Consider the following 57,298-nt stretch of genomic DNA (forward strand, 5'->3'; position numbering starts at 1 on the left):
GACGACGACGGTGGGCGCCGTGTCGTCGAGCACACGCGCGTGCGGCGGGATCGTGCCGTGGCGGTCCAGGACGACCCGGAGCGGGGGCGCGCCCGCGACGCCGTGTCGCAGGCCCAGGTGCGGGTCGTCGGTGCGCAGGGTGCCGGAGCCGACCAGCACCGCGTCGTGCGCGGCGCGCAGGGCGTGCGCGTCCTGCCGGGACGCGGACCCGGTGATCCACCGGGAGGTGCCGTCCGGCGCCGCCGCCCGGCCGTCCAGCGTGCCGCCGAACTTCCAGGTGACGCACGGCCGGCCGCGGCGGACGGCGGTCAGCCACAGCTCGTTGCCGCGCTCCGCCTCGGCGCGCAGCACCCCGCCGGCCACCTCGACCCCCGCGTCCCGCAGCCGTCGCGCGCCGCCCGCCGCGGTCGCGTCGGGATCGGGCACCGCATACACCACCCGGGCGATCCCGGCGCGCAGCAGTGCCTCGGCGCACGGCCCGGTGCGGCCCTGGTGCGCGCAGGGCTCCAGGGTGACCACGGCGGTTCCGCCGCGCGCCCGCTCCCCGGCCGCGGCCAGCGCCTCCACCTCCGCGTGCGGCTGCCCGGCGCCCCGGTGGAAGCCCTCCCCGGCCGGTGTGCCGTCGGCGCCCAGGACGACACAGCCGACCACGGGGTTGGGGCTGGTCCGGCCGAGCGCGGTCGCGGCGAGCTCGACGGCCCGGCGCATGGCGGACCGCTCGGCCGGGGAGGCCGGTGCGGGACTCTCATCGCTGTCACCGAAGGGAGTCTGAGGAGGTGTCACGGCGTCTCCGCGAGCCGGAAGCCCATGGCGTAGATGTCGCGGTCGTACCAGCCGTGACGGCGGCGGGTGCGGGCCAGGTCGCCGAAGCGGGTGAAGCTGCCGCCCCGGGCGATGCGGTACGTGCCCCGGGTGACGGCCAGGTCGTCGGCGACGGCGCTGCCGCCGGGGTAGGGCCGGTAGTCGTCCGCGGTGTACTCCTCGACGTTGCCCGCCATGTCGTGCACGCCGAAGGGCGAGCGTCCGGCCGGGTGGACGCCGATCGGGGTGGTGGACAGCGGCCCCTGCTCCACGGTGTTGACGCGGTCCGGTTCGAACGTGTCTCCCCAGGGGAACTCCCGCCCCTCGGGCCCGGCGGCGGCGTACTCCCACTCCGCCTCGGTCGGCAGCCGGAAGGCGCGGCCGGTGCGGCCGGCCAGCCAGGCGGCGTAGGCGTCGGCGGCCTCGGGCGGCACCGTCCACACCGGATGGTTGCCGAGCCCGTCGGGATAGCCGCCGAACCGCCAGGAGGTGGGCAGCGCGGTGCTGCGGGTGTCCTCCAGGAACCGGCGGTACTCGGCGTTGGTGACCGGGTGCAGGGCGATGCGGAACGCCGGGAGGTCGGCCTCGTACACGGGGCACTCCTTGGCGATCCAGTCCTCGATCACCCCGGCGTGCCGCCAGCGGGCGGTGACCCGGCCGACCTGGTCCGCCGCCAGGCCGAGACGGACGCGGGCGGCCGGGACGTCGGCCATGGGCGGGTCGTCGGGGCGGATACGGGGGTCGCCGATCAGGCCGAGGACGGTGCCGGCGGCGTACCGGCGGGCGAAGGACTGCTCGGGGTCCTCCGCGACCGCGACGAGGACCTCGGCGGGCGCGCCGAGCAGGTCGCGGTGGTCGCGCAGCGGCGCCGGTGGGGTGCGGGCGACGAAGGAGCCGGGCAGCCCCATCGCGGCCCGGTCGGAGAGGGTGTTGGGGTTGGCCATCACCGGGGTTCCGGTCACGGGTGCCTCCCGTCGTTGCTCGCGGCGGACACCGCCGGGTCACCGGCGGTGAGCAGGTCGGTGGGGACGGCGTCGGCCACCGCGCGGTAGCCGGCGTCGTTGAGGTGGATGTGGTCCCCGCCGTCGTAGGCGGCGCGCACCCGCTGTGGGTCGGCGGGGTCGCGGACGGCCGCGTCGAAGTCGGCGACGGCGTCGAAGTCCGGGCAGGTGCGCAGCGCGGCGTTGAGGGCGACCCGCTGCCGCTCGGCCTCGGCCGTCCACAGCGGCGAGTCCTTGAACGGGGTCAGGGTCCCGACGACCACGGGGATGCCGCGCGCGTGCAGCCGCCGGGCGAGGGTGCGCAGCCCGGTCAGGACCTCGTCGGCGCTCGCGAAGGGCGCGAGCTGGAGGTCGTTGATGCCTTCGTAGAGGACGGTGGCACGCACCCCGGACTGGTCCAGCACGTCCCGGTCGAGCCGCCCGAGCGCGCTGGTGCCGCGCTGCGGACGCTCGGTCTCGGTGCCGTCGCGCAGCACCCGGTTGCCACCGATGCCCTTGTTGAGCACGCCGAGGCCCCGGGTGGCCGGGTCGGCGGCGAGGCGGCGGGCGAAGGCGTCGGTCCAGCGGCCGTTGCCGTCGGGGGTGGAGCCGGAGCCGTCGGTCTGGGAGTCGCCGAGCGCGACGACGGTGCCGCGCGTGCCCGGTCCGCGCACGTCGACGCCGGTCAGGAAGAACCAGGAGGTCTCGGTGCCGGTGAAGGCCTCGGCGCCCTGGTCGCCGGTGTGGTCCCCGGGCTCGGAGACGTAGTTGGTCTGCTGGGCCAGCCAGTGCCAGGTGGTGGGGCCGGTCGGCCGGGGCAGGTGGACACTCACCAGCAGGTCGGCGCCCGCGGGGACGTCGTAGGGCAGCGGGTCGCTGACCGTCTGCGCACCGGCGGGGACGGTGGTGCCGGCGGCGCCGCCGAAGGTGACGGGGCGCAGGCTGCCGGGGACGGCCGTCGCGGAGGCGGACGACTCGGCACGGCCCACCGTGGCGCGCCCGAGCACCAGGTCGCCGGTGCCGTGCGCGTTGGACAGCCGCAGCCTGAGCTCACCGCCGCCGACCGAGGTGTGCACGATCATGCGTACGGTGCGGTCGTCGATGCCGGTCCGGGAGATGCCGTCCGGTGCGGCGGGCGCCGGGGCGGTTCCCCAGGTGCCGGACCAGATGCCCCCGGCGGGCGCCGGGGCGGCGTGGGCGGCGGCCGTCGGCGCGGTGCCCAGCAGGGCGCCGCCCAGCAGCGCGGCCGTGGTCGTCGCCGCGAGCAGGCGGGCCCGGGCAGCGGCTGGGCGGGTCGCGCTCATCGGTCACCGTCCGCGCTCGCGCCCGTGGCCGGGGCGGTGCCGGTGCCGGTGCCGACGGCGCGGTAGGTGCCCACGAGGTAGTGCAGCCCGGCGGTGCCGCGCGGCACCAGCCGTACCTCGACGGGTGCGAAGCCGTGCCCGGTGACCAGCTCGGTCAGCTCCGTCTCGGTGAACTCCCGGTACAGCCGCCGCGCCCCGTTGGTGAAGAGCCGGCCCGGGCCGTCCGCCGACCGGAACACGGAGACCGTGAACAGGCCCCCGGGGCACAGCAGTTCGCGGACCCGGTCGAGGTAGCGGCCGTATCCGTCGGGGTGTTGGTGGTGCAGGCAGCCGTTGTCGAGCACGGCGTCGTGTACGGCGGTGCCGTCCAGGTCGGCCAGCGAGCACACCGCGAACCGCGCCCGCCCCTGGCTGCGGGCGGTGAGCGCGGCCCACTCGGGCGACTCGACCAGGTCGATGCCGGTGACCCGGCAGCCCGCGTCGCACAGGATGGCGGCGTCGCGGCCGTGTCCGGTGCCGATGTCGAGGACGTGCGCGTCGGCGCGGTCCCTGAGGGCGCGCAGCAGCAGGCGGGGGGCCTCGCGCATGGCGTCCTCGGCGGTCCACACGTCCCGCCCGTTGGCGTAGTGGTCGTGGAAGTCGGAGCGCAGCACGTCCGCGTACGCCGACTCGTCGGGGGGCGGGGTGGTCGCGGGGGTGACGGAGTACCGGTCGGCTATCCGATGGCTGGACATGGGTGATGAGTCCTGTCGTGTGAGGGCGCGGGGCGACGGGCGGGGAGCAGGGGGCGGGGCCGGACGCGCCGACGGTGCCGGAGCGGACACGCTGCTCCGGCACCGCTCGTCACGCGGGGCGCTCACAGGCGCCCCGGATGCCCTTCGGCGGGCCGCGTCAGGTGCGGCCCCGCCACGCTGCCGCTCAGCCGGCGACCGGGTGGACCTGCCCGTCGTACGAGGCGGCGAGGAAGAGCTTGCGGGCCGCGTCGTGGGCGAGGGAGGAGATGCCGGCGGTGGTGGGCCGTTCGGTCACGGTCCAGCGGCCGTCGACCCGGTCGTAGATGGCGACCCGGCCGTCGTAACTGCCGGTGGCGATCAGCCGGCCGTCCGTGTCGGCGGCGACGCACTTGATGGAGTGCGTGTGCGGCGTCGACAGGACCCGCACCCCGCGTTCGGGGTCCCACAGGCGCAGCTTCAGGTCGCGGCTGACGCTGGCGAACCAGCCGTCACCGAGGCCCGCACAGCCGTTGGCGATCTTGTCGTGGGCGTTCTCGACCGTGGCGACCTTCTCCAGCGTGGAGATGCGGTACCAGGTGGCGGAGGCGTCGGCGGCGACCGAGAACAGCAGGTCGCCCGAGACCGCGACGCCCTTGACGGCGTTGACGTTCAGCGGCAGGTCCGCGATGTGCTCGACGGTGTCGCCGGCCAGCTTCAGCAGCAGTCCCTCGCCGGTGTAGGCGCCGACCACGGCGTACGGCTCGCCGTCGCGTTCGAAGGCGACGCCGCAGTTCAGCGGCGAGCGGTGCTGGTACAGCTCGCGGCCGGTGAGCGCGTCGAAGACCTTGCCGAGCTGGCCGCCGGACAGGACCAGACCGCCGAGCGGGGTGAGGAAGTTGCACAGGCTGCCGGTCTCGGCCACCGGCTCGCCGTCGCGCCGCACCACGCCCGCGTCACCGACGGTGAGCGTCGTGCCGCCGCGCTCCGGCAGCACCGCGTTGACACCGCCGGTGGGCGGTACGACGGCGGTGTCCCAGGTGCGCGTGTGGTAGTCGTAGCCGCGGTAGGTGGCGCCGAAGGTGGCGAACACCAGACGGGTGCCGCCCGCGAAGGCGCAGGAGCGGGGCCACACGTCGTCGGGCAGGTCCGTGGTGTCCCGGGCCACCGGGACGGCGGAGGAGACGTCCCACAGCCGCATCCTGCGGTCGTAGGAGAGGCTGACCAGCAGGTCGCGGGAGTCGTCGAGGACGAGGCGCTTGATGCCTGCGTCGTGCGCGGGCACGGTGCTGCGTTCCTCGGGGCCGACGACGATGATCTGCCCCTCGTCGTTGCCGGCGAAGATGGTGCCGGAGGAGGAGATGGCGACGGTGTCGGTCTCCACGCCGTCCATGTCCAGGTCGGCGATCATGCCGCCGGTCTCCAGCGACCATCGCTTGATGGTGCCGTCGTCGCTGGAGGAGATCAACTCGTCGGCGTCACGGGCCCATTCGACGGAGATGACGTCGGCGGTGTGCCCCTCGAAGCGGTGCAGCAGCCGGCCGGTGAAGTCGTAGACCCGTACCCGGTGGTCCCGGGAGGCGGTGGCGACGAGTTCCTTGCGGGGGTGGAAGACGGACATCTCCACGTCGTCCTCCTGGTCGCCGAGGACGGCCACCAGCCGCAGGTCGGGCACGGTCCACAAGCGTGCGGTGTAGTCGCTGGAGGAGGTCAGCAGATGCCTGCCGTCCGGTGCGAACTGGCACTGGTTGGCCAGGTGGTCGTGGAACGAACGGGCCACCGCACGCCCGGTGCGCTGGTCCCAGCAGATGACCTGGTTGTCGTAGCCGGCCGTGGCCACGTACTCGTCCCGCCAGGCGGCGATGCCGCTGATGGGTCCATGATGCTGGATCATATGGACTCTCCCAGAAGCTCGATGGTGTGTCCGCCCTGCTCGGCCTTGACCCGCAGATAGTCGTGGTTGCGTTCGGTCCGGTGGATGCCCGTGGGAATCACCTCGTCCACACCGATGCCGTAGCCCTCCAGCTGCCGGACCTTGTCCGGGTTGTTGGTGCGCAGCCGGATGCTGGCCACGTCCAGGGCGCGCAGCATCTGTGCGGCGACGAGGTAGTCGCGCATGTCGTCCGAGAAGTTCAGCTCCCGGTTCGCGGCGAAGGTGTCGAGGCCCTGGTCGTCCTGGAGCCGGTAGGCGTCCAGCTTGTTGTAGAGCCCGATGCCGCGGCCTTCCTGCCGCAGGTACAGCAGGATCCCCCCGGTCTCGGCGAACTGGTCGACCACTTCGGAGAGTTGTGGTCCGCAGTCGCAACGAGCGGAGCCGAACACGTCTCCGGTGAGGCATTCCGAATGCACGCGCACCAGGGGCACGGGCCATGCGGACGGGAACACGACGGCGATGTGTTCCCGTCCGTCGGCGAGTCCCGTGAAACTGATCATTTCGGCGGTGCGCCAGGTACCGTCGCTCACCCGCACCGGTACTTCGACCCGGGTACGGATCGTGGCTTCGGCGGCGAGCGGACCGGTCCTCGGGTGCGGCATCTTGCCGCTGGACGTGTTCAACATGGATCGTCCCTCCGCTGGTAACGGCCCGATCAAGTAATCACACCGTCACCACCGCGCACACTACGGACGGACCGAGACACCCTCCGAAACGTTTTGTATTCAATACCGAGACATTCAACACCGAGACAGAAACGGGCGCGCCACGCACCCGGCCCACAACGGCGGGCCCCGGGCGAACAGTTGGGGGGCCGGGCCGGCGGTGGTGGGGGGTTCACCGCGTTGCGGTCGCGATGCCGCACACCGGCGCCTGCGGGCCCGGTCATCGTCGACGCCGACACCCGCCTGGCGGATCATCCGCCCGGCCGGCACCCGGCGACACGGCAGACGCACACTCTGGAGCCACCGAACACCGGTCGCACCGCGTTCCGATGGCGGAAGCGGGAGATACCCTTCCCGGGCAGTGGTTGACCAAGGGGGGCATGTGCCGCACTCGCAGGAATCCGCCGGTTGCCACGCCGAGGATGAGGACGGCTGGGACGACGAGGAATGGGAGGAGGACGAACCGGTCAGCGAGCAGCGGCAACGTGTGGAGTCCGCCATGGAACTCGCTGAGAAGGACGTCTCCCGCGGCGTGCCAGTTCTTGTCGGCATGCTCACGGACTGGGACCTCGACGAGGACGGCACGCATGAGCTCCGTGCCGAGGTGCTCGGTCACCTGATGCACATGGGCCGCAGCGCCGCCGGGGCGGCCACCTGGGTGGTCGGTGAAGCGGGCACGGCGTATGAGATGCACATCGTTCTCCAGTACGCGAGTTGTCCGCCGTACGAAGAGCCACCGGTGATGACTCCTCAAGAGCGTCGCCGCTGGAACAGCGAGGTGATGGAGCACATCGTCGCGGCGAAGGGCCTTGCCGAGCAGGTGCGCTGGGCGGCGATCAGCGAGTACCTGGATCTCGCCGGCCACTCCGGGTACCGGGCTCTCGCCACCCTGGCGCCCGACATCGACGTCCAGGCCGCGGTGTCCGGCGGTGCCGATGTGCCGGAGCACCTCCTGCAGACGCTCTCCACGTACGTGGCCCAGGACAGCGGCCGTCCCCTGGGGCTCCGGATCGACATCGTGGAACGGCTCTGGGACGACAGCCCTCTGGGCGCGGGGGACGCCCTCGCCGGTGTCCTGCGGGACTGTTCCGTCAGCGGCACCGCACTGGGCACGCTGCTGCGCACGCTGGCGCGGTGTGAGGAGAAGACGCTCGAAGAGCTGGTGGAACATCTGAGCCAGGACGAGTACGAGCGCACGTCGCGACGTTTCCTGGCCGCGATCCTCGACTCCCTGGACGCCGCACACCGCCTCCATCGCATGGGCCGGATCGGTGAGCACCTGCACACGTGGGTGCGCGAGACGGTGCAGGCGGAGTGGGGCGGGACCGGTTGTCACGATGTGTGCCTGGACAACGAGGACGTGGTTGTTCTGACCGACCTCGCTGCCAGGTACCACGAGCTCAGAGACGACATGGCCGATCCCTCCTCCTCAGACCTCGTGGTGGAGGACCAACTGGCGTTGGACTTCGGCACCGACTTGTTCCCGGCGCGATGGCACACCTTGACTATGGGACGGGCACCCGGCATCGCCCTCTGGGCGGAAGGTGACGTTCGGGCGGTCGTCTGCGTACGGCCAACATCTGTACCAGGCACACGATCATGGCGGTTCGGTGTGGAGGACACGGGCCGTGACGAGGTGATCACCTTCAGGGGGCGATTGGTCGACACCGACGACAGCCGTTGTGCCGTAGATTTTCCGGCTGACCTGATGGAACGCCCGGAGTGGGCTCACCTGTTGCTTCAGGGAGTGAAGGCGCTGCGAGAGCACGGGGCAGAATGACGAACAGACACGTCGATCTGGTGGCTCGTTGGGAAAGTCGGCAACCGGTCAGTGTGAGTCCTGGAACACCTGGGGACAGCTGACCGGACACGCGAATCGTTGTACGCTCCGGATACCGCCCTTGACCTGCAAAAAGCGGGCAGGGAGCAGACAAACCGGGAGTTCCTCCGTGCTTCGTACCATGTTCAAGTCCAAGATCCACCGAGCCACCGTCACCCAGGCCGACCTGCACTACGTGGGATCGGTGACCATCGACGCCGATCTTCTCGACGCCGCCGACCTGCTGCCCGGGGAACTGGTGCACATCGTGGACGTCACCAACGGCGCCCGGCTGGAGACGTACGTCATCGAGGGTGAGCGCGGGTCCGGGGTCATCGGGATCAACGGGGCCGCCGCCCACCTGGTCCACCCCGGCGACCTTGTGATCATCATCAGTTACGCTCAGGTCACCGACGCCGAGGCACGCGCGCTGCGGCCCCGGGTCGTGCACGTCGACGCCGGCAACCGGATCGTGTCCCTCGGCGCCGACCCGTCCGAACCGGTCCCCGGCTCGGACCAGCAGCGCAGCCCGCAGGCCGTAGGGGCCTGACAGGACGAGGACCAGGAGCGTGCGTGCCCATGAGCGAGACCGAGATCCGCGACGACCGGGCGGCGGGCCGCCTGGAGGCCCTCGGCGACGGTGAAGTCGTCGGTCGCATCGAGTACTTCGTCCTGGAGGCGCCGGAACGCGCCCTGGTCCCCGTCCACACCATTGTCGAGCCCGCCCACGAGGGCAAGGGCATCGCCGGATCGCTCGCCCGTGAGTTGTACGCCCTCGCCGAGCGCGAGGGCGTCCCGGTGGCCCCCCTCTGCTCGTACGTCGTGAAGTGGGCCGAACGTCATCCGGAGGCGGCCCCGCCGGCCGACCCCCGACTGCTGTCGGCCGCCAAGGACTGGCTGCGCGCCCATCCCGACCGCTTCTGATCGAGCGGCGGTCCGCCTGGTCCGGTTCGAGTGGGCGGTCGACCGATCGGGGCCGTCTCTCCGCGGGCACCCGCGACCCGGGCCGCCGTCCGTCGGTGAGCGCCGGCTCAACGTACCGTCGGCCACCCGCCCGGACTCGTTCGGTGCTGCTGTCGGGTGAGTGGCCGGGCGGCGGTCGGGTAGGCGGGGGAGTAGTCCAGAGGCGACGTCCCGTGACTGCCCGGAGGACACCATGACGAACCCGCACCCCGACCCGGTACCGCCGGGCCCGACACCGGGTCCGGGCCCGACCCCGCCGGATCCGTACCCGAGCCCGGTCCCGACCCCGGAACCGGTCCCGCAGCCCACGCCACCCCCGCCGGGCCCCAACCCGAGCCCGCCCCCGCCCCACCCGGGCCCTCCGGAGCCGTCACCGTCTCCCATCCCGCCTGGCCCGGAGCCCGTACCGAATCCCGAGCCGGGGCCTCCGCTCACCTGAGACACGGCAGGGCCGGGCACCTGGAACATGCGAGGCGCCCGGCTCCCCCGAGGGGCGCGGGGCGGTACCGAGATGCGACTCGGCCGCGCCGAGCGGGCGCGACCAGCCACGCCCCGCCCGCACCCGCGCCCCGCTCGACAAGATGAGGCCCGCCAGGGCTCGCATAGCCCGCCGAACCCGCCGAACCCGCCGAACCCGCCGAACCCGCCGAACCCGCCGAACCCGCCGAACCCGCCGAACCCGCCAAGCCCCGCATAGCCCGCTGGGCCCGCCAGGCCCGCTCGGCTCCCGGGGCTCACGCGCGGGCCGCTGCGTCGCGGGCGGGGTGGGAGGTGGGTACCGCCGAGACGGCCGAGACGACGAGCCCGCCGAGATCAGGAACCCGTAGAGACCACGAGCCCGCCGACACCGCTGAGCCCACCAAGCCCGGCGAGCCCTCCCAGCCCGCCGAGCCCACCAAGCCTGGCGAGCCCTCCAGCCCGGCGAGCCCTCCCAGCCCGCCGAGCCCACCAAGCCTGGCGAGCCCTCCAGCCCGCCGAGCCCTCCCAGCCCGCCGAGCCCACCAAGCCTGGCGAGCCCTCCAGCCCGCCGAGCCCTCCCAGCCCGCCGAGCCCTCCCAGCCCGCCGAGCCCTCCAGCCCGCCGAGCCCGCCAATCCCACCGAGCCCACCGATACCAGCGAGCCCCCGAAACAACCGAACCCCTTCGAGCCCGGCCGCGCTACGCGTTCACCTCGCTCCGGTCCCCGCCCCACAGCGTGTGGAACGAGCCCTCCCGGTCCACTCGCCGGTACGTGTGCGCGCCGAAGAAGTCCCGCTGTCCCTGCGTCAGCGCCGCCGGCAGCCGTTCCGCTCGCAGTGCGTCGTAGTACGCCAGGGCGGCCGCGAAGCCGGGCGTCGGCACGCCCTGGCGGGTCGCCGCGACCAGCACCTCCCGCCAGTCGTCCTGCGCCTCGGCGATCTCGCGGGCGAACGTCTCGTCCGACAGCAGGCTCGGCAGGTCGGCCCGGGCGTCGTACGCGGCGCGGATGCGGTCCAGGAACGCGGCCCGGATGATGCAGCCGCCGCGCCAGATCGAGGCCACCGCGCCGAGGTCGATGTCCCAGCCGTACTCCTCGCTGCCCGCGGCGATCTCGTGGAAGCCCTGCGTGTACGACACGATCTTGGACGCGTACAGCGCCTGCTCCACCCGGTCGGCGAAGGCGGCCGCCTCCGACTCGCTCAGCGGGGACGGCTTCGGTCCGACCAGGTCCCGCGAAGCGGCCCGCAGCGGCGCGTGACCGGACAGCGAGCGGGCGAAGACGGCCTCGGCGATGCCGGACACCGGAACGCCCAGGTCCAGCGCGATCTGCACCGTCCAGCGGCCGGTGCCCTTCTGCTCGGCCTGGTCCACCACGACGTCTACGAACGGCTTGCCGGTGGCCGCGTCCACGTGGGACAGCACCTCGGCGGTGATCTCGATCAGGTACGAGTCCAGCCGACCGGTGTTCCAGGTGCGGAAGATGTCCGCGATCTGCGCGGGCGCGTACCCGGCGACGTCGCGCAGCAGCTGGTACGCCTCCCCGATCAGCTGCATGTCGGCGTACTCGATGCCGTTGTGGACCATCTTCACGAAGTGCCCGGCACCGTCGGGACCCACGTGCGTCACGCACGGCGCCCCGTCCTCCGCCTTCGCGGAGATCTTCTCCAGCATCGGGCCCAGCGACCCGTACGACTCCTTCGAACCGCCCGGCATGATGCTCGGACCGTGCAGCGCACCCTCCTCGCCGCCGGAGATGCCTGTGCCGACGAAGTGGATGCCCCGCTCGCGCAGCTCACGCTCCCGGCGCCGGGTGTCCGCGAAGTGCGCGTTGCCGCCGTCGATGATCATGTCGCCGGGCTCCAGCAGCGGGGCGAACTCCTCGATCACCGCGTCCGTCGGCTGGCCCGCCTTGACCATGATGACCAGCCGGCGCGGACGTTCCAGGGCCGCCACGAACTCCTCGGCGGTCTCGGCCGCGACGAAGTCGCCCTCGTCCCCGAACTCCTCCACCAGCGCCTTCGTCCGCGACACCGTACGGTTGTGCACGGCGACCGTGTAGCCGTTGCGCGCGAAGTTCCGCGCGAGATTGCGGCCCATGACCGCGAGGCCCGTGACACCGATCTGCGCTGAAGTGCTCATACCGCCTGCTCCCTGGTTGCCTCGTGTACTACGGCTCCGTCAGTACGGGTCCTTGCCCATCCTGACGTGCCGCTACGGCGAGCGCACATCCGACCCGCCACGCATGTGTACGCAGCGGGGCCACCGTCCGCCTCACTGACCGGCCCGTCGGATCAATCAGGGGCCGTTCCCGGCCACTTGGACCGCACAGGCGGCCGATTTCCTGTCTTGTCATGGCCTGTTCGGGGCGCTTACTTTTGCCGCTCCTGACGCATGCCGAGGGGATTTCGGACATGGCCGTACGCGGCCGGCACCGCCGGTACCAGCCGAACAGGATCAACCGCGCCTCACTCACCGTCACGGCGAGCGGCGCCGGCCTCGCGATCCCGCTGGTCGCCGCCGGCACCGCGGACGCCGCCGACGTGGCCACCTGGAACAAGGTCGCCGCCTGCGAGTCCAGCGGCAACTGGAACATCAACACGGGCAACGGCTACTACGGCGGGCTGCAGTTCACCCAGTCCACCTGGGAGGCCTACGGCGGCACCCGGTTCGCGCCGCGCGCCGACCTGGCCGGCAGAGCGGAGCAGATCGCCGTCGCCGAGAAGGTCCTCGACGGGCAGGGGCCGGGCGCCTGGCCGGTGTGCTCGGTGCGGGCCGGGCTGACCCGGGGCGGACCCGCCCCCGACGTGCACACCGAGACCAGCTCCGCGCGCCCCGCGACAACCGGTTCCGCGCACTCCGGCTCAGCGAAGTCCGGCTCCGCCCACCACGCCGGCTCCGCCCACTCCAGCTCCGTCAAGGACGTGCAGCCGCAGACCACCCCGCAGTCCCGGGCCGGCCGGGCAGAGATGTACACCGTGGTGCACGGCGACACACTCTCCGGCATCGCCGGTGACCACCACGTGACGGGCGGCTGGCGCACGCTGTACGCGGGCAACCGCGCCACCATAGGCACCGATCCCGACCTGATCATTCCAGGGCAGCGGCTCAGCCTGAACGGCACCCCGACCCGCCCCGCGCCCCCCAAGGCACCGAAGAAGAAGGCCCCTTCCGAGCACCCCACCACCCACCGGACGCCCCCGGCCCGGCACGCGCTCGTCGCCCCGGTGACCGCGTCCGTCGGCACCGGCTACCACGTGGCGGGCTCGCACTGGTCGAAGGGCTACCACACCGGCGTCGACTTCCTCGTGCCGACCGGCACGTCCGTGAAGGCGGCGGCGGCCGGGCGCGTGGTGGCCGCGGGCTGGGGCGGCTCGTACGGCTATCAGGTCGTGATCCGGCACGCCGACGGCCGCTACACCCAGTACGCCCACCTGTCGGCCATCGCCGTGCGGAACGGCCAGAGCGTCACCGCGGGCCAGCGCATCGGCCGCTCCGGCGCCACCGGGAACGTCACGGGCCCGCATCTGCACTTCGAGGTGCGGACGGGGCCCGGGTTCGGCTCGGACGTCGACCCGCTCGCCTATCTCCGGGCCGGCGGCGTCAGGATCTGACGCGGGTACGGCGCAGGGCCGACACCGGCAGCGGTACGGTGACGCCCGCGGGCAGCGGGGTGTACGACGCCGGGAGCACACCGTCGGCGGGCGGTCCGGCGCTGTCGGTGTCCGCCCCACCGCTCCCGGCCGGGCCGGACACCGACAGCGCGGGCACGCCGGGCTCGGCGGTCCCCGCGAGAACACCCGCCTCGCTCGCCCCGGCGCGCTCCACGGCCTCGGCCGGACCGGTGCGGCCGGCCGGCTCGCCCGACTCGGCCCGGACCGGCGCCGGAGTGGCAGCCCCGGGGACGCGCACCGGCTCGCTCGGCCCGGCGGGGAACGCCGGTTCGCCCGCCCCAGCACGGGTCACCGGGGGCGACGTGCCGACGCCGGTCTCCGCGCGCCCGCCCCGCTCCGCACCGGTGGTCATGCCCTCGCGCGGCTGCGGCACGACGAGACGCGTGTGCTCGGTGGACCGCGTCGGTTCCGCGGCCACCGTCGCTCCCTGCCCGGAGGGCACCGAGGTTAGTGACACGACGTCCGGTGCCGGAACAGCGGACGCCGCCTCGCCCGAGGACGCTGTCAAGACCGGCGCCTGTACGTCCGACGGCGCCGTCGGGACCGGCGCCCGCCCGCCCGAGGCCGCTGTCAAGACCGGCGCCCGCCCGCCCGACGGCGCTGCCGAGACCAGCGTCGACTCGCCCGAGGCCGTTGTCGGGACCGGCGCCGGCTCGTGCGACGGCGCTGTCGAGACCCGCGCCCACCCGCCCAACGGCGCTGCCGGGACCGGCGCCCGCCCGTCCGGCGGCGTTGCCGGGGCCGGGGTCGTCTCGCGTGTCAGCCGTTCCGTCGTCAGCATGATCAGTCCGCCCGCCGCCACCACCCCGCAGCCCAGGGCGAGCACGGTGCCCGTGGTGCCGTGGCGGAACGACTCGCCGAACATCAGGATGCCGACCGCGGCGGCCAGCACCGGATTGACCACCGTCAGCGTGGCCAGCGGGGCGGCGAGGCCGCCGCCCCGGTAGGACGCCTGGGACAGCAGGACGCCGGCGACCGCGAAAAGGCCGATCACGGCGAGCGAGGGCAGGTCACCCAGTGCGATGCCGTGGCTCCAGTCGACGGCCACGGTCTTGGTGAACACCGACGACATGCCGAACGCGATGCCGGAGGCGGTGGCGAGCAGCACGCTGCGCACGGCGGGGTGCCGGTGCGCGGCCAGGCCCGCGAACATCAGCGCCACCACCGCCCCGCCGGTGACCAGCGCGACCGCGAGCCGCTGGGCCGGGGCCAGGGAGTGCGCGGAGGAGGAGCCGACCAGGGAGAGCAGACCGGCGAGGCCGACCGTGGCCATGAGGGCGCCGCGCCAGGCGGTCGCGCCGGCCCGGCGGCCGACGCACAGCGCCGCCATGGGCAGCGCGAAGACGATGGTCAGCGCGCCGAGCGGCTGGACCAGGCTGAGCGGCCCGTAGGCCAGCGCCACGACGTGCAGCACGCCGCCGAGACCGTTGAGCGCCAGCGCACCCCACCAACCCGGCCGGCGCAGCGGCAGGTACCCGCGGTCGGGGGAGGACACCGCGACCTGCTCCTGCACGATCGCTCCGCCCGCGTAGGCGAGGGCGGAGACGACCGACAGAAGCACGGACAACGCCAGGGCGCTCATCGGTGTCTCCTCTGCGTGCGACGGGCGTCCTGTGCCCGGCGCGGCGTACGGTCGGCTTCCATGCCCAACACTCTGCCCGCCCCGGTGCTTCCCGTCGTCGTACCTGAGCACGCAATGCGTCCTACTGCCGATGGAGTACACCAGCGGCCTGATCATCCCCTGGACGGGTGATCGTGCGGCGGACACCCGCCTGAGCAGCCCCGCGCCGCGCCTGGTACGAGTGTCTGTCGTGGACCTCGACCCCGAACTCTCAGCCCTGCGCGCGCTCGGCGGCTTCTTCCCCCTGCGCACCCTCCCGGGAGCCGCCGACGGCACCGGGGCACGACGGCTGCCGAGCCTCGCGGAGGGCTACGCGGGGGCCGCCACGGAGACCGGCCGCGACCCTCTGGCGCTGCGCGTCGCCACCGTCGCGGACCGGCTCGGCACCGGCGAGCCCCGGGTCGCCGCCTCCCTCGCCCAGCAGGGACTGGCCGCCCGGCTGTGGTCGGCGGCCCTCGGCTGTGCCGTCCTGTACGGCCGGCTGCCCGACCTGGACCCGCGCCTGCTGCGCTGGGACGCCCGCGCCGCCGTCCCCGACGATCTGTGGCTCACCGAGCTGCGCCCGCTGCCGGGAGACGCCGCCACGCTCGTCGGCACCGTGCTGCACGGTCATCTGGAGCCCCTGGCGAAGGTCCTGCGGGACCGCTACGGCGTCGCGCCGGGCCTGCTGTGGGGCAACGCGGGCTCCGCGCTCGCCGCGACCGCACGGGAGCTGAGCCGCTGGGCGCGCGCCCAGGGCCGTACCGGTGTCGCGGCCCGCGCCCGGGCGCTCACCGGTGACCTCTTCGCCCACCCCCTGCTGAGCGCCACCGGCATCCGCACCGGCCCGGCGTTCCGGCGCCGCAGCTGCTGTCTGTACTACCGGGTGCCCGGCGGCGGGCTCTGCGGCGACTGCTGCCTCACCAGAGTGCCGCGCTCCTCCCCGCGCTCTTCCCCGGGCGCCGCATCTGGGTGACCATGAGGGGAACCTGCCACCGAGACCAGGGGGTTGCCGGGTGCGAGTGGGACTGCTGAGCCGGGAGTACCCCCCGGATGTGTACGGCGGCGCCGGTGTCCATGTGGAGTTCCTCGCCCGCGAGCTGGCGTCCCTGGTGGACCTGGAGGTGCACTGCTGGGGCGAGGGCCGCGGGGTCGGCGTCGTACGGCACCGGCCCTGGTCCGTCCTGGACGGCTCCAACGACGCGCTGCGCACCTTCTCCGTGGACCTCGCCATGGCCGCGGCCCTCGAAGGCCGCGAACTCGTCCACTCCCACACCTGGTACGCCAATCTCGCCGGCCATGTCGCCAAGCTGCTGTACGGCATCCCGCACGTGGTCACCGCGCACTCGCTGGAGCCGCTGCGCCCCTGGAAGGCCGAGCAGCTCGGCGGCGGCTACGCGCTGTCGGGGTGGGCCGAGCGCACCGCGGTCGAGGCCGCCGACGCGGTGATCGCCGTCTCCGGCGCCATGCGCGACGACATCCTCGCCTGCTATCCGGCCCTCGACCCCGCCCGCGTCCACGTCGTCCACAACGGCATCGACACGCGTCTGTACCGGCCCGACCACGGCACCGACGCGCTCACCCGGCACGGCATCGACCCGGCCCGCCCGTACGTCCTGTTCGTCGGCCGGATCACCCGGCAGAAGGGCGTGCCCCATCTGCTGCGTGCGGTACGGGACATCGACCCCGGTGCCCAGGTCGTGCTGTGCGCGGGCGCCCCCGACACCCCGGAGATCGACCGGGAGTTCCAGGAGCTGTTCGAGGAGCTGCGCCGGGTGCGGGCGGGCGTGCACTGGATCCCGCAGATGCTGCCGCGCACGGAGGTGATCCAACTCCTCACGCACGCGACGGTGTTCGCGTGCCCGTCGGTCTACGAGCCGCTCGGCATCGTCAACCTGGAGGCGATGGCCTGCGGCACACCGGTCGTCGCGTCCCGGGTGGGCGGCATCCCCGAGGTCGTGGACGACGGCCGTACCGGTCTCCTGGTCGACGTGGACGACGATTTCGCGTCCGGGCTCGCCCGGGCGCTGGACACCGTCCTCGGTGATCCGGACACGGCCCGGCGGATGGGCGAGGCCGGACGGGCCCGCGCGGTGGGGGAGTTCGGCTGGGACGCGGTGGCCCGCCGCACGGCGGGACTGTACGAGGAGATCCTCAAGCAGGCTTAGTCCGGCCCGCTCGGGGCAACCATGGTTCAACCACGGTGAGGGGAGCGGCCATGCGTCGTGGAGGGCCTTCCGTACTCGGGATCGTGCTGGCCGGCGGCGAGGGCAAACGCCTGATGCCGCTGACCGCGGACCGCGCCAAACCAGCCGTCACCTTCGGCGGCACCTACCGGCTCGTCGACTTCGTCCTGTCCAACCTCGTCAACGCCGACGTGCTGCGCATCTGCGTGCTGACCCAGTACAAGTCGCACTCGCTGGACCGGCACATCACCACCACCTGGCGCATGTCCAGCCTGCTCGGCAACTACGTCACCCCGGTCCCCGCCCAGCAGCGCCTCGGCCCGCGCTGGTACCTGGGCAGCGCCGACGCCATCCTGCAGTCGCTGAACCTGGTCCACGACGAACAGCCCGAGTACGTGGCCGTGTTCGGCGCCGACCACGTGTACCGCATGGACCCGCGGCAGATGCTCGCGCAGCACATCGAGGGCGGCGCGGGGGTGACGGTGGCCGGCATCCGGGTGCCGCGCGCGCAGTCCTCCTCCTTCGGGGTGATCACCCCGGGCTCGGACGGCCGCACCGTCGAGCGCTTCCTGGAGAAGCCCGCCGACCCTCCGGGCCTGCCGGACGACCCGGAGACGGTCTTCGCCTCGATGGGCAACTACGTCTTCACCACCAAGGTGCTGATCGAGGCACTGCACCGGGACGCCGAGGACAGCCAGTCCGTGCACGACATGGGCGGCTCGATCCTGCCCCAGCTGACCGCGCGCGGCGAGGCGCAGCTGTACGACTTCAGCGACAACCACGTGCCCGGCGAGACCAGCCGCGACCAGGGCTACTGGCGGGACGTGGGCACCCTGGACGCCTACTACGAGGCGCACATGGACCTGATCGCCGAGCGCCCGGCGTTCAACCTCTACAACCGGCAGTGGCCCATCTACACGCACTCCTACCAGCTCTCCCCGGCCCGCTTCAACGCGGGCGGCATCGCGAGCGAGTCCATCATCAGCGCGGGCTGCCTGATCCGCGGCCAGGTCACCCGGTCGGTGCTCTCCCCGGGCGTGCGCGTCGACCCCGGGGCGGTCGTCCAGGGCTCGGTGCTGCACGACAACGTCCACATCGGCCGGGGCGCGGTGGTCCGCGGTGCCGTGCTGGACAAGAACGTCGAGGTGCCGCCCGGCGCGACGATCGGCGTCAACCCGGAGCGGGACGCCGAGCTGTACACCGTGTCCAAGGGCGGGGTCATCGCGTTGGGGAAGGGGCAGCGGGTGCCCTGACGGACAGGGCGTCAGCGGCCCCCCACGGCGCGACGCGTTCGACATCACCCTCTCGGAATGCCCAGGTTTGCGCCGTCGGCCGTCCAGGATGCAGGCAACGACGTCCAACCTGCGGAGGTCTTCCGACATGAGAGGGACCCGGCGCACACGGCTGTGCCTGGCCGGGGTGATGGCAGCGTCCGCGCTGATCGCCACCCCCGCCGCACGCGCCGCCGAGCGGACCGACGGCCACCTCACCGACCTGGTCAACCCCTTCATCGGGAGCCAGAACGAGGGCAACACCTTCCCCGGCGCGGCCGTGCCCTTCGGCATGGTGCAGCTCTCCCCGGACACCGGGCACAGCACCGGGTACGACTACGCGCAGAACCGTATCCGCGGGTTCTCGCTGGTCCACCTCTCGGGCGTCGGCTGCCGGATCGGCGGCGACCTGCCCGTGCTGCCCACCACCGGCGACGTCACCGAGACGGACTACGCCCAGTACGCGGCGGCCTTCTCGCACGACGACGAGGAGGCGAGCCCCGGCTACTACCGGGTCGGCCTCGCCTCCGGCATCCGCGCCGAACTCACCGCGACCGCCCGCACCGGCGTCCAGCGCTACACCTTCCCGGCCACCGACAAGGCCAACGTCCTGCTGAACGCGGCCCAGTCGCTGCACAAGGCGGTGAGCAGCGCGGTGCAGATCCTGGACGACCGCACCGTGCGCACCGAGATCACCGGCCACGGCTTCTGCCGGGACACCGGCCCCTACACGGTCTACACGATCACCCGCTTCAGCCGGCCCTTCACCGCCTACGGCACCTGGGCGGGCGGGACCGTCACCCCGGGCGCCCGGAGCGGATCCGGCGGCGCCTACGTCCGCTTCGACACCACCCGGGACCGCACGGTCGAGGCGACCACCGCCCTGTCGTACGTCGACTCGCGCGGCGCCGCCGGCAACCTGCGCGCCGAGGGCGGCCAGGCCTTCGACGCCGTACGCCACCGGGCCCGCGAGGAGTGGGAGCGCCGGCTCGCCGCGGTCCGGGTGCGCGGGGGCACGCCCACGCTCCGCCGGACCTTCTACTCCTCGCTGTACCGCTCCCACCTCGCGCCCAACATCGGCAGCGACGCCGACGGCCGCTACTTCGGCTGGGACCGCCGTACCCACCGCGCCCGCGGCTTCACCTACTACCAGAACTGGTCGCTGTGGGACACCTACCGCACCCAGGCCCAGCTCCTCGCGCTGCTCGCCCCACGCGAGGCCCGGGACATGGCCCGGTCGGTGGTCGCGGTCGACGAGGACGGCGGGTGGCTGCCCAAGTGGGGCTACGGTCCGGTCGAGACGAACATCATGAGCGGTGACCCGGTCACCCCGTTCCTGACCACCGCCTACCGGATGGGGCTCCTGAGGGGATTCGAGGAGCGGGCCTACCGCGCGCTGAAGAAGAACGCCGACGGGGTGCCGCCCGCCGAGTACCCGGGCATCGGCCGGGAGGCCAACGCCGAGTACATCGCCGACGGTTTCGCGCCCTACGTCAAGGGCCGGCCGTACGCCAAGATGGGCGACTCCGACTACCACCACGGGGCCTCCGTCACCCTGGAGTACGCGCTCGCCGACGCGATGCTCGCCCAGATGGCCCGCGGTCTCGGCCACGAGGACGACGCCGCCCGCTACGCCGCCCGCTCGCGCAACTACCGGAACGTCTTCGACCCGGGCACCGGCTTCTTCCGCGCCCGTGACGCCTCCGGCGCCTTCACCGGCTCGCCCGACCCGGCCCGCGGCACCGGCTTCCACGAGGGCACGGCCTGGCAGTACCAGTGGCTCGTCCCGCAGGACGTCCCGGGCATGGTCGATCTGATCGGCGGCACACGCGCGGCCAACGCCCGCCTGGACGCCTTCTTCGCCTACGACCGGCTGCTGGCGGACCCGGAGGGGACCGCCCGCGAGGTGTGGGTGCACGGCGACCCGTACGCCTACTACAACGCCGCCGTCTACAACCCGATGAACGAGCCGGACCTCATCGCGCCCTACACCTACCTCTCCACCGGCCAGCCCTGGAAGACCACCGACGTGGTGCACGCGGCGCTGACCCTGTTCACCGACAGTCCCACCGGCATGACCGGCAACGACGACCTCGGCACGATGTCCGCCTGGAACGTCCTGTCGTCCATCGGCCTCTTCCCGGTCCAGCCCGGCTACGACACCTGGGGCCTGACCACCCCGGTCTTCGACCGCGTCGACCTCGCCCTGGACCGCCGCTACTGGCCCGCCGGCCGGCTGACGGTGACCGCCCCCGGCACCTCGGACACCGACCGCTACGTCCAGGCCGTGCACATGGACGGCAGGCCGCACGGCCGGACCTATCTGACGACCGGCGCGCTGCGCTCGCTGCGCTCCCTGGCCTTCACGGTCGGCCCGCGGCCGTCGGAGTGGGGTACGTCACCCGAAGCGGCGCCGCCCGTCCTGAAATGACCTCAGTCGTCGCCTGCGTCCCGCCGATCTCACCGGTGGCGGGACTTAACCTGGCATTAACTGTGCGTAGCGTGATCGTACTTGACCGTAATCGCTCAGCAGGGATTGACTGCTGATCCACCCCCTCGTCGACGCGTGAGGCAAGCCCTTGACTTCCGACCTGCTGGCTCCACTCGACCTGGCCTTCTGGAACATGGAGTCCGACCGGCACCCGATGCACCTCGGGGCGCTCGGCGTCTTCTCCGCGCACTCGCCCACCGCCGGGGCCCACGCCGCCGACCTGCTCGCCGCCCGTGCCGCCGCCGTACCCGGTCTGCGCATGCGCATCCGCGATCTGTGGCAGCCGCACGCCTTCGGCGGCGCCGCCCGCGAGACCGACCCGGACTTCGACCCTCTGAACCACGTGACGCTGCACGCCCCGACCGACGACTTCCACGCGGACGCCGGGCGGCTGATGGAGCGCCCGCTGGAACGCGGCCGGCCCCCGTGGGAGGCGCACGTGCTGCCCGGCGAGGACGGGATGTCCTTCGCCGTGCTCTTCAAGTTCCACCACGCCCTCGCCGACGGGCTGCGCGCGCTGAAGCTCGCCGCCGGCGTCCTCGACCCCGTCGACCTGCCCGAGCGCGCGCCCCGCGCGATCGAGCCGCCGCGCGGCCTGCTGTCCGACGCGCGCCGGCTGCCCGCGCGGATGCCCGGGCTGTTCCGGGACGCGCTGTCCGACGTGGGCCGGGCCCTGGACATCGGCGCCTCGCTCGCCCTGTCCACCCTCGGCATGCGGCCGTGTGCCGCTCTGACCTCCGCGCCCAGCGGCACCCGCCGCACCGCCGGGGTCGTCCTCGACATCGACGACGTGCACCGGGTGCGCAAGAGCGCCGGCGGCACCGTGAACGACGTCCTCATCGCCGTCGTCGCCGGCGCGCTGCGCCGCTGGCTGGACGAGCGGGGCGACGGCAGCGGGGGCGTGGCGCCCCGCGCCCTGATCCCCGTCTCCCGGCGCCGTCCGCGCACCGCCCAGCCGCAGGGCAACCGGCTCTCCGGGTACCTGATACGGCTTCCGGTGGGCGAGCCCGACCCGCTCGGCCGTCTGGAGACGGTGCGGACTGCGATGATCCGCAACAAGGACGCGGGTCCCAACCGGGGTGCCGGCGCGGTCGCGCTGCTCGCCGACCACGTGCCGGCGCTCGGGCACCGGCTGGGCGGACCGCTGGTCGGCCAGGCGGCCCGGCTGTGGTTCGACATCCTGGTCACCAGCGTGCCGCTGCCCGGGCTCGGGCTCCGGCTCGGCGGCCACGAGCTGACCGAGGTGTATCCGCTGGCCCCGCTCGCACCCGGCCAGGCGCTGGCGGTCGCGATCTCGACGTACCGCGGGCGCGTGCACTACGGGCTGGTCGCCGACGCGGAGGCCGTGCCGGACCTGGACCGGTTCGCTCATGCGGTGACGGCGGAGGTGGAGACGCTCCTGGCCGTCTGCGACGGCTGAGCATCGGCCACGTGGCTCCCACCCGCACCACCCGGGCGGCTTCCGTCGTCGGGTGCGGGTGGCCCCCGCGGGGCGTGCGCCCCGCCGGCGCCCCCCGGCGCGGGGCGGGCGGTCGGGCGGGTGCGGCACCCACCCGACCGGGCAGCGGTTTGGTGCGCCGGGCCGGGCTCCGTAAAATTCGCTGTTCGAAAGCGGGCGCGAGTCGGAGCGCTGCGCGGGTGATCAGGGAAGCGGCAGCGCGATGACGGTGACAGACGACGGCTCGGCGGCGATGGACGTGCCCACGGACGCCGCCATGGACGAGGCGGTCCACGGGCCCGGTATCGACCCGGAGCGGCTGGCCGTCTGCCTGAGCGTGCTGGAGGAACTGGACCGGATCGACGTCGACCACCCCGACGCCATCGCGGTCCGCCGTGCCACCTCGCACATCTACCGGACGGTGAAGCAGCGCCGCCGCCAGGAGCGCCGGGCCGCCAAGACCGCGCACGACCGCTCCGTCACCGAGGCCACCGCCACCGGCTCCGCCGAGCGCATCGACGACGAGACCGAGGGCATCCTGCCCTCCTCCAAGGTCGAGGCCGGCCGGATCGCGGGCATACTCCAGCGCCCGCGCTCCTGCTACATCTGCAAGCAGCGCTACGTCGAGGTCGACTACTTCTACCACCAGCTGTGCCAGAAGTGCGCCGCCGAGAACCGCGCCAAGCGGGACGCCCGAACCGACCTCACCGGCAAGCGCGCCCTGCTCACCGGCGGCCGGGCCAAGATCGGCATGTACATCGCGCTGCGCCTGCTCCGTGACGGCGCGCACACCACCATCACCACGCGGTTCCCCAAGGACGCCATCCGCCGATTCAAGGCCATGGAGGACTCGGCGGACTGGATCCACCGCCTGGAGGTCGTCGGCATCGACCTGCGCGACCCCGGCCAGGTCGTCGCGCTGGCCGATCAGGTCGCCGAGGCCGGCCCGCTGGACATCCTGATCAACAACGCCACGCAGACCGTGCGCCGCCTGCCCTCGGCCTACGCCGCCCTGGTCGAGGGCGAGAGCGCCCCGCTGCCCGCCGGGGAACTCCCCGCCCACCACGTCATCGGCGCCTTCAACTCCGGCGCGGTCGACGGCCTGGCCGCGCTGCCCCTCGGCACCAGCGGCCTCGACGCGCAGAAGGTCGCCGACCTCGCCCTGGTCGCGGGCAACGCCAGCGTCGCCCGGCACCTCGACGGCACCGCCATCGACGCGGGCGGCCTGCTGCCCGACGTCGTGGAGTCCAACACCTGGGTGCAGACGATCGAGCAGATCTCCCCGGTGGAGCTGCTGGAGACCCAGCTGTGCAACTACACGGCGCCGTTCATCCTGATCAGCAAGCTCCGCCCGGCCATGGCCGATGCCGCCAGGAAGGCGGCGAGCGGACGGGCGTACGTCGTGAACGTCTCGGCCATGGAGGGCGTCTTCAGCCGGGGCTACAAGGGCGCGGGCCACCCGAACACCAACGCCGCCAAGGCCGCCATGAACATGGTGACGCGGACCAGCGGCCACGAGATGTTCGAGACCGACCGCATCCTCATGACCTCGGTGGACACGGGCTGGATCACCGACGAGCGCCCCCACTACGACAAGCTGCGCCTCGCCGAGGCCGGCTTCCACGCACCGCTCGACCTGGTCGACGGCGCCGCACGCGTCTACGACCCGGTCGTGCGCGGAGAGGCGGGCGAGGACCTGTACGGCGTCTTCCTCAAGGACTACGCCCCCGGCAAGTGGTAGAGGGCGGGCGGGGCCGCCGCGGGTGACACCCGGGCGCACGCCACGGCTGCGGCGCGCCCCGGGGGGGGCCACGGCGCGGCGCCCCGCTGGGCAGGCCATGCGCGGCGCCCCGCCGGGCAGGCCATGCGCGGCGCCCCGCCGGGCAGGCCATGCGCGGCGCCCCGCCGGGCAGGCCATGCACGGCGCCCCGCTGGGCACGCCATGCGCGGCGCCCGCTGGGCACGCCATGCGCGGCGCCCCTGGGCCAGCCATGGCGGCGGCGCCTCCCGCGCGCGCCATGGCGGCGGCGCCTCTCGCGCACGTCGGGGTGGGGGGCGCCTCCCGCGCATGTCGCGGTGGGGACGCCTCCCGCGCACGTCGCGGTGGCCGCCGTGCCCTCAGTCCACCGCGCCGAGCCGCGCGTGGCGGGCCGCCACCAGTTCCAGCACCGTGCGCCAGTCCTCCAGCACGCCGGCGTCGAGGCCGGCGGTGCGGCTCTCCTCGCCGGCCTGGCGCAGCCGCAGCGCATCGTCGTCCGCCGGGTCCGCGTCCCCGCGGACCAGCCGGAACACCCGCTCCCCGAGCAGGGCGCGCACCGCCTCGGCCGCGCTGCGCGCCCGGGCCGCCTCGTCTCCCGGGCAGAGCACCGGCCCGATGCCCAGCACCAGCCCCGCCACCTGGAGCTCCTTGTCGGCGGGACGGCTGCGGCGCAGCAGCGCCGCGGTCCGCAGCGCGTGCAGGGGCCGGCCGGCGTGCAGCAGATCCATCAGCTCCTCGACACTGCGCAGCTCCATGCGTCAGCCCTTCCGCGAGACAGCCGTTGCCGCGTCAGCAGAACACGGCGACCTTGCGGCCGGGCCAACAGCACTTGAAGAGGTGTTCGCTCCTGTAGGCCACGCGGGTGATTCGCCGCGTCGTCCGAGTGAGCGGCTTGTTGCAAAAAGCCTCATATTGGGGGGTATTGAGAAGCGGTAGGAAGCACATCGGTTACAGCTTGTTTGCACTCCCTATCGAGCGGTTGCCCGCTCATTTGGTTAATCTGGGAGCCGACGGACACCAGCACCGGGGTTCCACCCACACCCACCGTCCGTCCTGGGGCGAGCCGGCGGACAACGGCCTGCTCTGACAGAGGAACCGGCGCCACCGCGTCCGAACTGGCCTTCCATCCAGACCCGAGCGGGCGTCGAGCACCGGAGCGCAGACTGTCCGGTACGCCCCGAGGGTGACCCGACACATAAGGAGTGCGCGGTGACACCGGAGAAGACGAATCGCGATCAGCGCCCCAAGGAACACACGGAGCGCGCGGGCCGCCGGCCCGGAGAACTCGGCAGCCTCGACGTGTGGGCCCGGTCCGCCCCGATCCGCCTCGCGGGTTACGAGGACGACCTCGCCGAGCCCCACATCCTGCCGAGCGTGGACTGACCCCCGGAGTCGGTTCCGTCGCGATCGCCGCCCGCGTGGGCGTGACAGACGCACGCCCACGCGGATCACAGAAGCCGGACACCGGCCGCCGGTCGGGCCTCCCGCACCCCGGACACCGGACGCCCGTCAGGCCCGTCGGCCTCACCTACCGGGCGTCGGCTCCTCGTCCCGCTCCGCCACCGGTGCCGTCCGCCGCCACGGGCTCAGTTCCTCCAACTCCCGCGCCAGCTCCAGCAGCACGGCCTCCGTGCCCGGCCGGCCCACCAGCTGTACGGCACAGGGGGCACCCGAGGGCAGACTGCCGACCGGCACGGACATCGCCGGCCAGCCCGTCAGGTTCCACGGCGGGGTGAAGGGCGAGTAGGCGGTGTTGACCAGGACGTTGCGCAGCCAGCCGCGCTCGTGCCACGGGCCGGCCGTGGGGGAGCGGCGGGCCAGGGCCGGGGTGAGCAGCACGTCGTACTCGGTGAGGAACGGCGTCAGCCGGGCCCGCAGCCGCTCGCGCGCCGCGCCCGTGCGGACCGGCCGGACGAACCGGCCGCCCACAGCCGCGTGCACCCGGGTCCGGCGGGCCAGCCGCGCCCGGTCCAGGCCCTGGGCGTCCACCGCCGTACCCGCCGTCCAGTGCTGGAGCGCGGTCACGCCGAGGGAGAGCGGGTACGGCGGCTCGGCCCGCCGCACCTGATGCCCCGCCCGGGCCAGCACCCCGGCCGCCTGCCGGACCACGGCCGTATACGACCGGTTCACGCTCACCCCGGCGAGCGGACTGCGCAGGCCGACGGCGATCTTCCGGCGCGTCCCCTCCCGTGGCCGTACGAACTCCGTGTCCGCGAGGACCCCCAGCATCAGCCGCAGGTCCTCGACCGTGGTGGCCAGCGGGCCGTTCTCCGACATGCCGAACCAGTCGCCGTCGCCGATCCCCGCGGGCACCACCCCGTGCCCCGGCTTCAGCGTGACCAGACCGCAGTTCGCGGCCGGGATGCGCAGCGAGCCCATCCCGTCGTTGCCCAGCGCGAGCGGCACGAGCCCCGCGGCCACCGCCGCCGCGCTGCCCCCGGAGGAGCCGCCGGCCGTGCGGGAGAGGTCCCAGGGATTGCGGGCGATGCCGTACGGGCCCTCCGTGGTGCCGAAGACGCACAGCTCGGGCACGTTCGTCAGTCCCACGACCACCGCGCCCGCAGCCCGTAGCCGGGCCACCGTCACATGGTCCTCGGCGGCCGGGGCGTCCGGGGTGGCGGCGGAGCCGTTGCGGCACGACTCACCGCGCACCGCGAGATTGTCCTTCACAGCCAACGGCACGCCCGCGAGCGGCAGTCCGGTCAGATCGAGACGGGAGGCCAGGTCGTCGGCCTCGGCGAGCGCCGCCTGGGCCCGGACCTTCCGGAACGCCCCGAGCCGGCCGTCGAGCCGCTCGATCCGCGCGAGGTGCTCGTCCACCACCTCCCTCGGCGTCACCCGCTCCTCGCGGACGGCGGCGGCGATCTCGGCGGCACTCCGGCCGGCCCAGTTGCTCACGGGCGCTCCTCGTTACTCATGGGTACGGAAGACGGGCAGGGAGAACTGTGCCCGCTCAGGGGGTCGCACGTCGAGAGGCCGTGCACCGCCATTGACTTCCGTCGAAGGCCCCGACAACGATGTCACGGCGCAGTCGTCACAGCAGGTACGTTCCATCCCTCATGGAGGCCTCCGCTCGTGAACCCCACCAGACGCACGGTCCTGATCGCCGCCGGCGCCGCCGCCCTGACCCCCGCGATGCCCGTGCTGCCCGCGCAGGCGGCCCCGCGAGCCGCCGCCGCGACCCCGCCTTACGCCTCCTACTGGTACCCGGACTCGCTGCCCGCCGGCAGCCCGGGCCCCGGCATCACCTGGCGCAGCCTGAAGAGCTGGCGCGCCGCCGACGACCCCGACCTCGCGTTCAACGCCGCCTCCATACCGCTCGCCGCCCGCTTCACCCCGACCCCGGCGAACCCCACCGCCCGCTCCGGACAGGCCCGCGTCCAGGCCCTCGTCTCCTTCGGGCCCACCTCCGCCAACCCCTCCCAGGGCTCGGCCACCGCCGACTACTACGCCCTGACCCACTGGGCGTACATCGACGAGCTGGTGTTCTGGGGCGGCTCGGCCGGCGAGGGCCTGATCCTCGCGCCGAACGCCCCCATCGTCGACGCGGCCCACCGGCACGGCGTCCCCGTCCTCGGGAACATCTTCCTGCCCCCGGTGGCCTACGGCGGACAACTCCAGTGGACCCGGGACCTGGTGCAGAAGGACGCCACCGGCCACTACCCGCTCGCCGCGCAACTCGTCGCGGTCGCCTCGGCGTACGGCTTCGACGGCTGGTTCGTCAACGCCGAGACCAGCGGCGGCAACACCGCGCTGGGCACGGCCGTGCTGGGCTTCCTCAAGGAGCTGAAGGCGCTCGCGGCGGCCCAGGGACAACGGGTGACCTGGTACGACGCGATGACCGTGAACGGCACGGTCAGCTGGCAGGGCGCCCTGAACAGCCAGAACCAGGCGTTCTTCCAGGCCGCCGACGACATGTTCGTCGACTTCCGGTGGAGCGCGGCCACGCTCGCCGCCTCCGGTACGAAGGCGGACCAACTGGGGCGGAGCCGCTACCAGTTGTGGGCGGGCGTCGACGTCGAGTCGAACGGGTCCGGTACGTCCGTGAACTGGGACGCGATCGTCCCGGCCGGCAAGCCGCACATCACCTCGATCGGCTTCTACCGGCCCGAGTGGACCCGCAACCACCTGCCCGCCGACCAGCGCGCCCCCGAGGACTTCCATGCGGCTGACGACCGGTTCTGGACCGGGCGGTCGCTGGACCCGTCGCGGCCCGACGCGAGCGATCCATGGCGGGCACCGGCGGTGTCCGTGGCGGACCGGTCGACGGTGACCTCCCTTCCGTTCGCGAGCGTGTTCAACACCGGGCACGGACTGCGGTGGTACGAGGAGGGGGTCGTCACCTCGGACGCGCCCTGGAACCACCTCGGGCTCCAGGACCGGTTGCCCTCGCGGCGGTGGGCGGTCCGCACGGCGGGGGAGCGGCCGGCCGTCTCCTTCGACTTCGCCGACGCCTGGCGGGGCGGGAGCAGTGTGCTGGTCGCGGGTGAACTGGATCAACCAGCGGTGGTGGATCTGTACGCGACCCGGCTGCCGCTCACTGTGAACACGGTTGCCGAGCTGACCTACCGGAGCGAGTCCGGGGAGGTGAACGTCGAGCTGGCGGTGGCGACGGCCGAACCGAGCGCGCCGGGGGCGACACCGCCGTACACATATCTGGCTGTGAACTCGGTCAACAACGGAGTCCGGGTTCGGTCGGTCAACGGCTGGCAGACCGCGACCGTACCGCTCACAGTTCTTTCCGGCACGGTCCACGCGCTCGGCGTACGGCTCACCGCGACCGAGGGCCCGGTCCGCTGGCGCCTGGGCGGCCTGGCCGTACGCGACACCGTGGCCGCACCCGCCGCCCCCTCCGGCGTCCGCGTCACCGCGGCGAACGGCGGCGACCTCCGCCTCGCCTGGACCGCCGCCCCCGGAGCCGTCCGCCACTACACCCTCCACCGCCTCCTCCCCGACGGCACCCGCCGCTTCCTCGGCGCCACCGGCCAGCGCGCCTACTTCGTCGCCGGTCAGCGGCCCGAACAAGGGGAGACGGCCGCGCGGTTCGAACTGCGCGCGGTGGGGGAGCTGTACAACGCCTCGGCCCCGGTGACCGTGACCCACCCCTGGTAGTCACCCCGGAACCACGGGGAGCACCTCGCATACCGGACGACCGCACGCTGATCGATGCCCGCCTCAAGGGGATTCGGAGGTGGAGCCGGTCGCGGGCGGGGGCCCGGTGGGGTGCTTCCCGGGGGACGGGCCGGTTCCGGGTGCCCGGAACGGTGCACCGGGCACGGGTGGGCAAGACGGTGGGCCGGCTAGCCGCCGAGCTGGGCCCGTAGCCACTCCTCCACCTCGCCCACGTGGGCCGCTGCCGCCGCCCGGGCCGCCTCCGGGTCGTGGGCGGCGAGGGCGCGGTGGATGGCGGCGTGTTCGCGGCGGGTGCGGGCGAAGGCGCCCTCCTCCTGGTAGCCGCGCCAGACGCGGGCGCGGAAGGTGCGTGAGGACAGGCCGTCCAGGATGGCGGCCATGGTCTCGTTGCCGGCGGCGGACGCGATCTCACGGTGGAAGGCGAGGTCGTGGGCGAGGATCTCCTCGGGGTCGTCGGTCGCGTTCATCGCCGCCAAGTGCTTCTCCACGGCGGCAAGTTGGTCGGCGGTGATGCGCGCGGCGGCCAGTGCGGTCGCCGTCGACTCCAGGATCCGGCGCACCTCCAGGAGCTCCACCAGACCCGGGCCCCGGGACAGGTCGGCGACCACCCCGAAGGTCTCCAGCAGGTCGCCGGCCTCCAGCGCGGTGACGTAGATCCCGGAGCCGTGCCGTGCCTCCAGGACACCCATGACCGTCAGGGCGCGGATCGCCTCCCGCATCGAGCTGCGGGAGATGCCCAGTTGAGCAGCCAGTTCCCGCTCGGTGGGCAGCCGCTGGCCCGGCTCCAGCCGGCCCTCGGCGATCATCGCCTTGATCTCCTCGATGGCGCGCTGGGTCACCGTGCCCTTCTGCGGGGCTGCCTCGTCCACGCCACTCCTCCAGTCACCGGGTCCGTCGCAGTCTAACCAGCCGAGTGGTCCGACCACTACGCGCCGACAGCCAGAATTTTCGCTGCACGAGGGTGTTCCAGCGGCTGAGTGGTCTGATAAGTATGCGGTCGTCTGCTCGAACCCCCTCGACGAGGAGCCGCGAGATGCCCGCCAGCACAGTGAGCAAACGCAGCAGGTCCCGGATCACCGGCGCGGCGGCCCTGGCCGTCGGCGCCTCGCTCGTGCTCGCCGCCTGCGGCAGCACCAAGGACACCGCGAGCGCGGGAAGCGGCGGCACCGGCAAGGTCGGCGTGATCCTGCCGCTGCTGACCTCGCCGTTCTGGCAGTCGTACAACGACTACGTGCCCAAGATGGCCAAGTCCGAGGGCGTCGAGGCGCTGAAGACGGTCAACTCCAACAGCGACCCCTCGCAGCAGATCACCGACATCGACAACGAACTCAACCAGGGCGTCAAGGGGCTGGTCGTCGCCCCGCTGGACAGCGCCGCGATCCAGGCCGGACTCGACCAGGCCGAACGCAAGGGCGTACCGGTCGTCGCCGTGGACGTGGCGCCCGACAAGGGCAAGGTCGCCATGGTGGTGCGCGCCGACAACGTGGCCTACGGCAAGAAGGCCTGCGACTACCTCGGGCAGCATGTCAGCAGCGGCAAGGTCGTGCAGATCATGGGCGACCTGGCCTCGGTCAACGGCCGCGACCGCTCCGAGGCGTTCCGGTCCTGCGTGAAGGAGAAGTACCCCCGGCTCAAGGTGCTGGAGATCCCCGCCAAGTGGGAGTCGGACACCGCCGCCGCCAAGCTCGACACCCTCCTCAACGCCAACCCCGACATCAAGGGCATCTACCTCCAGGCGGGCGGCGTCTACCTCGCCCCGACCCTGCAGACCCTGAAGTCGAAGAACATGCTCAAGGCGGCCGGGCAGAAGGGGCACATCGCGATCGTCTCCAACGACGGCATCCCGCAGGAGTACGAGGCGATCCGCAAGGGCCAGATCGACGCCACCGTGTCCCAGCCGGCCGACGCCTACGCCAAGTACGGCCTGTACTACATCAAGGCGGCGATGGAGGGGAAGAAGTTCAAGCCCGGCCCGACCGACCACGACTCCACGATCGTCAAGCTGCCCAGCGGCATCCTGGAGGACCAGCTGCCCGCCCCACTGGTCACCAAGGACAACGTCGACGACCCCAAGCTGTGGGGCAACACGGTCCGATGAGCCAGGGTCCGCTCAGCCACAGTTCGGTGACCACACCGCGCATCGACACCACGCCCCTGGTCGAAGCGAAGGACGTCGTCAAGCGGTACGGTCCCACGGTCGCCCTCGCCGACGGCCGGCTCACCGTGCTGCCCGGCGAGTCCCACGCCCTCGTCGGCCGCAACGGCGCCGGCAAGTCCACCCTGGTGAACATCCTCACCGGCCTCCAGGCCCCGGACGCGGGCACCGTCCGTTTCGACGGCGAACCCGCGCCCCCGCTCGCCGACCGGGACGCCTGGCGCCGCAAGGTCGCCTGCGTGTACCAGAAGCCCACCGTCGTACCGGAGCTGACGGTCGCGGAGAACCTCTTCCTCAACCGGCAGCCGCGGGCACGCGGGCTGATCAGCTGGCGCCGGCTGCGCACCGAGGCCGCCGACCTCCTCGCCACCTGGGACGTCCACGTCGACCCGGAGGCCCGTACCGCCGAACTCAGGGTCGAGGACCGCCAGATGGTGGAGATCGCCCGCGCCCTGAGCTTCGGCGCCCGGTTCATCGTGCTGGACGAACCCACCGCCCAGCTCGACAACCGGGAGATCGAGCGCCTGTTCAGCCGGATGCGGGCGCTTCAGGACTCCGGGGTCACCTTCCTGTTCATCTCGCACCACCTGCAAGAGGTCTACGAGGTCTGCCAGACGGTCACCGTGCTGCGGGACGCCCGCTGGATCACGACGGCCCCCGTCGCCGAGCTGCCCAGGTCCGCCCTGGTCGAGGCGATGGCGGGGGAGTCGGTCGCCGAACTCGCGCGGTCGCGCGGCACGGTGAGCGACGCCGCCCCGGTCGTGCTCGACGTACGCGGCCTGACCTCCACCGCGTACGACGGCATCGACCTCACCGTCCGCCGCGGTGAGGTCGTGGGACTCGCCGGGATCAGCGGCAGCGGCAAGACCGAGCTGGCCGAGACCCTCGCCGGACTGCACACCCCGGCCGGCGGATCCGCGCTGCTCGAAGGGGAGCCGCTGCCGTTCGGCGACGTGCGGGCGGCGCTGGACGCGGGCGTCGGCTGCGTGCCCCGCGACCGGCACGAGCAGGGCCTGGTCCCCGGCATGACCGTCGGCGACAACACCACCCTGAGCGTCCTGGACCGGCTCGGCCGCTTCGGTTTCGTCGGCACCGACCGCAGAAGCGGCTTCGCCACCGAGCTGATCGACCGCCTCGACATCCACACCGAGGGCCCCGGACAGCCCGTCTCCGACCTGTCCGGCGGCAACGCGCAGAAGGTCGTCATGGCCCGCGCCCTGGCCTCCGACCCCCGCCTGCTCGTCCTGATCAACCCGACGGCGGGCGTCGACGTGAAGTCCAAGGAGTCCCTGCTGGCCCGCATGGACAGCGCCCGCGAGGACGGCACGGCCGTGCTCGTCGTCTCCGACGAACTCGACGATCTGCGGCGCTGCGACCGCGTCCTCGTCCTCTTCCACGGCCGCATCGTCGCCGAGCACCCGGCCGGCTGGCGCGACCACGAGCTGATCGCCTCCATCGAAGGAGTGGACCATGGCTGACACCAAGGCCCCGCCGCTCACCTCGCCCCGCCTTCCCGACCAGCGGGCCGCCCGGGCCGTGCTGCTCCGCCGCGCCCGCGAACTGGCCCTCGTACCGGCCCTGTTGCTGCTCATGGTGCTGGGCGCGGTGGTCAACGACTCGTTCCTCACCGAGCGGAACCTGATCTCGATCCTGGGCGCGTCGGCCGCCCTCGCCATGGTGGTGCTCGCCGAGTCGCTGGTGCTCATCACCGGCAAGTTCGACCTGTCCCTGGAGTCGGTCGTCGGCATCGCGCCCGCCGTCGGGGCGCTCCTCGTCCTGCCCTCGGCGCAGGCCGGCTGGGGCACCGGGTTCCCGGCACCGGTCGCCCTGCTCGCCATCCTCGTCGCGGGCGCGGCCGTCGGCGCCTTCAACGGCGTCCTGGTCGTGAAGTTCAAGCTCAACGCGTTCATCGTGACGCTCGCGATGCTCATCGTGCTGCGCGGGCTGCTGGTCGGCGCCACCAAGGGCAAGACCCTGTTCGGCATGCCCGACAGCTTCTCCTCGCTCGCCACCACCACCTTCCTCGACGTCCCGATGTCGGTGTGGCTCGCCGCCGTCGCCTTCGCCGTCACCGGGGGCGTGCTCAAGTACCACCGCGTCGGCCGCGCCCTGTACGCCATCGGCGGCAACGCGGAGGCCGCCCGCGCCGCGGGCATCCGCGTGGAGCGCGTGATGCTCGGGGTGTTCGTCGTCGCCGGTGTCCTCGCCTCCGTCGGCGGCATCATGCAGACCGGTTACGTCGGCGCCATCAGCGCCAACCAGGGCCAGAACATGATCTTCACCGTGTTCGCGGCGGCGGTGATCGGCGGCATCAGCCTGGACGGCGGCAAGGGCACCATGTTCGGCGCCCTCACCGGCGTCCTCCTCCTGGGCGTCGTGCAGAACCTGCTGACCCTCGCCCAGGTGCCGTCGTTCTGGATCCAGGCCATCTACGGCGGCATCATCCTCGTCGCCCTGATGATCGCCCGTGTGACGACGGGTCGCGCCCAGGACTGATGAACCGTCACCTTCCCCCAGCAGAAAGGGCATCCGTGTCCGACGCTCCCGCCCGCGTCATCGCGGTCGACACCCACGACATCCGCTTCCCCACCTCGCGCGAGCTGGACGGCTCCGACGCGATGAACCCGGACCCCGACTACTCGGCGGCCTACGTCGTCCTGCGCACCGACGCCGCCGACGGCCTGGAGGGACACGGATTCACCTTCACCATCGGGCGGGGCAACGACGTCCAGGTCGCTGCGATCGACGCGCTGCGCGGCCATGTGCTGGGCCGCGACGTCGGGGAACTGTGCGCCGACCCCGGCTCGCTCTTCCGGGACCTGATCGCCGACAGCCAGCTGCGCTGGCTCGGCCCCGAGAAGGGCGTGATGCACATGGCGATCGGGGCCGTCGTCAACGCCGCCTGGGACCTCGCCGCCCGGCGGGCCGGCAAGCCCCTGTGGCAGCTGCTCGCCGACGCCGAACCGGAGTGGCTGGTCCGGCAGATCGACTTCCGGTACATCACCGACGCGCTCACCCCCGAAGAGGCCCTCGACCTGCTCAGGCGCGGTCGAGCGGGGGCCGGGGAGCGCAGGGCCCGGCTCCTGGAGCGCGGCTTCCCCGCCTACACCACCTCCCCGGGCTGGCTCGGCTACGACGACGACAAGCTCGGCCGGCTCGCCGCCCGGGCCGTCGCCGACGGCTTCCGGCAGATCAAGCTGAAGGTCGGCGCCGACCTCGACGACGACATCCGCCGCTGCCGGGTGGCCCGCGCCGTCGTCGGACCGGAGATCCGCCTGGCGATCGACGCCAACCAGCGCTGGAACGTGGACGAGGCGATCCGCTGGACCAACGCCCTGGCCGAGTTCGGCCCGTACTGGATCGAGGAGCCCACCAGCCCCGACGACGTCCTCGGCCACGCCACCATCCGCCGCGCGGTCGCCCCCGTGAAGGTCGCCACCGGCGAACACGTGCAGAACCGGATCGTGTTCAAGCAGATGCTCCAGGCCGGCGCCCTCGACATCGTGCAGATCGACGCGGCCCGCGTCGGCGGGGTCAACGAGAACCTGGCCATCCTGCTCCTCGCCGCCAAGTTCGGCGTCCCCGTCTGCCCGCACGCGGGCGGGGTCGGCCTGTGCGAACTCGTCCAGCACCTGTCGATGTTCGACTACCTGGCCGTCTCCGGCAGCACCGAGGACCGGGTCATCGAGTACGTCGACCACCTCCACGAGCACTTCGTCACCCCGGTCGTCATCCGCGACGGCCACTACACGGCACCCACCGCGCCCGGCTTCTCCGCCGCCCTGCGCCCGGAGTCCCTCGCGCGGTACACCTTCCCCGGCGGCACCTACTGGGCCGCCGACCCCGACACCCAGAAGGGACAGGCCGCATGAGCGACTTCGCGGGACTGAGGGCCCTGGTGACCGGCGGCGCGTCAGGCATCGGCCGGGCCACCGCCGACCTCCTCGCCGCCCGTGGCGCCCAGGTCGCCGTCCTCGACCTGGACCCGTCCGCGGTCGACAAGCCCCTCCTCGGGCTGCGCGCCGACGTCACCGACGACGCCTCGGTGCGCACGGCCGTCCAGGACGCGGCCGAGGCCCTGGGCGGACTGGACATCCTGGTGAACAACGCGGGCGTCGGCGCCCAGGGCACCGTCGAGGACAACGATGACGCCGAGTGGCGGCACGTCTTCGACGTCAACGTCCTCGGCATGGTCCGCACCGCCCGCGCCTGCCTGCCGTACCTGCGCCGCGCCGCCACCGCCCGTCCGGGCACCGCGGCGATCGTCAACACCTGCTCCATCGCGGCCACCGCCGGCCTGCCGCAGCGCGCCCTGTACAGCGCGACCAAGGGCGCCGTGTACTCCCTGACCCTCGCCATGGCCGCCGACCACGTCCGCGAGGGCATCCGCGTCAACTGCGTCAACCCCGGTACGGCGGACACCCCGTGGATCGGCCGGCTGCTGGACGCGGCCGAGGACCCGGCCGCCGAACGCGCCGCCCTGGAGGCCCGCCAGCCGACCGGGCGGCTGGTCTCCGCCGCCGAGGTCGCGGCCGCCATCGCCTACTTGGCGAGCCCCCTCGCCGGCGCCACCACCGGCACCGCCCTCGCCGTCGACGGCGGCATGCAGGGCCTGCGGCTGCGTCCGGCGGCGGACCGGTGACCCGCCTGGGCCGCGGCGGCGTCGAAGTCACCCCCCTGGGCCTCGGCGTCGCCGCCCTCGGCAACCTCTACACGCCGGTCGGCGACGAGCAGGCGCACGCGGCCGTGCGAGCGGCCTGGGAGCGCGGCATCCGCTACTTCGACACCGCCCCGCACTACGGCCTCGGCCTGTCCGAACGCCGCCTGGGCGCGGCCCTACGGGAGTACGACCGCGCCGAGTACACGGTCTCCACCAAGGTCGGCCGGCGCCTGGAGCCGGCCGACGGCACCGGCGACGACCTGGCCAACGGCTTCGCCGTGCCCGCCGCCCACCGCCGCGTCTGGGACTTCACCGCCGACGGCGTCCGCCGCACCCTGGAGGCGAGCCTGGAACGCCTCGGCCTCGACCGGGTCGACGTCGTCTACCTCCACGACCCCGACGACCACGCCGAACAGGCCTTCCGCGAGGGCTACCCGGCGCTGGAGAAGCTCCGCGCGGAGGGCGTGGTGGGCGCCATCGGGGCCGGCATGAACCAGGCGGAGATGCTCGCCCGGTTCGTCCGTGACACGGACGTCGACGTGGTGCTCTGCGCGGGCCGCTACACCCTCCTCGACCAGAGCGCGGCCACCGAGCTGCTGCCCGAGGCCGTACGGCGCGGCGTGTCCGTGGTCATCGGCGGCGCCTTCAACTCCGGCCTGCTGGCGGACCCGACCCACCACGCGACGTACGACTACACGCAGGCGCCCCCGGAGCTGCTGCACCGGGCGCTGCGGATCAAGGCGGTCGCCGAGCGCCACGGCACCACCCTGCGCGCCGCCGCCCTCGCCTTCTGCTCCGCCCACCCGGCCGTGGCGAGCGTCCTGGCCGGCGCCCGCTCGGCGGCCGAGGTCCACGACTGCGCCGACCAGTTCGCGACGCCGGTGCCGGACGCCTGCTGGCGGGAACTGCGCGCGACCGGCCTGCTGCCCGAGGAGGAACCGTCATGAGGGTCGCCCTGCACACCAAGGTCCGCGCGGACCGGGTCGAGGAGTACGAGGCCGCCCACCGCGCGGTCCCCGAGGACCTCACCGACGCCATCCGCGCCGCCGGGGCCACCTCCTGGACCATCTGGCGATCGGGGACCGACCTCTTCCACGTCCTGGAGTGCGCCGACTACGCCCGTCTGCTCGCCGAGCTGGAACGGCTCCCGGTCAACACGGCCTGGCAGACTCGGATGGCGGACCTGCTGGACGTGGCGCACGACTACTCCGCCGAGGGCGCGGCCGCCGCCCTGCCCGTCGTATGGGAGCTGCCATGAGCGTCGACGCCCACCACCACGTCTGGGACCTGACCGTCCGCGACCAGGACTGGATCCGTGGTCCCGAACTCCAGCCGCTGCGCCGGAACTTCACCGTCGCCGACCTGGAACCCGAGGCACGCGCCGCCGGCGTCGACCGTACCGTCCTCGTCCAGACGATCACCGTGCCCGAGGAGACCCCCGAGTTCCTCGCCCTCGCCGCCGCCCACGACCTGATCGCCGGGGTCGTCGGCTGGACCGACCTCACCCGCCCCGACATCGCCGGCGAACTGGCCCGGCTGCGCGCTCTCCCCGGCGGCTCCTACCTGAAGGGCATCCGGCACCAGGTGCAGGGCGAACCCGACCCCGAGTGGCTGCTGCGGCCCGACGTCCTGCGCGGCCTTGCCGCCGTGGCCGACGCCGGACTGGTCTACGACCTCGTGGTCCAGCCCCACCAGCTCCCGGCCTGCGCCGCGGCGGCCCGGGCCCTGCCCCAGCTCACCTTCGTCCTCGACCACCTGGGCAAGCCGCCCATCGCCTCCGGGGACCGCGCGTCCTGGGCCGCCGCCCTGCGCGCCCTCGCCGCCCTGCCCAACACCGTCGCCAAACTCTCCGGCCTGGTCACCGAGGCCGGCCCGGACACCCGGAACCCGGCCGGTCTGCTCCCGTACGTCGACATCGCCCTGGACGCCTTCGGCCCCGCCCGGCTGATGACCGGCTCCGACTGGCCGGTGTGCACCCTGGTCATGAGCTACACCGACGTCCAGGCGCTCACCCGGGAGGTGACGGCGGGGCTCGGCGAGGCGGAGCGGACGGCGCTGTTCGAGACCACCGCGAGCCGCGTCTACGACCTCTGAACCGCGCCCGCGAGCCGTGTCGGCGGCAGGTACTCCCGCACGAACGTCCGCTCCCAGCACGCCCCCGTCTCCCGCAGTTCCTCCCAGGTCGTGTACCGGTACCGGAACAGCCGGGCCCGGACGTAGCGCGGCGGGGTGTCCGGCGGGAACGGGGAGCGGCGCAGCAGCCGCAGCGTGTCCCGGTCGTTCTCCAGCAGGCGTTCCACCAGGCCGCCGAACCACTCCCCGGCATAGGCCGGCGACAGCGCCGCGAACCACATCAGCCAGTCCAGGCGCAGATGGTAGGGGGCGAACTGGCGCGGCCAGCGGCGGGGATCGCCGGGCTTGCCCCTGAAGGCGTACTCCCGCCAGTCCGAGTCCGAGTCCGGGTGCGGGGTGTCGTCCAGCGTGCCCTCGACCACGACCTCGTAGCGGACCCGGCTGACGCTGCCGAACGCGCCGTAGGTGTTCACCAGGTGCAGCGGGTCGAAGGAGCGGTTCATCACCTGGCGGCGGGAGACCATGTTCACCACCGGGCGGTGGCTCAGGAGGAGCAGCAGCGCGCCGACCGCGAGCACCAGCACCTCGTACCACAGCGGCGCCGACGGCACCGACGGCGCGGTCGTCGGCAGTCGCAGCGCGGACAGCGCCAGCACGATGGTGATCCAGTTCAGCCAGGAGAAGTTGCCGGAGAGCACCAGCCACAGCTGGGTGACGATCATCAGCGCGGCGGCGGCCGAGGCGATCGGCTGCGGAGTGAACAGCAGGACCGGCACGACGAGCTGGGTGACGTGGTTGGCGGCCACCTCCACCCGGTGCAGCGGCTTCGGCAGACGGTGGAAGAACCAGCTCAGCGGGCCCGGCATCGGCTGGGTCTCGTGGTGGTAGTCCAGACAGGTCAGCCGCCGCCAGCAGGCGTCGCCCCGCATCTTGATCAGCCCGGCGCCGAACTCCACCCGGAACAGGATCCAGCGCAGCAGGAACAGCACGACGACCGGCGGCGCCACCTCGCCGTTGCCGAGGAACGCGGCGAGGAACCCCGTCTCCAGCAGCAGCGACTCCCAGCCGAACGCGTACCACGTCTGGCCCACGTTGACGATCGACAGGTACAGCGCCCACGGCACCAGCCACAGCAGGATCCCGGCCCACAGCGGCAGCAGCGAGTCCGCCCCGGCCAGCAGGGCCGCCGACACCGCGCAGCCCGTCCAGGCGCAGGCCGCGAAGAAGCGGTCGGAGTAGTGCAGGTGGAACAGGCTGGGGGCGTGCCGGAACCGCACCCGGTCCAGGTGGCGGGGGATCGGCAGCATCCCGCGCTCGCCCAGCAGCGCCCGGAACTGCAGGGCCGCCGTCAGGAACGCGACCAGGTACACGGTGGCCAGGGCCCGCTGGAAGACCAGCCGGCTCAGCCAGTAGTCGGGTGCGGTGAACCACTCCACGGCTGTGCGCGCCCTCCTGTGCGGCGAACCCGGCGCCGCTGTCGTCACGGCGTTCCCCGAGTTGCCAGCCAAACCTGAGCAATGCCAACAATAGGGCGTAATCACCCACAGTGATGCGGAGTGTGCGGTGCGGATACCCACCCGATCCATCGTCGCGGCCTGGGCGCTCTCGGTGGCCCTCCTCGCCGCGGGCTGTGCGGGCGCCGGTGTCAAGCAGACCAAGGCGGGCGAACTGGTCGTCCTGGAGGCCGCCACCGAGCGGGGCCCCGACCCCTTCACCGACTCCACGGACACCACCACCCGGCCGGAGTCCCCCCGGGGCACCGCCAAGGTCCAGCCCGGCGAGGTCGAGGCACCCCTGCGCGCGGCCCGTACCGTGTCCGGCGCCACCCCCGGCCTGTACCGGGGCACCCCGCACGTCGCCGCCTGTGACGTCGAGCGGCACATCGGCCGTCTGCTGGCGGACGGGGCCAAGGCCGACGCCTTCGCCCAGGCGGCCGGCGTCACCCGGTCGGCGCTCCCCGGCTATCTGCGCGGCCTGACCCCGGTCGTCCTGGGCGGCGACACCCGCGTCACCAACCACGCCTACCGCGACGGTCAGGCGGCCCGCTACCAGGCCGTGCTCCAGGCCGGCACCGCCGTCCTCGTCGACGACCGGGGCGTGCCCCGGGTGCGCTGCGCCTGCGGCAACCCGCTCAAGCCGCCCGCGCCGACCCGCGGCGGTGCCGGGGCCCGCGGCACCCCCTGGGCCGGATACGAGCCGGACCAGGTGATCGTGGTGGCCCCGGCGCCCCGGGCCGTCACCAGCATCACGATCATGGACGCCGCGACCCGTACCTGGATCGAGCGCCGGGTCGGCCCCGATGTCCGCCGGGACAGGATCGTGCCCCCGCCCGCGCGGGCCGCCGCCAGCCCGGTCCCGTCCGGTCCGGCGGACGCCGGGCCGTCGGTCACCGGGCGGCCGAGCCCGCGCGAGAGCGGCCCGGCCGCGTCGGAATCCCCGTCCGGTACGCAGCGGTCCCCGGCGAGTACGCCGTCGTCCCCGTCCGGCTCCGCGACGCCGGACGGCCCTGGCGATCGCCCGGCCGGTGCCAGCGGGCTCGCGGACCGGAACACCGGGACGACGGCGCAGGAGCCGCCACCGGCCGAGGACGCCCCCGACCCGGACCCCGTTCTCGATCCGGCCCGCGATCTCTCCCTCGACCTCTCCGTGGCCCCCACGGACCCGGGTGTCTCCGATCCGGACGTCTCCGATCAGGGCGCCGCCGATCAGGGCTGAGCGCGGCCCCCCACTCGCCCCCAGGTCGCCGATCAAGTCGAAGAATCGGCCGGTTCCTGGCAAGGTGGCCCCATGGCCGATCGGGGAGCGAGCGCCCTGTCACTCCCGGAGGACTGGCCCGCACACCCGGACCCGATCCTCGCGCTCAACCGCATGGGCAGCTTCGACTGGGACCTGGACGCCGGTCTGTTCCACATGGACGCCCAGGCCTTCGAGGTGTTCGACCTGCTGCCCGAGGAGTACGACGGGCGCCCGGAGACCCTGGCCGTCCGGGTGCCGCCGCCGGAGGCCGCCCGGCTCGACGCGGCGGTCGCCCGCGCGATCAAGGACGGCAGCGAGAACTACGGCGCCTACTTCCGCATCCGCTGCCGTGACGGCACCATGCGCTGGACGCACACCCAGGGCTACATCCGGCGCGACGGCACCGGCCGCCCGCGCCGGGTCGTCGGCATCGTCCGCGACGCCACCGAGGAACTCGCCGACAGCGCGGCCCGCAGCCTCCGGGCCGCCCAGGACGAGGCGTTCCGGCAGCAGACCAGCGTCGTCCAGGTCATCTCCGCCGCGCTCGCCCACGCCCGCAGCGTCCAGGACGTCATCGACGTCCTCAAGGACGCGCACGGCATCCGGCACCTCGGGGCGGCCAGCCTGGTGATGGGGCTGGTGGAGGCGGGCCGGATCCGGCTGGTGGCCGAGGGACCCGTGGGCGCCTCCGTCCCCGGGACCCGGATCACCCGGATCGACGAGCCGTACCCGATGAGCGAGGTCGTCCGCACGCTCAGCCCCCGGTTCATCGAATCGCCCGAGGAGTTCGCCGACGGCTACCCGATCCTCTGGCCGCACCTCACCGACCTGCACATCACCTCGGCCGCCTACCTGCCCCTGATCGCCCAGGCCCGCCCGATCGGCGCGATGGGCCTGCTCTACGACGACCGGCGCGGCTTCTCCGCCGAGGAGCGCGCCGTCCTCGTCGCGCTGGGCAGCAGCATCGCCCAGAGCCTCATGCGGGCCATGCTCTACGAACAGGAGAAGGACCTCGCCCAGGGCCTCCAGCAGGCCATGCTGCCCCGCACCATCCCCAGCGTCCCCGGCGCCGACGTCGCGGTCCGCTACCGCTCCGCGGCACTGGGCCGGGACATCGGCGGCGACTGGTACGACCTGATCCCGCTGCCCGGAGGCCGGGTCGGCGCGGTCATCGGGGACGTCCAGGGCCACGACACGCACGCGGCGGCCGTCATGGGCCAGCTGCGCATCGTGCTGCGCGCCTACGCCGCCGAGGGCCACCCCCCGGCCACCGTGATGGCGCGTGCCTCCGTCTTCCTGTACGAACTCGACACCGACCGCTTCGCCACCTGCCTGTACGCCGAGGCGGACCTGTCCACCGGAGTCGTCCAGGTGGTCCGGGCCGGGCACATCGACCCGCTGGTGCGCAGCGGTGACGGCAGGTGCGCCCGGGTCGGCGTCGAGGGCGGGCTGCCGCTCGGCCTGTCCGCCGAGTTCGGGCGGCTGGAGTACCCCGTCACCACCCTCGAACTCGACCCCGGCCACACCCTGCTGCTGTACACCGACGGGCTGGTCGAACAGCCCGGCGCCGACCTGGACGACGGCATGAGCGGCCTGGTGGCCCTCGTCTGCGACGGCCCCCGGGAGGTGCGCGACCTCGCCGACCGGCTGATCGAGCTCGCCGAGGAGCGGGGCGGCGACGACGACGTGGCCCTGCTCCTGCTGCGCCGCCGCGGCCGCGAGGCCACACGGGCCGGCGGCCGGCTCCGGCAGCATGTGGCCCCCGGCGACCCGGAGGCCCTCACCCAGGCCCGGCACCTGATCCAGGCCGCGGTCCGCGCCTGGGGCGCCGGCGACCTCGCCGACGAGATCGAGCTGGTCGCCGGTGAACTGATCACCAATGCCCTGATGCACACCGAGGGCTCCGCGATCGTCACGCTGCGGGCCCTGGAGGGCGGCGACCGCAGGCTGCGCATCGAGGTAGAGGACGGCTCCAGCGCCCTGCCGCGGCGCCGCGACGCGGGCGAGATCGGGGTCTCGGGGCGGGGCCTGGTCCTCGTGGAACGGCTCTCCGACAGCTGGGGCGTGGAGGCGCGGGGCGGCGGCAAGGCGGTGTGGTGCGAGTTCCGGGTGCCGTAGTCACCGGTCCGGGCGTGACGGCGGGGGCGTTGTCGGTGCCGGGTGGCACTCTGGACGTATGCCCGAACTGCCCGAGGTAGCAGCGCTGACGGACTTCCTCACCGAGCACCTGGTCGGACGGCGGGTGGTGCGGGTGCTGCCCGTCGCCATCAGCGTCCTGAAGACGTACGACCCTCCGGTCACGGCCGTCGAGGGAGCCGGGGTGACGGCCGTGCGCCGGTACGGCAAGTTCCTGGACATCGAGACGGACGGCGGGCTGCATCTGGTGGCCCACCTGGCCCGCGCGGGCTGGCTCCAGTGGAAGGACCGGCTGCCGGACGGCCCGCCGAAGCCCGGGAAGGGTCCGCTGGCGCTGCGCGTGGCGCTGGAGACCGGCGAGGGCTTCGACCTGACCGAGGCCGGCACCCAGAAACGCCTCGCCGTGTACGTCGTCCGCGACCCGGAAGAGGTGCCCGGCATCGCCCGCCTCGGCCCGGACCCGCTCGCCGGCGACTTCGACGAGGACCGCTTCGCCGCCCTGCTCCAGGGCGAACGGCGGCAGCTCAAGGGTGCCCTGCGCGACCAGTCGCTGATCGCGGGCGTCGGCAACGCCTACAGCGACGAGATCCTGCACGCGGCGAAGATGTCCCCGTTCAAGCTGGCCGCCTCCCTCACACCGGAGGAGACCCACCGGCTGTACGAGGCGCTGCGCGACACGCTCGCCGAGGCGGTCGAGCGCTCCCGGGGCGTGGCCGCCGGGCGGCTGAAGGCGGAGAAGAAGAGCGGCCTGCGCGTGCACGGCCGTACCGGCGAACCCTGCCCGGTGTGCGGCGACACCATCCGCGAGGTCTCCTTCAGCGACTCCTCGCTCCAGTACTGCCCCACCTGCCAGACGGGCGGCAAGCCCCTGGCCGACCGCCGGCTGTCCCGTCTGCTGAAATGAGCCCGACGCTCGGCGCCGGCCGTCGCGGAGGCCGATGACCACCGCTCCCCGTCGGCACACCCGGCCGCCGATGGTGGGTCCGGGCACCAGGGCGAGATCCACCCGGCTGAGGGCGGCGCCCAGGCCGGGGTCCCGGTGCGGTCACCGTGCCTGCACCGTGACCAGCCGTTTCCCGTCCGTCGTACGGATCTCGAACCGGGCGATCTGGTCCGGAGACATCGCGGCGGCGCCCATGGCGGTGGTGGGCCGGCTGCCGTCGCCCGCGTTGGTCCAGCCGGCGACGACCTGTTCCGTGCCGTCGCGGCCGACCGCGACCAGCCGGCAGGTGTGCGCTCCGGAGCCGTCCTTGACCTCCAGCCGCAGATCGCTGCCGAAGCCCTCCTCCGCGGAGGTGACCCGCGCCCACACCCCGGTGTCCGGATCGGTCGCCGCGGCCACCTGTGCGGCCGGGTCCGTGTGGCCGGCGAACGCCACGATCCCGGGGCCGGCCACGGCCAGCACCACGGAGGCGGCCAGGCCGTACAGCATCCGGCGGCGCCGCGTCCGCCGCAGGCGCGCCAGCTCGCCGAACAGCCGGTCCAGCAGCCGGGGGCCGGGCTGTGCCATGGGGTGCACGAAGCGCGGCGTGGCCCGGCGGTACAACATCAACTGCCGGGTCGTGGCTCCGAATTCGGTCACGTGTGCCGCGCACTGAGGGCACTCCATGAGGTGGTCCTCGAAGCGGAAGGCCTCCGCCTCGTCCAGCACGCCGAGCGCGTACGCGCCGACGTCGCGATGCCTTTCCAGGGACCTCATGCCGAATCCTCGTGCCGAAGGGTGGGGGAAGGGTTACTCGTTGCTCCCACCCGTACGCAGGCGACCGCCGAATCACTCAAGCCGCGCACGAAATCACGGACAAGAGATTCGGAGCGGTCCGGCCCGCGGATTGGTGTGAATTCCGGAAGGTTCAGAAGAGGTGGATCGCGAGGTGCCCGAGGGGCAGCCCGAGCCGCCAGGCGGGGGTCCACACCTTCGGCCCGTCGTCCTCCCCGGACACCGCGCCCCCGCCCGGGACCGCGTCCAGGTCGGGCGCGAGCAGCTCGGTCTCCTCCAGCCAGCGCCAGGCGTCCGCCGCCAGCGCCAGGTCGGGGCTGGGCGTCCCGGAGCCGTCCGCCCGTTCGGTCAGCTCGGCCAGGCGCTCCCGTACCCAGTCCTGCCACGGCTGGTCGTAGGCGGTCAGGGACAGCCAGTTCTCCAGCTGGGAGATCACCCGGATGCCGGACAGCTCCCCGTCGGTGTCGGACAGGAAGACGGTCAGCGCCAGCGCGTCCCGGCCGGCCCGGAACTCGAACGACGTCGGTGGCATCAGATCGCCGGTGCGCAGCAGCTCGTCGGCGATGTACTCGGCGTACAACCAGGCCATCGGAACGGCCAGTTCACCGCCGTCGGCGCCGTCCGTGCTCTCGTGCCCTCTGTGCAGCATCCCTTCCTGCCTTCCTCCGGTGCGTGCGCGTCGCCCGACCCCCGCCGGGACCGCGGCCCCGGTGCCCGCCGGAACGCGGATGAGGACAGCCCATGCCCGAACGGGGGCCGCAGCAAGGCGCTTTACCGAGGTTTGACCCGGCTCCCGGTTTCACCGCAGGTCGGTCGCGTACCCCGGAAGGCCCCGGCGCAGGGCGCGCAACGCGTAATACGCGCGGGATTTCACGGTACCGGGTGGAATCCCCAGGGTCTGCGCCGCTTCCGCCACACTGGCCCCGCGGAAATACACGAGTACCAGTACGTCACGGTGTTCCGGCGTGAGTGTCTTCACAGCCTCCCGGACGTCGAGCCTCGCGGCGGCCCGTTCGGCGTGGTCAGCGGTCACCCGCGCGTTCTCGGGGACCTCGTCGCCGATCTCGGGCGGCCGCGCCTGCCGGGCCCGCCGGGCGTCGATCGCCAGCCGCCGGGCCACGGTGAGCAGCCAGGGCCGTACGGAGTCGTAACCGTCGGCGTGCAGCGCCTCCGGATGCTGCCAGGCGCGCACCAGGGTCTCCTGGACGAGGTCCTCGGCGCGCTGCCGGTCTCCGTCGCAGAGCCTGAACAGCAGGGCGAACAGGGGTCCGCCGTGCTCGCGCTGGAGCGCGGCCAGCTCGTGCTCGGCGGTCGTCGTCCCGGGGGTGAGTGAGGTTCCGGCCGTCATGGCCGTATGGCAGCGCAGGGCGCGGCCGGCGGACAGGGGGCGGACCCGGTTGTGCGACGGACGGTCGAACGCGTCGGCGAACGGTCGGACGAGCGGTACGCCAGGTCCCCGGACGGGCTAAGGACAGCTCTCGTGCCGTTTATCCGACTCATCAGATTCATACCCATATGCCCGAGACGGCTTCATCTGTATATACGACAATCTTGGGGTGAGTTGATGATCGGACGCAGACAGCAGGTGGCCCTGGCCCTGACCGCCGTCCTCGCGGCCGGAGCCGCCTGCCAGAACCAGAACCGGGAGTCCGGCGCGGAAGGACACTCCGCGCCCGCCGCCGCGGACGGCTTCACCCTCGTCGCCTCCGGGGACGTGCTGCCGCACACCTCCGTCATCGAGCGCGCCTCCTTCGACGCCGGCGGCAGCGGCCACGACTTCCGCCCGATGCTCGCCGGCATCCGACCAGTGGTCTCTCAGGCCGATCTGGCGCTGTGTCACATGGAGACCGTCTACGGCGCCGACGGCGACTACGCCGGCTACCCCGACTTCAAGTCCCCGCCGCAGATCGCCCAGGCCCTCGCCGCCACCGGCTACGACAGCTGCTCCACCGCCTCCAACCACGCCCTGGACGACGGCGCCACCGGCATCCGGCGCACCCTCGACGCCATGGACCGGGTCGGCCTCCGGCACGCCGGGACCGCCCGCAACGAGGCCGAGGCCCGCTCGGTCACGCTCCTGCGGGCCGGCTCGGCCAAGGTCGCCCACCTGTCGTACACCTTCGGCACCAACGGCAACGCGCTGCCGCCCGGACAGCCCTGGGCGGTGAACACGATCGACGCCGACCGGATGATCGCCGACGCCCGAGCGGCCCGCCGGGCCGGCGCGGACGTGGTCGTGCTCTCCGTGCACTGGGGCACCGAATGGCAGGACGAGCCCGACCGGCAGCAGCTCACCCTCGCCCAGCGGCTCACCTCCCCGGCCACGGCCGGCCGCCCGGACATCGACCTGATCCTCGGCACCCACGCCCACGTCCCGCAGGCGTACGAGAAGGTCAACGGCACCTGGGTGATCTACGGGATGGGCGACCAGATCGCCGGCGAGATGTACAACGGCGAGGGCGCCCAGGACCCGCGCGGCAACGAGTCCACCCTCGGCCGCTTCACCTTCGCCCCGCCCGCCCGGCCGGGAGAGGCCTGGCGGGTCACCAAGGCCGAGTTCGTCCCCCAGCTCTACGACCTCGACGCCGGCCGGGTCGTCGACCTCAACAAGGCCATCGCCGAGGGCGCCGAGCTGGAGGGGGTGCGCAACCGGATCAGGGACGTGGTGCTCAGCCGGGGCGCCGCGCAGGACGGGCTGGTCATGGCGGAGTGACTACGGCGCCGGCCGCTCCGCCAGCACCGAGCGGCGGTAGGAGTAGCCGAAGTAGACACCGCAGCCGATCACGAACCACACCGCGAACCGCACCCAGGTCTGCCACTGCAGGAACGTGATCAGCCAGATCGAGAAGACGACCCCCAGCGCGGGCACGACGGGCATCCCCGGCGTCCGGAAGGTGCGCGGCAGCTCCGGCTGCCGGTAGCGCAGTACGATCACCGCCGTGCACACCACCACGAACGCGAGCAGGATGCCGATGTTGGTCAGCTCGGCCGCCTCGCCGATCGGTACGAACCCGGCGATGACGGCCGAGGCCAGCCCCACGATCCAGGTTACCCGGGTCGGCACGTGCCGCGTCGGGTGCGTCTTCGCGAACCACCGGGGCAGCAGTCCGTCCCGGGACATCGAGAACCACACCCGGGTCACGCCCAGCATGAACGTGAACATCACGGTGAGGATGCCGATGATCGCGCCGACCGCGATCACGTCCGCCAGCGCGCCCAGCCCCACCGACTTGAACGCCGTGGAGAAGCCGCTCTCCGGGTCGATGTGCTTGTAGTTCTGCATGCCCGTCAGCACCAGGCAGGCCGCCACGTACAGCACCATGGAGATCACCAGCGAGTAGATGATCGCCTTCGGCATGTGCCGCTGGGCGTCCCTCGACTCCTCGGCCGCCGTCGACATCGCGTCGTAGCCGAACACGGCGAAGAACACCGTCGCGGCGCCGGTGAACGCCCCGCTGATGCCGAACGGGAAGAACGGGTGGTAGTTGCGCGTGTCGATGTGGAAGAAGCCCACCCCGATCACCAGCAGCACCACCAGCACCTTCAGCGCGACCACGAACGTCTCGAAGCGGGCCGCGCTGCGGATGCCCTGGTTCAGCAGCCAGGCGATCAGCAGGCAGAGCAGGGCCGCGAACAGGTCGACCCGGTGCCCGGACCCGGTGCCGGGCGCGCCCAGCATCCACCGCGGCAGGTCGGCGCCCATCTGCTCCACCAGGAAGCTGAAGTAGCCGGAGATGCCGATGGCCACCACGGCCACGATCGCGGTGTACTCCAGCAGCAGGTCCCAGCCGATGAACCAGCCCGCGAACTCACCGAGCACCGCGTAGCCGTAGGTGTACGCCGACCCCGCCTTCGGGATCAGTCCGGCGAACTCGGCGTACGACAGCGCCGCGCAGGCGCTCGCGACACCGGCGATCAGGAAGGACACCAGCACCGCGGGCCCGGCCGTGCCGTTCGCCACCGTTCCGGCCAGCGTGAAGATGCCCGCGCCGATGATGCCGCCCACACCGATCGCGGTCAGCTGCCAGAGCCCCAGTGACTTGTCCAGCCGGGTGCCCTCGCCGACCTCCGTCTCCTCGATGTGCTCGATGGGTTTGCGGCGGAGAATCCCCTCACCCGCGCGGAGCCTGTCCATGGGCCTCACCTCTTCGCCGACGGCAAACGGCTGACGGCCGATCATGATGGCCCAGTGAAGACCCCCAGGGAAGACGCCACGCACGGCCCACGCGGAGCCCGGACCCGACGTCCGGCGAGCACGACGGGCCAGTGGCCGGCGACGGTACGGGTGCCGCCCCGTCGCCGGGGTGGATCAAGACGCGCGACGATGGGGACGGGAGGTCGGACCGCCCCGCGCCGGCGATCGGGGCCCCGAGGACCCCGCCCCTACCGGTCAGGCCGGCCGGGAGCCGCGGCAGGCGCGGGCGCCCTGTGCGGCCCGCCGTGCCCCTCGGTGGTCCGTGCGCCGGTCTCACCTCCGCCGAGGCGTCCCCGCGGCGCCGCCCTACGGCACGACCGTGACCGGCCAGCGGCCGGCCTTCACCAGGCGGACCGCCACCGAGCCGATGATCCGGTGGCCGGCCTGTTCCGAGGCGCCCACCACCACCGCGTCCGCCTTCAGCTCGTCCGCCGCCTTCACCAGCCCGTTGTACGGGTCCCCGCGGAAGGTGTGGAACTCCCAGCGCATCTCGAACGTCCCCTTGAGCCGCTCGGCCGCGTCGCGGATCTGCGCGACCAGGTCCTCGGCGATCTCGTCGGTGGTCTCCGCCACCGGCGCCCCGAGCGCCGCCCCGGCCGCGAGCACCGGCTGCACGTACACCACCGCGAGCAGCGCGCGCTGGCGCCGGGCCAGACCCGCCGCGTACGCCGCGGCACGCATCGAGGAGTCGGAGCCGTCCACGCCGACCAGGATGACCTTCGGTCCGTCCGTGCCCCGTTCGAACCGGTGCGCATGCGAGTGCTGCTCGTGATGCTGTTCCGTCACGGCAAGAGGCTATCGGAATCGACCGTTCCTGGTGAACGGCGGTTCACGAGGGGCCGCCGTGCGGGCGGGGCACGGGGGCCCTTTCCGGGGTCGGAGTCATGACCGCCGCCGCGGAGCCGCCGCACGGAGGGCCGCCACGGCGCCGCACGCCCGCCCGCCGGCGGACGCCTCGGTCGGGGCCCGGAGGCCTTCCAGACCCCCTTCGCCACCCTCGGCCTGCTGTGCGCCCCGCTCCCGATCACCAGCCCGCTGCGCCGGTCCCCGGCCGAGCAGGGCCGCCACGGCGAGCCCGCCCGGCAGCACGGCGGGGGGCCGCCATACGGCGCCGCGGCGGGAGACGGCGTGGAACGGAGATCGCCGCGAGGCCGACGCCTGGCGGGACAGCGGGACCGAGCGGCTTCTCCATGGTCCCGGACCGGCTCGGCTCGTGCTGGTCTCCTTCGTGCCCTGGGCCCGCGACGGCGTCTGCCTGGACCTGATGGGCCGTGGCCGGGCCACCCCCCAAGAGGTCATGGAGTTCACGGTCGCCGAACTGCGCTCCGTCGGGCCGAAACTGAACTCCGGGGAAAGGGGCACCCGGAGAGCGGACGGCGGCCCGCCACCACGGCGGGCCCGCCGTCCGTGCCGGTGTCCGGCCCCGCCGGAGGGGACGGGGCCGGGCCCGCCACCCCGGACGCGGGCCCGCCCGACCGGCGGACCCGGCCGCGGTGTTGGTGTACGTGTGGGGGCGACCGCGAGTCCGTCGTGGCCGCTCGCGCAGTACCCCGCGCCCCGGGGGAGCTGCCGTGCCGTCGGCTTCGTGGCACCCGCGCCCTGCCGGCGCCGGTGAGCGGACGGGAGACGCTGACGCCCACTCCGCTGTCCGGGTGTATTACCGCCGCCGCACCGGTGCCGTTGTGGTGCGCCGGAGCCCGGTGGGGCGACTGATGGGTCATGCAGAAGGATCAGTTGTTCACCCGGCGCCGGATGCTCCTCGCCGGCGTCGCCGCCCTGGGAGCGGCGGGCACCGCCGGAGTCGTCCTGGCACAAGGCGGCGAGGAGACCGCCGGGACCGCCGCGGCCCCCGTCGCCGGCCCACAGGCCCGCCAGGCGCTCAAGCCCTCCGCCTTCCGGCTCCAGCCGCTCACCGGAGAGGGGCCGCCACGCGCCGCCCCCCGCAAGCTGAAGGTGCGGAAGGAACCCATCATGCGGGTCTCCACGAGCGGCCGGCACATGGTGCTGACCTTCGACGACGGCCCCAACCCGGCGTACACCCCGCACATCCTGGACACCCTCGCCAAGCACGACGTACGGGCGATGTTCTTCGTCTGCGGGGAGTGCGTCGTGCAGAACAGGGAACTGCTGGCCCGGATGGCCGACGAGGGCCATGTGGTCGGCAACCACACCTGGACGCACCCGCTGCTGACCGAGCTGAACCGCCGTGAGATCCGCTCCGAGATGGAGAGCACCAGCGACGCCATCGAGGACGCCTACGGCGAGCGACCGCAGTGGTTCCGCGCTCCCTACGGCGCCTGGAACCGCGCCGCGTTCCAGCTCGGCGCGGAGATGGGCATGGAGCCGATGGCCTGGACCGTGGACACCACCGACTGGATGGTGCCCGGCACCCGCACCATCATCGACCAGGTGGAGAACGGCGCCGCCCCCGGTGTCGTGGTGCTCTCCCACGACGCCGGGGGCGACCGCTCGCAGACCGTCCGCGCGATCCGCGAGTGGCTGCCCTATCTGATCGACTCCGGATACCGCCTCACCGTGCCGCGCCGGCGCGTGTGACGCCTACCGGCCGTCCCGGCTCCTCCTTCGCCCGCCGGGCCGCGGTGGTTCAGACGACCGCGGCCAGGCGGGCGAAGACCACGACGTTCCCGTCGTAGCCGTTCTGCTTCGAGAAACCGCCGCCGCAGGTGATGACCCGGAGTTCCGGCGCACCCTTCGAGCCGTACACCCGGTCGCCCGGGAAGTTGTTCTTCTCGAAGACCTCGACCCCGTAGATCTCGAACACGGCGGTCTTCCCGTCCTGGCGCAGGACCTCGACCTGGTTCCCCTTCTTCAGCGCCCCGAGGCCGTAGAACACGGCGGGGCCCTGCTTGTTGTCGACGTGTCCGACGATGACCGCGGTGCCCTTCTCACCCGGGGACACGGCGCCGGTGAACCAGCCGGCCAGGCCCGGGTTCTCCGGCGGCGGCGCGGCGACCCAGCCGTCCGCGTCCAGCCCGACCTGTACGACGGGCGCGTCCACCTGGATCGCCGGGATCCGGACCCGCTGCACGGGGGAGAACGGCAGGGAGGCGGGCGCCGGTGCGAGGGTGCCCACGGTGGCGTGGATGTCCGGGGCCGCCGCGGTGGCGGGCTGCGGCGGTCCGACGTCGAATTCGCCCGAACCGTTGCGAATGAGCGCCAGGCCGGTCAGCAGAACAAGCGCTATCACGCCCCAGGGGGCGCGCTTCCTCCGCCGCTCCTCCTCTTCGGCAAGCTGGGCCAGCTTGGACGCAGACATTCGTCACCCCTCTCGACGCGGGCCTCGCCACGTCCCTCGCGCATGGGAAAACGCTAAGTCCCGCGCGTGCGGCGGGCGACGGGTCGAACGGCGAACGGGTGGCCTCGCACCCGGCCGGTGCGCCATCCGAGTTGCCGTTTCCAGGAAATTTCTGACGGTCCGTGACCTGCGGCAATATCCGATTGTGTGGTTGTCCGTCGGCGTGTCGGCTCACCAGGACGGACCATTCTCGACATGCGGGCGTGTTCTGCGCGTCTGAGGGTCTACCCGGGAGGTGTTTTCTCGCCGATCCACCGGGGACGGGACCCGGGGTGCCTCCCGCGGAGGATCACATGCGCAACCAACGCGCCCTGGCCGCGGCGTGCACCGCGGTCGCCGTGCTCGGGCTCGCGGCCCCCGACGCCGTCGCGGACGGCATGGGCAACGGGGGCGGACCGAGCAGCACCGACAACAACGCCACGGTCATCGTGCCCGGTACCGGCAACATCGGCACCTTCAGTGGGAACGGCGTCTTCCCCGGGAACGGGAACTTCAACGGGAACGGGAACTTCAACGGCAACGGGAACTTCAACGGCAACGGCCATTTCAACGGCAACGGCAACGGGAACTTCAACGGGAACGGCCACGGGAACGGGAACTTCAACGGCAACGGCCGGGGCGGCGAGGGCAACGGCCGAGGACACGAAGGCAACGGCCGTGGCGGTGAAGGCAACGGCCGCGGTGGCGAGGGCTTCGGCAACGGTCGCGGAGACGACTTCGGCCGCGGGAACGAGTTCGGCCGCGGGAACGAGTTCGGGGGCCGTGGCGACGACTTCGCCAACTCGGGCGACATCTTCGTCACACCGGACATCGTTTCGGCCGGGGGCCGCCTCACCATCATCGTGAACGGCTGCCGGCGCGGTACGGCGAGCTCCGACGCCTTCGGCACCATCGACCTGGAACAGTTCCACGACGACACCGCGCGGGGTGTCGCCATCGTCGACCGTGACGCCGGCCGCGGCCGCTACGACGTCACCGTCCGCTGCGACGGCCGCACCCTGACCCGTCGCGGTGCCTTCAGCGTCGTCGGCGGCGTCAACGGCGGCTTCGGCGGCAGCAGGACCAGCGGCGCGACGCCCACCGACATGGCCATCGGCGGCGGCCTGGTGGGCGCGGCCGTGCTCGGCAGTGGTGCCTTCTGGATGCGCCGTCGGCACGAGAAGCGCGCCTGAGTCCCCGGTGCGCCGCCGAGGCCACCGGATCCGTCCCCCAGTACGCGCACGTCGGCAGGCCTTCGCCCCGGTTCCTCACGGAAGCGGGGGCGAAGGCCTGCCGTGGCTGCCGTCCCGGTCCAGCGGCGGGCGCCGCTCCGGCGGGACGGCCCGGGTCACCCGGTGATGCCCGGGAACAGGCTCTGGAACGGCTCGGCCGTCACCGCGATGCCTCGGCTGTAGGGCGCGTCGAAGTCCCAGATGAGGAACAGCATGAAGGCGATGGTCGCGGAGAACAGCCCGGCCAGGACCAGTTCGCGCCCGGTGCGCCGGATCTGGAGCGCGAACACCATGCCGATGGTGATCAGCGCGCCGGTGAACAGCCCCCACCACACGACCGGCGGCATGGTGGCCCCGGTGGAGTCGGCGCGCGCGTTGCGCGCCTGGTCGGCGGTGGCCATCTGGTCCAGCAGCGGCTGGTAGGCCTGCGCCTCGAAGTCGTTCTTCGGCTGGTAGTCGGTGACGGCCTCCCGGACCTTGTGCAGCAGTTCGGTGCCGCGGTCCGTGACCCGCTCCTCGTCCGCCATCGTCCGCCACTCGGTGTGGACGACGTAACCGACGTAGGCGTTGACGTCCGCGCGGATCCCGTCCCGGACGTCCGGCGGGTAGACCCGGACCCGTTCCGAGATCTCGTGCAGCGCCTGGGCCTCGGTCTGCACGTGGTCCTGGGCGGTGTTGCGCGCCTCCCACACGCCCGCGATGGCCAGGCCCAGGACGATGGCGTAGATGACGCCGATCCACATCGTCATGTACTCGATGACGTCCGGGGTCTCGTTGGGATCCTCGTCCTCGGCGGCCGCCCGGTGCCGTAGCAGCGTGATGACGACCACCACGGCACAGGCCCCCAGCATCGCGAGGACGAGAACAAGCCAATCCGACAACTGATGCCTCCAGGGAGTGTGGGAGCCGGCGCGTCAGCGCGGGCGCAGCGCCGCCACGGCGACGATCGCGGGGACGGTGATGAGCAGGACGTAGGTGACCGGTGAGGTGTGACCGCGCGTGGGGCGGCTGATGGCGTGGGGGTGGTACTCCGGGTAGCTCACCGGGGTCACGGAGGGCCGTGGGGTGGGCTTGGGCGTCGGCTTCGGCGCGGGTCTCGGCGGTGCCGGCGGTGTGGGGGTGGGGGTCGGCCGGGGCGCCGGGGGAGCCGGGGGCGGAGCGGGCCGGGCGGGCGGTCGCGGTGTGGGGGCCGGCCTCGGCGGCGGTTTCGGCGTCGGCCGGGGCGGCGGCGTGGGAGTCGGCGTCGGAGTCGGCGTCGGCTCGGGCGGGGGCGGCGGCTTCGGCGGCGGGGTCGGTGTGGGAGTGGGCGTCGGAGTCGGGGTCGGCGTCGGCGGACACGGTGGCGGGGGCGGTTTCGGACAGGGCGGATCGGGCCAGTGGTGGCCGCCGGCATGGGCCACCGCCACCGTGCCGTCCGGGCCCGTGGAGGCGTACGCGCAGGCGTCGGCCGACGCGCCGCCGGCCGGCCAGCCCACCAGGGCCCAGGTCAGCGTCAACAGGGCCAACACCCGCGTGGTGGGCGCGCATCGGGTCACTTCGGGTCCAGGCACGACGAGATCATGAGGCCCGGAAGGCCGCCGTACCCCACAGTGGGCCGAGATTGCTCCGAAAGAGGGAGATGGGGCGATCGGAGGTTTGACGAGCGGAAGAGTCCGCTATCGCCCCATGTGTCCCTCTGGTGCTCCCGCTCCTGCCCGGGCACCACACAGCACCGCGGAAAGAATTTCCGGCCGCCGTTGAACACCGGGGCCCCTCCGGTGCGTACCCATGGCCGTGCGGCGGCACATCAGGGCGCTGCAATATCCAGGCGATAATGGGGAGTTGACGATGAAGACCTCCTGGCGGACCGCCTCACTGGTGGCGACAGCCGCTTCCGTGCTGGCGCTGACGACGGCGTGCGGTCAGGACAATGCCACCACTCCCGCGTCGGCGGCCCAGAACGTCGGGGCCACCGCGGCGGCCGGCGACTACGGCAACCCGGGCGGCGGCACCTCGCCGGGCGCCGGCAACGGCTACGGCGCCGACGGCAACCAGAGTTCCGCTTCCCCGGCCCCGGTCACCCCCGCGGGCAAGCTCGCCGTGGCCAGCAACCCCCAGCTGGGCAGTGTGCTGACCGACGCCGGGGGCCTCACCCTCTACCGGTTCGACAAGGACACCGCCAACCCGCCCGCGTCCAACTGCGCCGGCGACTGCGCCACCACCTGGCCGCCGGTCCCCGCCGACGACGCCACCGCCGGCGCCGGCATCGACAAGGCCCTGCTCGGCGAGGTCACCCGCGCCGACGGCTCCAAGCAGCTCACCGTCGGCGGCTGGCCCGCCTACCGTTACGCCAAGGACGTCAACGCCGGTGACGTCAACGGCCAGGGCGTGGGCGGCAAGTGGTTCGCGCTCGCACCCACCGGCAAGAAGGCCAAGCTGTCCGACCTGCCCGGCCTGTCCGTCCGCAAGGACGCCAAGCTGGGTGACATCGTCGTCGACAAGAACGGCATGACGGTCTACCGCTTCATGAAGGACCAGGCCTGGCCGAAGTCCGTCTCCAACTGCACCGGCGCCTGCCTGGAGAAGTGGCCGGCGGTCGGCCCGGTCAACGCCGACGACACCGAGGGCGTCAAGAAGAAGGGCCTGATGCCCTTCACCCGCCCCGACGGGGTGAAGCAGATGACCGTCAACTGCTGGCCCGTCTACACCTTCTCCGGGGACAAGGCCCCGGGCGACACCAACGGTCAGGGCGTGGGCGGCACGTGGTACGCCGTCTCGCCCGACGGAAAGCCGGTCGGCGCGCCGGGCGACTGATCACCTCCCCAGGTCGATCGCCCCGCCCGCCCCGGCGCGCGGCCGAAGATCCGCCCCCTCCGCACCGCACGGAGGGGGCGGATCGTTGTGTGCGGTGAGCCGGGCGCCCGTACAGCCGTCACACAGCGGGGTCATACGGGCACTTGCCGCAGGCAGTGACCGGGAACGGACGGTCAATTTCCGGTTCGGGTCGCTCCATTGGCGGGCGATCAGTAGCCTCAGCTCGAACACCGGATCGCCTGCCCCCGTCCACGCCTTGGAGAGATACATGGAGCGTCCCGCCTGGGCCCCACGGAGCATCGACATCTCGGTGCCCAGCGTCTCGCGGATCTACGACTACTACCTGGGCGGTTCGCACAACTTCGAGGTCGACCGGGAAGCGGCCCGCAAGGCCATGGAGTTCATGCCGGGCCTGCCGAAGATCATGCAGGCCAACCGGGCGTTCATGCGCCGGGCCGTGCGGTTCGCGGCGGGGGAGGGCATCACCCGGTTCCTCGACATCGGGTCCGGCATCCCCACCTTCGGCAACGTCCACGAGGTGGCGCAGGCGGCCGTACCGGGCGCGCGCGTGGTCTACGTCGACCACGACCCGGTGGCCGTCGCGCACAGCCAGGCGGTCCTGGCGGGCAACGACGACGCCGACGTGGTCGCGGCGGACCTGCGCAAGCCCCAGGACATCCTCTCCAGCCCTCAATTGCACCGCCTGATCGACCTGAATCGGCCAGTGGCCCTCCTCCTCGTTGCCATACTGCACTTCGTGGAAGACGCGGACGACCCGTACGGTGCGGTGGCCGAGCTGCGCGAGGCACTCGCGCCCGGCAGCCTGCTGGTCCTCACCCATGCCTCGTACGAGGGAATCCCGCTGCCCGCCGAGCGGGCCGGGGGCGCGGTGGACGTGTACAAGGACATTCGCAACCCGCTGATCATGCGCTCGCGCGAGGAGATCGCGCGGTTCTTCGAGGGGTACGACATGGTGGAACCCGGACTGGTGCCGATGCCGCGCTGGCGCCCGGACTCGGCGCCGGAGGACGAGGATCCGTATGCCTTCTCCGGATTCGCCGGCGTGGGGCGTACGGCGTGAGCGCGGAGCCGGACGAGCCGGAGGACAGACTGCGCCGGCTGA

49 protein-coding genes and 1 pseudogene (2 of these 50 only partly in view) are annotated in these 57,298 nt (G+C 73.0%); 30 read left to right on the forward strand and 20 right to left on the reverse strand.

Annotation, left to right across the window (positions count from 1 at the left end; genetic code table 11):
- From ribD to ribA, 6 genes are all read right to left on the reverse strand, one after another.
- Positions 1-708, reverse strand: partial view of a bifunctional diaminohydroxyphosphoribosylaminopyrimidine deaminase/5-amino-6-(5-phosphoribosylamino)uracil reductase RibD gene (gene ribD / locus ACH4LD_RS10920; RefSeq protein WP_398054128.1) — the 5' portion only. It extends 381 nt beyond the left edge of the window; the window shows 708 of its 1,089 coding nt (coding positions 1-708); the start codon lies at positions 706-708; its stop codon lies off the left edge, out of view.
- Between the two features lie 71 nt (positions 709-779).
- On the reverse strand, positions 780-1,763 hold the full coding sequence (locus ACH4LD_RS10925; RefSeq protein ID WP_398053903.1) for a formylglycine-generating enzyme family protein: 984 nt from the start codon (positions 1,761-1,763) through the stop codon (positions 780-782).
- Positions 1,760-3,085, reverse strand: coding sequence for an SGNH/GDSL hydrolase family protein (locus ACH4LD_RS10930; RefSeq protein ID WP_398053904.1), 1,326 nt, complete (start codon positions 3,083-3,085; stop codon positions 1,760-1,762). Before ACH4LD_RS10930 ends, ACH4LD_RS10925 begins: the two co-directional genes overlap by 4 nt.
- Entirely contained in the window at positions 3,082-3,819 is a 738-nt protein-coding gene (locus tag ACH4LD_RS10935) for an SAM-dependent methyltransferase (protein ID WP_398053905.1), read from the reverse strand. Before ACH4LD_RS10935 ends, ACH4LD_RS10930 begins: the two co-directional genes overlap by 4 nt.
- Positions 3,820-4,003: 184 nt before the next feature.
- Positions 4,004-5,689, reverse strand: coding sequence for a WD40 repeat domain-containing protein (locus ACH4LD_RS10940; RefSeq protein WP_398053906.1), 1,686 nt, complete (start codon positions 5,687-5,689; stop codon positions 4,004-4,006).
- Positions 5,686-6,354, reverse strand: coding sequence for a GTP cyclohydrolase II (gene ribA, locus ACH4LD_RS10945; RefSeq protein WP_398053907.1), 669 nt, complete (start codon positions 6,352-6,354; stop codon positions 5,686-5,688). The genes ACH4LD_RS10940 and ribA overlap by 4 nt, the downstream gene beginning before the upstream one ends.
- Positions 6,355-6,775: 421 nt before the next feature.
- Between ribA and ACH4LD_RS10950 the strand changes: the two genes are divergently transcribed.
- From ACH4LD_RS10950 to ACH4LD_RS10960, 3 genes are all read left to right on the forward strand, one after another.
- Entirely contained in the window at positions 6,776-8,173 is a 1,398-nt protein-coding gene (locus tag ACH4LD_RS10950; RefSeq protein WP_398053908.1) for a hypothetical protein, read from the forward strand.
- A gap of 169 nt (positions 8,174-8,342) precedes the next feature.
- Positions 8,343-8,762, forward strand: coding sequence for an aspartate 1-decarboxylase (gene panD, locus ACH4LD_RS10955; RefSeq protein ID WP_014676382.1), 420 nt, complete (start codon positions 8,343-8,345; stop codon positions 8,760-8,762).
- Positions 8,763-8,791: 29 nt separating this feature from the next.
- Positions 8,792-9,136, forward strand: a complete 345-nt coding sequence (locus ACH4LD_RS10960; RefSeq protein WP_398053909.1) for a GNAT family N-acetyltransferase — start codon at positions 8,792-8,794, stop codon at positions 9,134-9,136.
- A 1,197-nt stretch (positions 9,137-10,333) separates the two neighbouring features.
- Here the strand turns inward: ACH4LD_RS10960 and gndA are convergent.
- Positions 10,334-11,773 carry an NADP-dependent phosphogluconate dehydrogenase gene (gene gndA, locus ACH4LD_RS10965; RefSeq protein ID WP_398053910.1) on the reverse strand — a complete coding sequence of 480 codons (1,440 nt, stop codon included), beginning with the start codon at positions 11,771-11,773 and terminating at the stop codon, positions 10,334-10,336.
- Positions 11,774-12,045: 272 nt separating this feature from the next.
- Between gndA and ACH4LD_RS10970 the strand changes: the two genes are divergently transcribed.
- Entirely contained in the window at positions 12,046-13,245 is a 1,200-nt protein-coding gene (locus tag ACH4LD_RS10970; RefSeq protein WP_398053911.1) for a transglycosylase family protein, read from the forward strand.
- Between the two features lie 811 nt (positions 13,246-14,056).
- Here ACH4LD_RS10970 and ACH4LD_RS10975 read toward each other — a convergent pair.
- Positions 14,057-14,887: pseudogene (locus ACH4LD_RS10975) on the reverse strand (DMT family transporter); the annotation flags it as partial.
- Positions 14,888-15,116: 229 nt separating this feature from the next.
- On the opposite strand from ACH4LD_RS10975, the gene ACH4LD_RS10980 reads away from it, so the two are divergent.
- The 6 genes from ACH4LD_RS10980 (at position 15,117) to ACH4LD_RS11005 (ending at position 24,032) form a co-directional block, all read left to right on the forward strand.
- Complete coding sequence (locus ACH4LD_RS10980; protein WP_398054129.1) at positions 15,117-15,881, forward strand: (2Fe-2S)-binding protein; 765 nt, start codon at positions 15,117-15,119, stop codon at positions 15,879-15,881.
- Positions 15,882-15,921: 40 nt separating this feature from the next.
- Positions 15,922-17,073: a glycogen synthase gene (glgA, locus tag ACH4LD_RS10985; protein WP_398053912.1), complete on the forward strand. Its 1,152-nt coding sequence runs from the start codon at positions 15,922-15,924 to the stop codon at positions 17,071-17,073.
- A 50-nt stretch (positions 17,074-17,123) separates the two neighbouring features.
- Positions 17,124-18,344 carry a glucose-1-phosphate adenylyltransferase gene (gene glgC, locus ACH4LD_RS10990; protein ID WP_103813680.1) on the forward strand — a complete coding sequence of 407 codons (1,221 nt, stop codon included), beginning with the start codon at positions 17,124-17,126 and terminating at the stop codon, positions 18,342-18,344.
- A 127-nt stretch (positions 18,345-18,471) separates the two neighbouring features.
- Positions 18,472-20,793 (forward strand): GH92 family glycosyl hydrolase, encoded by a 2,322-nt coding sequence (locus ACH4LD_RS10995; RefSeq protein WP_398053913.1) that lies wholly within the window; start codon positions 18,472-18,474, stop codon positions 20,791-20,793.
- Positions 20,794-20,941: 148 nt separating this feature from the next.
- A complete protein-coding gene (locus ACH4LD_RS11000) occupies positions 20,942-22,273 on the forward strand; it encodes a wax ester/triacylglycerol synthase family O-acyltransferase (protein WP_398053914.1) in 1,332 nt (443 codons plus the stop codon).
- 241 nt (positions 22,274-22,514) lie between these two features.
- Positions 22,515-24,032: an SDR family NAD(P)-dependent oxidoreductase gene (locus ACH4LD_RS11005; RefSeq protein ID WP_398053915.1), complete on the forward strand. Its 1,518-nt coding sequence runs from the start codon at positions 22,515-22,517 to the stop codon at positions 24,030-24,032.
- Positions 24,033-24,409: 377 nt separating this feature from the next.
- Here the strand turns inward: ACH4LD_RS11005 and ACH4LD_RS11010 are convergent, their stop codons facing one another.
- Positions 24,410-24,805 carry a hypothetical protein gene (locus ACH4LD_RS11010; protein WP_132788953.1) on the reverse strand — a complete coding sequence of 132 codons (396 nt, stop codon included), beginning with the start codon at positions 24,803-24,805 and terminating at the stop codon, positions 24,410-24,412.
- Between the two features lie 454 nt (positions 24,806-25,259).
- Between ACH4LD_RS11010 and ACH4LD_RS11015 the strand changes: the two genes are divergently transcribed.
- Positions 25,260-25,433, forward strand: coding sequence for a hypothetical protein (locus ACH4LD_RS11015; protein WP_132788952.1), 174 nt, complete (start codon positions 25,260-25,262; stop codon positions 25,431-25,433).
- Between the two features lie 141 nt (positions 25,434-25,574).
- On the opposite strand, the gene ACH4LD_RS11020 is transcribed toward ACH4LD_RS11015, so the two are convergent.
- Complete coding sequence (locus tag ACH4LD_RS11020) at positions 25,575-26,948, reverse strand: amidase (RefSeq protein ID WP_398053916.1); 1,374 nt, start codon at positions 26,946-26,948, stop codon at positions 25,575-25,577.
- A 177-nt stretch (positions 26,949-27,125) separates the two neighbouring features.
- On the opposite strand from ACH4LD_RS11020, the gene ACH4LD_RS11025 reads away from it, so the two are divergent.
- The gene (locus ACH4LD_RS11025) at positions 27,126-29,162 is read left to right on the forward strand and encodes an endo-beta-N-acetylglucosaminidase (protein WP_398053917.1); all 2,037 of its coding nucleotides are present in this window, start codon (positions 27,126-27,128) and stop codon (positions 29,160-29,162) included.
- A 188-nt stretch (positions 29,163-29,350) separates the two neighbouring features.
- Here the strand turns inward: ACH4LD_RS11025 and ACH4LD_RS11030 are convergent, their stop codons facing one another.
- The gene (locus ACH4LD_RS11030; protein WP_398053918.1) at positions 29,351-30,052 is read right to left on the reverse strand and encodes a FadR/GntR family transcriptional regulator; all 702 of its coding nucleotides are present in this window, start codon (positions 30,050-30,052) and stop codon (positions 29,351-29,353) included.
- A 164-nt stretch (positions 30,053-30,216) separates the two neighbouring features.
- Here ACH4LD_RS11030 and ACH4LD_RS11035 point away from each other — a divergent pair, with 164 nt between their 5' ends.
- Genes ACH4LD_RS11035 through ACH4LD_RS11070 form a run of 8 tightly spaced genes read left to right on the forward strand, consistent with a single transcriptional unit; the run spans position 30,217 to position 38,092 of the window.
- Positions 30,217-31,281 (forward strand): sugar ABC transporter substrate-binding protein, encoded by a 1,065-nt coding sequence (locus tag ACH4LD_RS11035; protein WP_398053919.1) that lies wholly within the window; start codon positions 30,217-30,219, stop codon positions 31,279-31,281.
- The gene (locus tag ACH4LD_RS11040) at positions 31,278-32,816 is read left to right on the forward strand and encodes a sugar ABC transporter ATP-binding protein (RefSeq protein ID WP_398053920.1); all 1,539 of its coding nucleotides are present in this window, start codon (positions 31,278-31,280) and stop codon (positions 32,814-32,816) included. The genes ACH4LD_RS11035 and ACH4LD_RS11040 overlap by 4 nt, the downstream gene beginning before the upstream one ends.
- A complete protein-coding gene (locus ACH4LD_RS11045; RefSeq protein WP_132788947.1) occupies positions 32,809-33,834 on the forward strand; it encodes an ABC transporter permease in 1,026 nt (341 codons plus the stop codon). The genes ACH4LD_RS11040 and ACH4LD_RS11045 overlap by 8 nt, the downstream gene beginning before the upstream one ends.
- Before the next feature lie 35 nt (positions 33,835-33,869).
- Complete coding sequence (locus ACH4LD_RS11050) at positions 33,870-35,210, forward strand: L-fuconate dehydratase (RefSeq protein ID WP_398053921.1); 1,341 nt, start codon at positions 33,870-33,872, stop codon at positions 35,208-35,210.
- A complete protein-coding gene (locus ACH4LD_RS11055) occupies positions 35,207-35,980 on the forward strand; it encodes an SDR family NAD(P)-dependent oxidoreductase (RefSeq protein WP_398053922.1) in 774 nt (257 codons plus the stop codon). Before ACH4LD_RS11050 ends, ACH4LD_RS11055 begins: the two co-directional genes overlap by 4 nt.
- Complete coding sequence (locus ACH4LD_RS11060) at positions 35,977-36,945, forward strand: aldo/keto reductase (protein ID WP_398053923.1); 969 nt, start codon at positions 35,977-35,979, stop codon at positions 36,943-36,945. The genes ACH4LD_RS11055 and ACH4LD_RS11060 overlap by 4 nt, the downstream gene beginning before the upstream one ends.
- Positions 36,942-37,256 (forward strand): L-rhamnose mutarotase, encoded by a 315-nt coding sequence (locus tag ACH4LD_RS11065; protein ID WP_132788943.1) that lies wholly within the window; start codon positions 36,942-36,944, stop codon positions 37,254-37,256. Before ACH4LD_RS11060 ends, ACH4LD_RS11065 begins: the two co-directional genes overlap by 4 nt.
- Positions 37,253-38,092, forward strand: coding sequence for an amidohydrolase family protein (locus ACH4LD_RS11070; RefSeq protein WP_398053924.1), 840 nt, complete (start codon positions 37,253-37,255; stop codon positions 38,090-38,092). Before ACH4LD_RS11065 ends, ACH4LD_RS11070 begins: the two co-directional genes overlap by 4 nt.
- Here the strand turns inward: ACH4LD_RS11070 and ACH4LD_RS11075 are convergent.
- Positions 38,080-39,507, reverse strand: coding sequence for a lipase maturation factor family protein (locus tag ACH4LD_RS11075; protein WP_398053925.1), 1,428 nt, complete (start codon positions 39,505-39,507; stop codon positions 38,080-38,082). The two genes, ACH4LD_RS11070 and ACH4LD_RS11075, sit on opposite strands and share 13 nt — an antisense overlap.
- Before the next feature lie 127 nt (positions 39,508-39,634).
- On the opposite strand from ACH4LD_RS11075, the gene ACH4LD_RS11080 reads away from it, so the two are divergent.
- From ACH4LD_RS11080 to ACH4LD_RS11090, 3 genes are all read left to right on the forward strand, one after another.
- A complete protein-coding gene (locus ACH4LD_RS11080; protein ID WP_398053926.1) occupies positions 39,635-40,786 on the forward strand; it encodes a DUF6777 domain-containing protein in 1,152 nt (383 codons plus the stop codon).
- Positions 40,787-40,858: 72 nt separating this feature from the next.
- On the forward strand, positions 40,859-42,925 hold the full coding sequence (locus tag ACH4LD_RS11085; protein WP_398053927.1) for a SpoIIE family protein phosphatase: 2,067 nt from the start codon (positions 40,859-40,861) through the stop codon (positions 42,923-42,925).
- A 58-nt stretch (positions 42,926-42,983) separates the two neighbouring features.
- Positions 42,984-43,847 carry an Fpg/Nei family DNA glycosylase gene (locus ACH4LD_RS11090; RefSeq protein WP_398053928.1) on the forward strand — a complete coding sequence of 288 codons (864 nt, stop codon included), beginning with the start codon at positions 42,984-42,986 and terminating at the stop codon, positions 43,845-43,847.
- 141 nt (positions 43,848-43,988) lie between these two features.
- On the opposite strand, the gene ACH4LD_RS11095 is transcribed toward ACH4LD_RS11090, so the two are convergent.
- The 3 genes from ACH4LD_RS11095 to ACH4LD_RS11105 form a co-directional block, all read right to left on the reverse strand.
- Positions 43,989-44,642 carry a zf-HC2 domain-containing protein gene (locus ACH4LD_RS11095; RefSeq protein ID WP_398053929.1) on the reverse strand — a complete coding sequence of 218 codons (654 nt, stop codon included), beginning with the start codon at positions 44,640-44,642 and terminating at the stop codon, positions 43,989-43,991.
- Between the two features lie 151 nt (positions 44,643-44,793).
- On the reverse strand, positions 44,794-45,309 hold the full coding sequence (locus ACH4LD_RS11100; protein ID WP_398053930.1) for a hypothetical protein: 516 nt from the start codon (positions 45,307-45,309) through the stop codon (positions 44,794-44,796).
- Positions 45,310-45,459: 150 nt separating this feature from the next.
- Positions 45,460-46,008 carry a sigma-70 family RNA polymerase sigma factor gene (locus tag ACH4LD_RS11105; protein WP_132788936.1) on the reverse strand — a complete coding sequence of 183 codons (549 nt, stop codon included), beginning with the start codon at positions 46,006-46,008 and terminating at the stop codon, positions 45,460-45,462.
- Between the two features lie 216 nt (positions 46,009-46,224).
- On the opposite strand from ACH4LD_RS11105, the gene ACH4LD_RS11110 reads away from it, so the two are divergent.
- On the forward strand, positions 46,225-47,373 hold the full coding sequence (locus ACH4LD_RS11110; RefSeq protein WP_398053931.1) for a CapA family protein: 1,149 nt from the start codon (positions 46,225-46,227) through the stop codon (positions 47,371-47,373).
- Here ACH4LD_RS11110 and ACH4LD_RS11115 read toward each other — a convergent pair whose 3' ends face one another.
- Both ACH4LD_RS11115 and ACH4LD_RS11120 read right to left on the reverse strand, forming a co-directional pair.
- Positions 47,374-48,795 carry an amino acid permease gene (locus ACH4LD_RS11115; RefSeq protein WP_398053932.1) on the reverse strand — a complete coding sequence of 474 codons (1,422 nt, stop codon included), beginning with the start codon at positions 48,793-48,795 and terminating at the stop codon, positions 47,374-47,376.
- Positions 48,796-49,161: 366 nt separating this feature from the next.
- Positions 49,162-49,641 carry a universal stress protein gene (locus ACH4LD_RS11120; RefSeq protein WP_398053933.1) on the reverse strand — a complete coding sequence of 160 codons (480 nt, stop codon included), beginning with the start codon at positions 49,639-49,641 and terminating at the stop codon, positions 49,162-49,164.
- Between the two features lie 933 nt (positions 49,642-50,574).
- Between ACH4LD_RS11120 and ACH4LD_RS11125 the strand changes: the two genes are divergently transcribed.
- Positions 50,575-51,411: a polysaccharide deacetylase family protein gene (locus ACH4LD_RS11125; protein ID WP_132788933.1), complete on the forward strand. Its 837-nt coding sequence runs from the start codon at positions 50,575-50,577 to the stop codon at positions 51,409-51,411.
- A gap of 49 nt (positions 51,412-51,460) precedes the next feature.
- Here the strand turns inward: ACH4LD_RS11125 and ACH4LD_RS11130 are convergent, their stop codons facing one another.
- Positions 51,461-52,132 carry a class F sortase gene (locus tag ACH4LD_RS11130; RefSeq protein WP_398053934.1) on the reverse strand — a complete coding sequence of 224 codons (672 nt, stop codon included), beginning with the start codon at positions 52,130-52,132 and terminating at the stop codon, positions 51,461-51,463.
- Positions 52,133-52,464: 332 nt separating this feature from the next.
- On the opposite strand from ACH4LD_RS11130, the gene ACH4LD_RS11135 reads away from it, so the two are divergent.
- Positions 52,465-53,343 carry a hypothetical protein gene (locus tag ACH4LD_RS11135; protein ID WP_398053935.1) on the forward strand — a complete coding sequence of 293 codons (879 nt, stop codon included), beginning with the start codon at positions 52,465-52,467 and terminating at the stop codon, positions 53,341-53,343.
- A 155-nt stretch (positions 53,344-53,498) separates the two neighbouring features.
- Here the strand turns inward: ACH4LD_RS11135 and ACH4LD_RS11140 are convergent, their stop codons facing one another.
- Both ACH4LD_RS11140 and ACH4LD_RS11145 read right to left on the reverse strand, forming a co-directional pair.
- On the reverse strand, positions 53,499-54,263 hold the full coding sequence (locus tag ACH4LD_RS11140) for a DUF4239 domain-containing protein (protein WP_132788931.1): 765 nt from the start codon (positions 54,261-54,263) through the stop codon (positions 53,499-53,501).
- 33 nt (positions 54,264-54,296) lie between these two features.
- Positions 54,297-54,425 carry a hypothetical protein gene (locus ACH4LD_RS11145; protein WP_258055832.1) on the reverse strand — a complete coding sequence of 43 codons (129 nt, stop codon included), beginning with the start codon at positions 54,423-54,425 and terminating at the stop codon, positions 54,297-54,299.
- Positions 54,426-54,447: 22 nt separating this feature from the next.
- Here ACH4LD_RS11145 and ACH4LD_RS11150 point away from each other — a divergent pair, with 22 nt between their 5' ends.
- The 4 genes from ACH4LD_RS11150 to ACH4LD_RS11165 form a co-directional block, all read left to right on the forward strand.
- The gene (locus ACH4LD_RS11150; RefSeq protein WP_398053936.1) at positions 54,448-54,945 is read left to right on the forward strand and encodes a hypothetical protein; all 498 of its coding nucleotides are present in this window, start codon (positions 54,448-54,450) and stop codon (positions 54,943-54,945) included.
- A gap of 264 nt (positions 54,946-55,209) precedes the next feature.
- The gene (locus ACH4LD_RS11155) at positions 55,210-56,175 is read left to right on the forward strand and encodes an SCO0930 family lipoprotein (protein WP_398054130.1); all 966 of its coding nucleotides are present in this window, start codon (positions 55,210-55,212) and stop codon (positions 56,173-56,175) included.
- 268 nt (positions 56,176-56,443) lie between these two features.
- On the forward strand, positions 56,444-57,256 hold the full coding sequence (locus ACH4LD_RS11160; protein WP_398053937.1) for an SAM-dependent methyltransferase: 813 nt from the start codon (positions 56,444-56,446) through the stop codon (positions 57,254-57,256).
- On the forward strand, positions 57,253-57,298 hold the beginning of the coding sequence (locus tag ACH4LD_RS11165) for a putative bifunctional diguanylate cyclase/phosphodiesterase (RefSeq protein ID WP_398053938.1). Its footprint extends 2,099 nt past the window's final position; only the first 46 of its 2,145 coding nucleotides appear in the window; the start codon lies at positions 57,253-57,255; its stop codon lies off the right edge, out of view. Before ACH4LD_RS11160 ends, ACH4LD_RS11165 begins: the two co-directional genes overlap by 4 nt.

The organism is Streptomyces sp. NPDC017676 (genome assembly GCF_044329325.1).
In the GTDB taxonomy this organism is placed as follows: domain Bacteria; phylum Actinomycetota; class Actinomycetes; order Streptomycetales; family Streptomycetaceae; genus Streptomyces.

What these genes read in the sequence shown, in the direction of transcription:
- ACH4LD_RS10930 (WP_398053904.1), bottom strand. Translation starts at nt 3,085, where the DNA reads ATGAGCGCGACCCGCCCAGCCGCTGCCCGGGCCCGCCTGCTCGCGGCG.
- ACH4LD_RS10935 (WP_398053905.1), bottom strand. Translation starts at nt 3,819, where the DNA reads ATGTCCAGCCATCGGATAGCCGACCGGTACTCCGTCACCCCCGCGACC.
- ACH4LD_RS10940 (WP_398053906.1), bottom strand. Translation starts at nt 5,689, where the DNA reads ATGATCCAGCATCATGGACCCATCAGCGGCATCGCCGCCTGGCGGGAC.
- ribA (WP_398053907.1), bottom strand. Translation starts at nt 6,354, where the DNA reads ATGTTGAACACGTCCAGCGGCAAGATGCCGCACCCGAGGACCGGTCCG.
- ACH4LD_RS10960 (WP_398053909.1), top strand. Translation starts at nt 8,792, where the DNA reads ATGAGCGAGACCGAGATCCGCGACGACCGGGCGGCGGGCCGCCTGGAG.
- gndA (WP_398053910.1), bottom strand. Translation starts at nt 11,773, where the DNA reads ATGAGCACTTCAGCGCAGATCGGTGTCACGGGCCTCGCGGTCATGGGC.
- ACH4LD_RS10970 (WP_398053911.1), top strand. Translation starts at nt 12,046, where the DNA reads ATGGCCGTACGCGGCCGGCACCGCCGGTACCAGCCGAACAGGATCAAC.
- glgC (WP_103813680.1), top strand. Translation starts at nt 17,124, where the DNA reads ATGCGTCGTGGAGGGCCTTCCGTACTCGGGATCGTGCTGGCCGGCGGC.
- ACH4LD_RS10995 (WP_398053913.1), top strand. Translation starts at nt 18,472, where the DNA reads ATGAGAGGGACCCGGCGCACACGGCTGTGCCTGGCCGGGGTGATGGCA.
- ACH4LD_RS11005 (WP_398053915.1), top strand. Translation starts at nt 22,515, where the DNA reads ATGACGGTGACAGACGACGGCTCGGCGGCGATGGACGTGCCCACGGAC.
- ACH4LD_RS11010 (WP_132788953.1), bottom strand. Translation starts at nt 24,805, where the DNA reads ATGGAGCTGCGCAGTGTCGAGGAGCTGATGGATCTGCTGCACGCCGGC.
- ACH4LD_RS11035 (WP_398053919.1), top strand. Translation starts at nt 30,217, where the DNA reads ATGCCCGCCAGCACAGTGAGCAAACGCAGCAGGTCCCGGATCACCGGC.
- ACH4LD_RS11040 (WP_398053920.1), top strand. Translation starts at nt 31,278, where the DNA reads ATGAGCCAGGGTCCGCTCAGCCACAGTTCGGTGACCACACCGCGCATC.
- ACH4LD_RS11045 (WP_132788947.1), top strand. Translation starts at nt 32,809, where the DNA reads ATGGCTGACACCAAGGCCCCGCCGCTCACCTCGCCCCGCCTTCCCGAC.
- ACH4LD_RS11055 (WP_398053922.1), top strand. Translation starts at nt 35,207, where the DNA reads ATGAGCGACTTCGCGGGACTGAGGGCCCTGGTGACCGGCGGCGCGTCA.
- ACH4LD_RS11065 (WP_132788943.1), top strand. Translation starts at nt 36,942, where the DNA reads ATGAGGGTCGCCCTGCACACCAAGGTCCGCGCGGACCGGGTCGAGGAG.
- ACH4LD_RS11070 (WP_398053924.1), top strand. Translation starts at nt 37,253, where the DNA reads ATGAGCGTCGACGCCCACCACCACGTCTGGGACCTGACCGTCCGCGAC.
- ACH4LD_RS11085 (WP_398053927.1), top strand. Translation starts at nt 40,859, where the DNA reads ATGGCCGATCGGGGAGCGAGCGCCCTGTCACTCCCGGAGGACTGGCCC.
- ACH4LD_RS11090 (WP_398053928.1), top strand. Translation starts at nt 42,984, where the DNA reads ATGCCCGAACTGCCCGAGGTAGCAGCGCTGACGGACTTCCTCACCGAG.
- ACH4LD_RS11095 (WP_398053929.1), bottom strand. Translation starts at nt 44,642, where the DNA reads ATGAGGTCCCTGGAAAGGCATCGCGACGTCGGCGCGTACGCGCTCGGC.
- ACH4LD_RS11100 (WP_398053930.1), bottom strand. Translation starts at nt 45,309, where the DNA reads ATGCTGCACAGAGGGCACGAGAGCACGGACGGCGCCGACGGCGGTGAA.
- ACH4LD_RS11105 (WP_132788936.1), bottom strand. Translation starts at nt 46,008, where the DNA reads ATGACGGCCGGAACCTCACTCACCCCCGGGACGACGACCGCCGAGCAC.
- ACH4LD_RS11110 (WP_398053931.1), top strand. Translation starts at nt 46,225, where the DNA reads ATGATCGGACGCAGACAGCAGGTGGCCCTGGCCCTGACCGCCGTCCTC.
- ACH4LD_RS11115 (WP_398053932.1), bottom strand. Translation starts at nt 48,795, where the DNA reads ATGGACAGGCTCCGCGCGGGTGAGGGGATTCTCCGCCGCAAACCCATC.
- ACH4LD_RS11125 (WP_132788933.1), top strand. Translation starts at nt 50,575, where the DNA reads ATGCAGAAGGATCAGTTGTTCACCCGGCGCCGGATGCTCCTCGCCGGC.
- ACH4LD_RS11130 (WP_398053934.1), bottom strand. Translation starts at nt 52,132, where the DNA reads ATGTCTGCGTCCAAGCTGGCCCAGCTTGCCGAAGAGGAGGAGCGGCGG.
- ACH4LD_RS11135 (WP_398053935.1), top strand. Translation starts at nt 52,465, where the DNA reads ATGCGCAACCAACGCGCCCTGGCCGCGGCGTGCACCGCGGTCGCCGTG.
- ACH4LD_RS11155 (WP_398054130.1), top strand. Translation starts at nt 55,210, where the DNA reads ATGAAGACCTCCTGGCGGACCGCCTCACTGGTGGCGACAGCCGCTTCC.
- ACH4LD_RS11160 (WP_398053937.1), top strand. Translation starts at nt 56,444, where the DNA reads ATGGAGCGTCCCGCCTGGGCCCCACGGAGCATCGACATCTCGGTGCCC.